Consider the following 57,671-nt stretch of genomic DNA (forward strand, 5'->3'; position numbering starts at 1 on the left):
TAATAACATTCCGGATACGGAAGCTGCATTTTCAAGAGCAACTCTTGTTACTTTCGTAGGGTCGATGATCCCTGCTTCAAGCATGTTGACGTATTCGTCGGTTTTTGCGTTGTACCCGAAGTCACCTTGTCCTTCTGCTACTTTCGCAACGATTACAGAACCTTCACCGCCTGCGTTGGCAACGATTTGTCTCAATGGCTCTTCGATCGCTCTTTTTACGATTTTGATACCAGTGCTTTCGTCAGAGTTGATTCCTGTAAGGTTTTCTAAAGCAGCAATAGCTCTTACCAAAGCAACACCACCACCAGCTACGATACCTTCTTCTACCGCAGCTCTTGTTGCGTGAAGGGCATCATCTACTCTGTCTTTTTTCTCTTTCATTTCTACTTCGGAAGCAGCTCCTACGTAAAGTACGGCCACACCACCGGCTAATTTAGCCAGTCTTTCCTGAAGCTTTTCTCTGTCGTAGTCGGAAGTTGTGGTTTCCATCTGCGCTTTGATCTGGTTTACTCTTCCTTTGATCTTGCTTTCTTCGCCGCCACCGTTTACGATGGTGGTGTTGTCTTTATCGATAGACACTTTCTCAGCAGTTCCCAGCATATCCAGAGAAATGTTTTCCATGGTGAACCCTTGCTCTTCAGAGATTACGGTTCCGCCTGTCAGGATCGCGATATCTTCAAGCATTGCTTTTCTTCTATCCCCAAATCCTGGTGCTTTTACCGCAGCAATTTTAAGAGAACCTCTCAATTTGTTTACTACCAAAGTAGCCAACGCTTCACCTTCTACTTCTTCAGAGATAATTAATAGCGATTTACCTCCCTGAGCAATCGGCTCAAGAACCGGAAGCAATTCTTTCATTGAAGAGATTTTCTTCTCTACCAAAAGGATGTATGGGTTTTCTACCTCAGCCACCATTTTCTCAGGGTTGGTTACGAAGTACGGAGACTGGTATCCTCTGTCGAACTGCATCCCTTCTACAACGTCTACCGTGGTATCGATTCCTTTCGCTTCTTCTACCGTGATTACCCCTTCTTTACCTACTTTTCCGAAAGCTTCAGCGATCAGAGCGCCGATGGTTTCGTCGTTGTTGGCAGAAACGGAAGCTACCTGCTTCACTTTATCGGTAGAATCGCCTACTTCCTGAGACTGTGTTTTTAGGTTTTCAACAACTGCTGCTACGGCTTTGTCGATCCCTCTTTTAAGATCCATCGGGTTAGCCCCTGCTGCTACGTTCTTAAGACCTTCTCTTACGATAGCCTGTGCCAAAACGGTAGCGGTAGTGGTACCGTCACCTGCGATGTCGTTGGTTTTGGAAGCTACTTCCTTCACCATCTGTGCTCCCATGTTTTCTACTCGGTCTTCCAGTTCGATTTCTTTTGCCACGGAAACCCCGTCCTTCGTTACGTGAGGCGCACCGAAAGATTTTTCAATCACTACGTTTCTCCCTTTAGGACCTAAGGTTACCTTTACTGCATTTGCCAATGCATCAACCCCTCTTTTTAAAGCGTCTCTAGACTCGATATCGAATTTTATTTCTTTTGCCATTGTTTTAAGCTTTTGGCGAATAGCTGTTGGCTTCTGGCCTCAGCGATTCGCGGTTTTGATTTTATAATTTGATTTTAATTTCCGTTCAGCCTGTTCCAAAGGGCGACAAGCTTCTTTTTTAATGTGGTTAATTCTTGTAAAAGATTCTGATAATCATTTTTGTTGATGTAGTTTAAATCTTTGGCAAGAATCAATTGGTTTTCGGCTTCATTGGACGATCCCAGCGCAATATTGATGAAATTAGCAAACTCTTTATCAGAATTTCTGCCGCTGCCTTCAGAAATATTATATCCGATGGAAGCGAACGATCTTCTGATCTGAGAAGTCAACCCGAAAATTTCTTCTTTGGGAAAATTCCTGGTTGAAGTATAAATTTTTAAAGTTAACTGATGGCTCAATTGCCAAACCTCAAACTTTTTAAAATCCCTCATTCGCTGTTTTCAACGCTGGAAAGCCATTAGCCAGAAGCTATCGGCTATTAGCCAATAACCCCTAAAAGATCTCCTTCTTTTACAATTAAATAATCTTTTCCATCCAGTTTCAGTTCAGAACCGGAGTATTTTCCGTAAAGTACTTTGTCGCCCACCTGTACGGTAGTCGGTTCGTCTTTTTTACCTGGACCTACTGCCACCACGGTACCTTCCTGAGGTTTTTCTTTAGCGGTGTCCGGAATGATAATCCCTGAAGCGGTTTTCGTTTCTGCAGCGATCGGCTCGATCAAAACTCTGTCTGCTAATGGTTTAAAGTTTACTGACATAATATATTTAATTTTTTAATTATTTCTGTCTTGTATTTCCCTAATAGTATGCCATCGGCCGTCTGTGACTGAAATGGCAGAATTTTTTCGGAGGAAGTGAAATTTTGGCAGAAAAAAACCTCCGGGATTCCGGAGGTTAGGGTATGTCATTTATCTGTTGCATTTCTTATTGTAATCCTCTACCAGTTTCAGATAGGGTTCCATGCCGTATTCTGCATCGATTTTCATTTGCAGGAAATCTTCTTCGGCTTTATCTTTCGTGTTTTTGCGGATCTGCTTCTTTTTTTCTTCCTTGTCATAATACATCTGTTTCTGATCCTTGGTCAAACGCTTTTCGAAAAGCTTCATGGTTTCATTGATATCCGACTGGAACTCGGGGCAGTCTTTTGTAGATTCCTCTAATGCCTTCTTAAATTTAGCTTCCAGTTTTCCCAGGTTAAAAATATTGATCCTGTTGATGTCGAATGGAAGATAAGCATACTCGCTGTTTGCGCTTTTAAGGTAAGGGATAAATAAAGTGGCCAGGTATTTTGTAGGGGAGCCGGACATTCCCGAATTTCCGTATACCGCCACTGTAATGCCATAAAGATTCAGCTTTCCTTCCTGTTCCAGAGGTAAAATAACGGTTTTATCTAAGTCTACCACTTCATTTTTGGAATTGATGGTCCTGAGTTTCATTTTGTCGTAAATCAACCGTTCAGAGCCGTCCGTATTCAATACTATAATTCGTTTCACATCATCAATATTGATGGGCTGAACAGCAGAACCGGCCTCTTCCTTAAATTTGAATTGTTTGGTTTCATATTTCAATAGTTTCTCAATACCGCCAAAGGATTGCAGATCGGAATTATAAAATCTCTGGGACTGGAAATCCTGGAGAAATCCTTTTTTAGCTGTTCCGTTTTCCAGAATGATTTCGGCGCTCACCAATTTCTTTTTGCCAAAATAGATGTCGGATTGGGAAAAGGCAAAGACAGAAAAGATGAAACAGAATAAAACACTAAGTTTTTTCATGGGTTTTAAATTTTTATAATCTGCGTAAAGCTAAAAAAAGTACCCGGATGAGGAGTACTTTTTAATAATAATTCGTAATAAATTTAGTTTTTCTTTCCGGCTGCCTGCATCGGGTTTACTCTTCCGTTGGAAGCGCCTCTGGTGGCCCCGGCTTCTTTCTGCTTAAAGAGATCGAATTTGGAAACCTGGGTGTTTCCGCCGTCGCTGTTCCAGAAATTGTTCGAAGTATCGATGTCGGCTGTTTCCCGCATCGGATCCAGCTGGATGGATTTTAATTTCTTATCGAAATAATACGTCTTGGAAACTTTCTGCTCATTCAGCCTCCAGATCTGGGCGGAAGATTTATCTTTCAGTTTCGTTCCGTCTTCAAAGGTAAATTCAAGAATAATCGGCATGACCAGTCCACCTTTATTGGTGAAATCGATCTGGTAAGCGGTCATGTTTTTAAACTTGTCTTTTTCCTTTTGCGTTAAAGGTTCCGTTCCTTCGGATTTAAAAACGTATTCTTTCGTATTGTCCACTTTTTCCTGGCCTCTGTCGTATCGGTAGTAGAAATCCTGGGCTTCTTTATCCTTATCGACGTAGAAGGTGATGTTTTTGTCTTCTCTATTCCTGATTTTTGAAATGTCCTCGAAATCATTCTGGGCAGGTTTGTCTACTTTATATTTGGTTTCCTTGGCTTCCCTTGGTGCCGTGTCAAGATCCGGTGTGGCAATGGTGACTTTATCGATGGCGATATCCACAGGATCTGTTCCGTAGAACCATCCTCTCCAGAACCAATCGAGGTCTTCACCGCTTGCGTCTTCCATCGTCCTGAAGAAATCCGCCGGCTCAGGATGCCTGAAAGCCCATCTTTTAGCATAGGTTTTAAAGGCTTTGTCGAAAAGCTCTCTTCCCATGATGGTTTCACGGAGGATGTTCAGCCCCGTTGCCGGTTTGGAATAGGCATTCGGACCGAACTGGATGATGTTTTCCGAGTTGGACATGATCGGTTCCAGCTGGTCTTTCGGTAACTTCATATAATCGGTGATGGTCCAGGCCGGGCCTCTTTTGGAAGGGAATTTATTGTCCCACCGTTCTTCGGTAAGGTATTCCACAAACGTGTTCAGCCCTTCGTCCATCCAGCTCCATTGTCTTTCGTCGGAGTTAATAATCATCGGGAAGAAATTGTGCCCTACCTCGTGGATCACCACGCCGAGCATCCCGTTCTTGATCCCTTCGGAATAGGTTCCGTCTTTCTCCGTCCTTCCATAGTTGAAGCAGATCATTGGATATTCCATTCCATTGGCCGCTTCCACCGACTGGGCTACCGGGTAAGGATATGGAATCGTGAATTCAGAATAGGTCTTGATGGTATGCGCTACCGCTTTGGTTGAATATTTACGGTATAAATTATAGGCTTCTTTCGGATAAAAGCTCATCGCCATCACCTTGTTGTTGTTTTCAGGAATGGTAACACCCATTCCGTCCCAAACGAATTTCCTGGAAGACGTCCAGGCAAAATCCCTTACGTCATTGGCTTCAAAGCTCCAGGTTTTTCTCTGCTTGGAATGGTTTTTCTCCGCTTTTTTCGCTTCATCCAGGGTTACGATTTCCACCGGTTCCCCTGATGTTTTAGATTTGTTATAGCGTGCTAATTGTTCAGACGTTAAAACCTGGTCGTAGTTTTTACATTCTCCCGTTCCGCCGACTACATGATCTGCCGGAACGTTCATGTTTACTTTAAAGTTCCCGAAAACCAGGGCAAATTCGCCACGTCCGGTGAACTGGTGATTCTGCCATCCGTGGAAATCGCTGTAGACGCACATTCTCGGGTACCATTGGGTCATGGTGTAGAGGTCGTTCCCGTCTTCGGCAAAGTTTTCATAACCGCCGCGGCCGCCCATTTTGATCCGGTTCGGGATGTTGTAGTTCCAGTCGACTTTGAAGACCAGCTTTTCTCCTTTTTTCAAAACCTTTGGAAGGTCGATCCGCATCATGGTTTTGTTCACCGTGTATTTCAGCGGTGTCCCGGAAGCGTCGGTTACTTTTTCAAGGTTTACTCCATAGCCGTTGTCGGCAGCAGGAACTTCCGTCGGGCGGAGCTGCTGGTCATTGGAAGCCTTAGGAAGGGTAGAGGAGGAAGGAAAATCCGCCTTTTTCACTGTCGACTGTTGGTTTTCATCCAGTTGGAGCCAGATGTAATCCAGGTCGTCCGGCGAATTGTTGTAATAGGTAATGGTTTCCGAGCCCTTCAGGTTCCTTTTGTCTTCGTCAAGGTAAGCATTGATGGTATAATCTGCCCTGTTCTGCCAGTAGCCGTGGCCCGGTGCCCCGGAGGCTGTTCTGTAGATATTGGGTGTAGGAAGAATGGTTCCCAGCTGTTCGAACCGGTTTCCGTGGTTGCTGCCCGGATTGTTCTGGATATTCTGTGCGGTGAAACCTGTATATGCAAATACAGAAAGGGAAAGTATGGCAACTTTTAGTTTCATAACCGAAATTTGTTTAAGGATTTTCAAATATAATGATAAGTAGCTGAAAAACCGGAAATGTTTCAGCGTTAGAACGGAATTCTTTCCAATGTCATTTTCAGGGATAGGGCAAAGACTCCCGAAGAGACAAACAGTACCCAGTCTTTTTGGTTTACCTTGAATATTTTAAGCAAAATAAATAACACGATCAATATTCCGAAAACAATGGCAATCTGCCCGAGTTCCAGTCCGATATTGAAGCCTAATAACGGAACGGCCAAGCTCTGGCTTTTGGAAATCATTACCCTGGCTGTGTTGGCAAATCCCATACCATGGATGAGGCCGAAAACCAGGGCTAAATAATAATTGGCTTTCATCAGCGTCTGCTTCTTGTTCTTCATCAGGATATTATCCAGTGAAGTTAAAACGATGGTCAGCGGAATCAGGAATTCCACCCATGCTGAATTGATCCTTACGATATCAAAGGTGCTTAAAGCCAAGGTAATCGAATGGCCGATGGTAAAAGCCGTGATCAGAATCAAGATCTTTTTTAAGTCGTTAAAGGAATAAACGGCGATCAAAGCCAGTACAAAAAGCTGATGGTCAAGCGCGTCGAGTGAAATAATGTGTTCCCAGCCCAGATTGAGGTAAAATAAAAAATCCTGCATATTCTAAATCATTTATCGAACTGCGATGATACAAAATTTATTTTAACTTTGTGTAAAATTAAACGGTATGATGGTCAATATAGAATTGGAAAATACGGCAGATTTCGTATTTATAAAGAAACTTCTGGAAAATATAAAAGGCATTAAGTCGGTTTCTGTAGCGCAAGATGATGAATTGTATGAAGACGGTACCCCAAAATGGTTTATCGAAAAGCTGTCTGAATATGCTGATCGTCTTGAAGAAAAAGATATGATTTCTGAAGAAGAGTTTTTTGCAAACGCCAGAAAAAAAGTATGCGAATAAAGTAAATGTCAATTTAAAAGTACTGTGTTTTTATTACTGTAATATCTGAACTAACATCGTATAATTTGTTTAATTTTTTTAAGATTGAAGTGATGAATTTAACCATAGAAATAGATAAAGAACACTATTCATTTATTAAAGAACTTCTGGAAAGACTGGAAGGCGTAAGAATTGTGAAAAGCGATTACGAAACCATAGAAGGTCTGCCTGCACATGTTTTTGACAAAATTGAAGCCTACGGGGAATCTCTTAAAGATGAAGATATGATCTCTAAAAAAGAGTTCTTTACGTTTATCGATGAAGAAATATGCAGGTTGAATTCTCAGAAATAGCCAGACAAACATTATTAGAAAATATTGAGTTTCTCAATAAAGTGTGGACCAGACGAGAAATTACAGTTTTTTTGAATGATGTTAAAAAAATTACCGATGATCTGGAAAACGGAAAATATCTGCAATTTGAAAATTCATCCTGTAAAACCAAAAGTGTTTTAATAGGTAAAAAACACGTGCGGATGTTCTTCAGGAAAGAAAATGAGGATCTGATCAAAGTCCTTCTCTTCTTTGATATGCGGCAGGATCCGCAAAAACTCCTAGATTTGTTGTCATGAAAAAACTCCTTTTCTTTTTTTCGGTCTTGTTGGTATTTTTCTCTTTTACCGGAGCGAAGCATCCTTATCATGTAGGCTCGGTGGAAATCAATTACAATCAGAAGTCCAAAACCTTTGAAGTTACCGGACGTTTTTTTCTGGATGACCTGGAAAATGGCTTGAATACCAAATACGGAAAATCCCTGCATTTCAACGATCCGAAATTCAAAGCCCAGCTCAACGAATCCCTGAAAAACTACGCCGCCGAATATTTCAAGCTGAAAGCCAACAACAAATTCCTGAACGTAAATTATGTAGGTTACGAGGAAGACCATGAGTCCGTCAACATCTATCTTGAATCGGAAAAGATCGAAGCGCCCAAAAAAGTAGAAGCCGCTGTGAGTTTCCTGTATAATTTATTTGACGATCAGATTAATATCGTTCATATCATCGTGAACGGTGAACGGAAAAGTGAAAAGCTGACCTACCCAAACCGCTATCTTTTTCAGCAGTTTTAATCAGTTTCCATTTGTAGCAAGGCATGGATGCCTTTGGCATGCTCCATGAGATTGGGAAAAAAATCGTCATAACATTCCTGAAGGAAATTCTTATTTTTCAGAAAAACTTCATGAACGGGAATATCCGCATTTAAATATTTAGCTTTATTAAGAACATTCCGCATACTGTAGCCGATGTTTTTCTCGTAACGGTAGTTGTACAGCCAGTCGCCTTCCTCCATCTTTTCCAGCATTCTCCTGAAATTTTCGGGCAGGTACTCCTGGTGTTGATTCAGGACCCGATATACTTTTAAAGAATGGTTTTTCCAGCCCTGCAAGGAATGTAATTTCATATCATTGGCTACAAAATAATCCATCGAAACATCCACAAAAGCCCCTGCATACAACCTTACCAGAGGCGCAAACACCTTTTTTGCTTCATGAATGGCCGGATGGGCATCCGTAAACGTATCAATCGCCCGGTGCATCGTGATTCCGTCCCGGATGTCTTTCGGGAAAGAAAACCGGTCCCTGTTCCGGATGAAATCCTCCAGAAACTGACCGACAATCTGCCCGTCGGTAAAGGTAAGGAAAGAATGCGCAAGGTAATTCATTAGGTAAAAATAAGAAAAATAACGATGTTAGAGCTCCAAGCTCTAACATCGTTATCTTAGCAGCGCTAGGATCTCTTCTACTGCCAGCATCAGATCATCAATCCCATTGCAGATTTTAAACAACGACGAATACCGGTATCCTTCAACATTTTGCGTAATCGCGTGTTTAAGCGGATTGTTATGGATATACCGGATTGTATTGACTAACTGGTCTTCAGACGTAATTAACTTTCTCCTGAATGGTAATTCAAACAATTTTCCCGTTCTTCCGAAATGTTTGTTGATGGCTTGGGTGTAGCTGTTGAAGGTATTTGAAAACTGCTGGCTGATGATTTTGGAAACCTCGGTTTTGCTTTTTTCCGGAAAGGCCTGCCGTATTTCTTGTTCCGGTTTTATCCGAATCAGAAAATGGAAGTGGTTCCGTAGAAGACAATAGGCATACACTGATGCGATGGGTGCAATTTTACGGCGCATCAGGGAAAGGAAATAATGGTAATTCTGATCGGTGAAGAACAACCTTTGTCCGTTGATTCCTCTGTTGAAAACATGGTAGAAGCATTCTGCCTCTAAAGGGTAAACATTTTTTTTCATAAGTGTGTTTTTTTTAACGGTTGGCAAAGGTTTTTAGAGCTTAAAGCCCTAACAACCTAGAAGAGGCGTTCGTGGAAATCTTCGATCTTGCTTACTTCTTCGATCTTGATCCCGAATTTTTTCTTCGGAAGCTTATTCAGATTGGAAATAAAAATTTTCTCGTAGCCTAACTTTTCTGCTTCGGTAATTCGTTGTTCGGCTTGGGCAATCGGGCGGATTTCTCCGCTGAGGCCGATTTCTCCCGCAAAACAGTAATGTTCGGAGATGGCAACATCATCATTAGAGGAAAGGATGGAAGCCACGACGGCCAAATCCAGTGCGGGATCATCGGTTTTGATTCCTCCGGTGATGTTCAGGAAGACATCTTTGGCACCCAGTTGGAAGCCTGCTCTTTTTTCTAGGACAGCGAGAAGCATATTGAGCCTTTTGGCATCAAAACCGGTAGAACTTCTTTGCGGGGTTCCGTATACGGCAGTACTTACCAAGGCCTGGATTTCCAGAAGCATCGGTCGGTTTCCCTCTAGGGTTACGGCAACTGAATTTCCGGAAAGTTCCTCAAATTTTTTGGTGATGAGAATTTCGGAAGGGTTTTTAATTTCCTTTAATCCCTGGGAAACCATTTCATAAATTCCGATTTCGGAAGTAGACCCGAAACGGTTTTTATTGGCCCTCAATAATCTGAAAAGGTGATTCCGGTCGCCGTCGAAATTCAATACGACATCCACCATGTGTTCCAGAACTTTCGGTCCGGCGATCTGGCCGTCTTTGGTGATGTGTCCGACTAAAAACACGGGAACATTGTTTTCCTTGGCATATTTAATAATTTCGTTGGAGCATTCCCTGATCTGGGAAACGGTTCCCGGCGAGCTTTCGATAAGCTGTGATTGTAAGGTTTGAATAGAGTCAATAATCATGAAATCCGGCTCCAGTTTTTGGGCTTCATGAAGGATTTTTTCAAGATTGGTTTCTGTAAAAAGGAAGCAGTTTGGATTTTGGATATCCGTTAATCTGTCGGCTCTCATTTTGATCTGGGACGCACTTTCTTCCCCTGAGACGTAGAAGATTTTCTTTTTCATTTTCAGGGCCAGCTGAAGCAACAGGGTAGATTTTCCGATTCCGGGTTCTCCGCCGATCAGGGTAACAGAACCTAAAACGATTCCGCCACCTAGCACCCGGTTCAGTTCTTCGGAAGGCGTCTTGATCCTCGGTTCCTCACTGGTTTCAACCTCAATGATATTGATAACGTTCTGTTTCGATTTTGAAAAGGGCGGGGTTTTGTGGGAAGAAGGTTTTTCCACGATTTCTTCCACCAAAGTATTCCACTGCCCGCAGCTTTTACATTGTCCCATCCATTGGGAATACTGGGCGCCGCAATTCTGACAGAAATATGCTGTTTTTAATTTTGCCATCCTGCGAAGTTCTGAAATATTTTTTAAGTGTCAATGCTATAAATTTTTAAATTTGTCTAAAAATTAACCATGAAAATTTCAAAAACTACAATTTTTTTCTTCGGTATATTTGTCGGACATTTTATTATTTCTCCTATAAAAGATGGGCGTGCAAAAATATTATTCGATAAATTGACGGATTCGAAAACAGGATTTAAAGATGATAATAAAAAAAGGTAGTCGGTGTGCCAGATATTTATCACAATAAATCTAACGGCGATGATGAATCATCAGAATATTCCAGATCTAATACAAATAACAGATCTAACCAGATAAATCGTAATAATGATTCTTACTGGCAGAGCAGAGGATATAGTGAAAGGCCTTATGACAGGCAGAATGACAATGGTGGAAATAGCGGATATTCTCAGGCTGAATTGGATAATCATGCTAATCAAATGAATCCTAACAATGAGGCGTATCATTCAAGCCGGGGAAAATAACCGAAATAATCTCGTTATATCAGAAACTAACATACATCAATTTTACGTTATAGGAACTGGTTTATATTTGTATTAAAATTTAATCTGAAATATTATGAAAAAAGTATTCTTAACCTTTGTATTGGCACTGTTCAGTGTGGCAATTTTTGCACAGACGGCATGGAAAGTGGATCCGATGCATTCCTCCGTAAATTTTAACATCAAACACATGGGGATCAGTTTCGTGCAGGGGAGATTTGACAAGTTTGACGGAAAAGTCGTAGCAGCGGCCGATAACCTGAACAATGCTGAATTTTCTTTTTTTGTTGAGGTAGGCACCATCAATACCGGTGTTGAAATGAGGGATAAGCATCTGAAAAGTGCGGATTTTTTCGATGCTGAAAAATTTCCGAGAATGACTTTTGAATCCGGTTCCATTACGAAAGATAAAAACAATACCTATCTGCTGAAAGGAAAACTCACGATTAAAGATGTAACGAAGGAAATTAGCGTTCCGGTAACTTTCGGAGGGGTTACCAAAAACCAACAGGGAAGGGAAGTGATGGGATTCCAGACATCATTTAAAGTAAACCGTTTGGATTATAATATTAAATACGACCCAACGGGAGCCGGTGTGGCAAAAGACGTTGATGTTAACTTATATTTTGAATTGATTAAGCAATAGTTTTATAATATTGTGTGTGTAAAAAGGTTTCTAATATCAGAAGCCTTTTTTTGATTATTTTTGCTGAAAGTTTACTGCGTGAAAAAACATATTCTCAGGTTTCTTATTCTGAGTAGCGTTGCATTTTTGTTGAGTTCCTGTATTTCTGATGAAGAAAGCCGGAGCCAAACAAATTCGGGATTCGCGGGGGAATGGACCGGAAGTTTCACCGGAGATTTTTCAGGAGCCATTAATTTTACGGTTTCTAAAAAAGGCATGATTGAAGGAGCGCTGATGTTTTCCCCTAATAATAATTCCGAAACTTTCGGCGGCTATGTCAACCAGAATGGTAAATTTGATTTTAATACAAAAAACAACTTTCTCTTTTCAGGAATTTTGCTGAAAGAAAAGAACTCTTCGGGACAGTGGCATGGAAACGCTTCAGGGTCGCCCTCTTCAGGTTCTTTCAGTATTAAAAAGAAATAATTTTCTCTGGTGAATTCATTTGATTTGAAGGTGATCCAAATTCAGACTGAGATTAATCCGTAACAAAATTGCTTTGTATTTCTTTTTCCCATAACTTTGCACAAACCTAATCTAATGAGTAAAAAGAATACTAAGTACATCTTTGTGACAGGAGGTGTGACTTCATCTTTGGGAAAGGGAATCGTTTCTGCTTCTCTGGGCCTTCTACTAAAATCACGTGGCTTCAACGTAACCATCCAAAAGCTTGATCCTTACATCAACATCGATCCGGGAACCTTGAATCCGTATGAACATGGAGAGTGCTATGTAACCGAAGATGGTGCGGAGACGGATCTGGATTTAGGTCATTACGAGCGCTACCTGGATGCGCCGACTTCCCAAAACAATAACGTTACCACAGGGAAAATCTACCAGACGGTAATTGAAAAGGAGAGAAAAGGAGATTTTTTGGGGAAAACGGTTCAGGTAATTCCTCATATCACGAACGAAATCAAAAGAAGGATTAAAATTTTATCCAAACAGAACTACGATATCATCATTACGGAGATCGGGGGAACTGTGGGCGATATTGAATCTCTGCCTTATATCGAAACCGTTCGTCAGCTGAAATGGGAACTGGGTGAGAAGAATTCAATGGTTATTCACCTTACTTTGTTGCCCTACCTGGCTTCAAGTGGAGAATTAAAGACAAAACCTTCCCAGCATTCCGTTCGTCAGCTGATGGAAAGCGGAATCATGGCTGATGTTTTGGTTTGCCGTACCGAACATAAAATCCCTAAAGACCAGAGGGCAAAACTGGCGCAGTTCTGTAATGTTCCGTTAGACAATGTTATCGAATGTAAAGATCTGGAGACCATCTACGAAGTTCCGATGTATCTTCAGAAGCAGAACTTTGATGATGTGGTCCTTAAAGAACTTGATCTGAAAAGTGACAAGGATGCAGACCTTAAAGAATGGAAAACGTTCCTGAAGAAATTCCAGAATCCTAAAAAATCGGTGGAGATCGCTTTGGTGGGAAAATATATTTCTCTACAGGATTCCTATATCTCAATTGCCGAAGCTTTTAAACATGCCGGTGCGGATCAGGAAACTGAAGTGAAGATCAGATGGGTATACAGCGGAGATCTTACGAAAGAAAATATAACGGAAACTTTAGCCGGTGTAAACGGCATCTTGGTGGCACCAGGATTCGGGGACAGAGGGATTGAAGGAAAAGTGCTGACGGCTCAGTATGCCCGGGAAAATAAGGTTCCTATGCTGGGGATCTGTCTGGGAATGCAGATCATGACGGTAGAATTTGCAAGGAATGTTTTGGGCTATTCCAAGGCCAATTCCATGGAATTCGATACTTCAACAGAGCATCCTGTAATTTCATTGATGGAAGAACAGAAAAATGTAGTGGATAAAGGCGGAACAATGCGTTTGGGAGCATGGAAATGTTCTCTGAAAAACGGTTCCAGATTAAATGATATCTATGGAGCTAAAAATATTACGGAAAGACACCGTCACCGGTACGAGTTCAACAGCGAATATATCGGAGAATTTGAGAAAAACGGCTTCCTGGCTACCGGAACAAACCCTGAAACGGGATTGGTAGAAGCTCTGGAGATGCCGGATCATCCGTTCTATGTAGGAGTGCAGTACCACCCGGAATATAAGAGTACGGTTTATACACCACATCCTTTGTTTATTGCTTTTATAAAAGCATGTGCCCAGAAATAAAGTAAACAAAAAGTAAAAACGTCATATAAAACTCAGGCTGAGAATAATCAGCCTGAGTTTATTTTTTGAGCCATGCAATGGTTTCTTCAAATACCTGTTGCCAATGGTTTTCATTTTCATTATTTGCTTGAGTATGCCTTTCGAAATTATGACTCATAAGAGGATAGACTTGAAAACTGAAATTTTCTTTACCCGCCAATCTGAATCTGATTATATCATTGCTGAATGCAACACCGATATCGTTGCTGCCATAGGCTATCAGAACCGGTATTTTTATCTTTTCCAATTCAGTAAAACTTCCGGGGATTGTAAAGGTTTTGTACGATCGCAATGACAGAGCATCTAATGTATCGCCAAATCGGGTTCTGCGTATAAGCTGATGATAGGAGAGATACTCCTGTTCTATTTTCTTGTCTAAAGTACTGTCTTGTCCTGAGATTTCTTCATATCGCATCCTATTGATACTTTCCTCATATCTGCCAAAAAGATTCACTGATAAAACGGCAATTTTCCTAATCTTTTTATGGCGTATATGTAACGCGACGCGTCCTCCCTGTGAATGTCCGATCACGTAAATATTTCTGATTCTTTTGTCTTTTGCATAAATTTTTGTTAGCAGATTTACTTCATCGGATAAATATTTCAATGTATTATACTTGAAATATGACGTTAAAATTTTCGGATCATCAACCTTAAAGTTATCGTCTAAATCTTTAAAATGTTGATAAACGGAAATTTTCGGTTTTGAAATAACGACAAAAATATTTTCCCGGGATAATTGTTTAATATCGAATGGTAATAAAAGAAACTTACCGTTATCATCTTCTGAAATTAAAGGGGATGGATCAGAACCCTGCAAAAAGAAGATCAGATCTTTTTTTCTGCTGGACTCAGGATCTTTCGTTATTTCCAAATAGTTAACCGAATCATGTTTTACCGGAATTCTTTTATGGAAGAGAGTTAAGGAATCAATGGAATATTTTTTAACCAATTGCTGTCCATGGATAGGGATAAGAAATGAAATATATAAAAGAATAAAAAATTTATAAATATCTGTTTTCATTGTATTTCTGTATAAGTCTCTGATTTCATCATGTCAATCCTGCTAAATTAATCTTTTTAATAAAAGGATTTGTTGAATTTTATGCTTTTCATGGTTTATCTGAAGAAGTAAATTTAAATCTCATGCGTCTCATCATACACCTCTACTAATTATTTTCATCCTGAGTTTATTATATTGTGATAGAGTGGAGTATAGAGTTTTGATAAAAAAACAGTATTTTTGTCGACTTAAATCAGGTACATGAAATGATGTACAGAAAAAGATAAAATTTAATTAAAGATAAAATGCAACAGAACAACGGACTCGATAAAAGTCAGATTATCAGTTTTGCGGTTTTATGTTTGGTTCTATTCGGATTCATGTTTTATTTCCAGAACAAACAGTCGAAAGAGGATCAGATCAAAGCTGAGCAACAGAAAACCGAGCAGGTGAAGAATGCCGTAAAACCCACTCAGGCAAACAATATCAATCCTAATGTAACGCCGAATTCCATTCAGACTGCCACTTTGGCGAACAATGTACTGAAACTTGAGTTCAATAGCCTGGGAGGACAGGTCTCTAAAGTGGAACTGGTAAAATATAAAGCCTACGATCACAAAACAGATCAGGCAGATATTCCGCTGTATCTGATCACGAAAAATAATTCGAATTACGGATTTCAGTTTAAAGACAAGACCGGAAAAACCATCAATACAAAAGATTTGGTTTTTGCTCCGGTTATAAATGGAAATGTGGCTACTTTAACCGCCAATTATAACGGCGCAACCATTCAGTTTGTCTATACCCTGAATAACAATCCGAAAGCGGAACTGAAAGACCAGTATGCTTTAGATTTTAAAGTAAGAACACAGGGGCTTTCAAAAATTACCGCTGATAATAAAGCGGATTTCATCTGGGACTATAGTGTCAGAAATCTTGAAAAGGGTAGGGCACAGGAACAGTCCCACTCCGAGTTCTCCTATGCATTTAATAATTATAAAGATTATGACTATGACGGAAGAACGACGATGGATGAAGAAAAGGAAACTCTTAACTGGATTGGCGTTAAGCAACAATTCTTTGCATCGGTGATCGAATCCAAAACCGGATTTACCCAAAGCAAAGGAAACCAGGAAGCCATAGAAGAAGGTGAGTACCTGAAAAAATTAAACTATGAAGGTTTTGTTCAGATGACCGGCAGCGAACTGAATCAGGATTTTACCTGGTACTTTATGCCGTTGGATTTACCTTTGTTAAAATCTTACGATAAAAACTTTGACGAGATTCTTCCGCTGGGCTGGGCATTTATCGGCTGGATGAACAGAGGATTCTTTATTCCTATTTATAACTTCATTGCCTCTTGGGGATTAACAGCGGGCTGGGCCATTTTCGTACTAACGATTTTAGTTAAATTGATTTTGTCGCCAATTATGTACAAACAGCATAAACTGAGTGCGATGATGAGGGTTATCCGTCCGGAAATTGATGAGGTGAATGCCAAATTCAAAGATGCCGACCCTATGAAGAAGCAGCAGGCAACAATGGAAGTGTACCGAAAAGCAGGCGTGAACCAAATGGCGGGATGTCTGCCGGCGTTGGTACAGATTCCGATCTTCTATGCCTTATTCCGTTTCTTCCCGAACTTTATTGATTTAAGAGGAAAAGGGTTCTGGTTTGCCAAGGATTTAACGGCTTATGATGATCTTATCAAATTACCTTTCAAAATTCCGTTCCTTGGCGATCATTTAAGTGTTTTCGCTTTGGCGTGTACAGTAGTGATTTTGATCTATACAATTATGACCTCCGGAAACATGCAGCAGCCGCAACAGGAGGGGATGCCAAATATGAAAGTATTGATGTATATTTTCCCGGTGACGTTCTTATTCTTCTTAAATACTTCAGCTTCCGGTCTTTCATGGTACTATTTCGTGTCGAATGCGATCAACATTCTGATCATTCTTGTGATTAAATATGTGATTCTCGACGAAAAGAAAATCCATGCACAGATTCAGGCAAACAAAGAAAAGCCGAAGACTGAGGGCAAGTTCCAGAAAAAAATGCGGGAAATGATGGAAAAAGCTCAGCAACAGCAAACCTATCAGGAGCAACAGAAAAATAAAAAGAAATAAATTATTTTTTTTCATTAATAACAAAAAATCCGTCTCACAATTGAGGCGGAATTTTTTATATATGTAATAAGGTATATAAAATCTATACAGGCTTAATCATACTTCAGCCTGAATGACTGTCTATGGTATTTCGTGGGACCAAATTTAATTAATGCTTCCTGATGTTTTTTGGTAGCATAGCCGAAATTGGTATCCCATCCATACTCAGGATGTTCTTCATGAAGTTCGATCATCAGCTGGTCCCGATAATTTTTTGCGAGAATAGAAGCGGCGGCGATCGAGAGTACTTTTGAATCACCCTTGATGATGCATTCATGGGGGATGAAATTATACGGATGAAACCTGTTGCCGTCAACAAGAATCAGCTCTGGCCGGGTAATCAATTGGTCGAGTGCCCGGTGCATTGCATGAATGCTGGCATTCAGAATGTTATGTTCGTCAATAAAAGCCGGAGGAAGTTCTGCAATGGCATATTCTTTAACATTGTCTTTGATATAGCCATCGAGATCCATCCTTGTCTTAAAATTAAGTTTTTTTGAATCATTAACTAAATTTTGGTTAAAGTTTTCATCTAAAATCACAGCAGCGGCTACCACAGGACCGCATAAACAGCCTCTTCCTACCTCATCACAACCCGCTTCAACATAAAAAACAGACCATTTTTTTATTAAATTCATAATTATTATAAAATATGAAACATTTAACTATGCAATATTAAATATTTTTAACAAAATATTTGGTTACTTTAAGAAAGTTTTACATATTTGCAAATAATAAAAAATAATCAATTTAAATATGAAGAAATTAACAGCAAGTGTTTTACTGGTAGTTTTATCATCTTCCTTCGGGATCGTGAGTGCACAAAACCGAGACACTCTCAGAACACAAGATATAACTGAAGTAGTTATGACTGGTGCAATGAACAGAAAAATGAAACTTGACGCTTCTACTACATCAGCTGTTGTGGTCAGTAAAGAAAAACTAACACAAGCGGGAGCACCAAATGCTCTTGCAGCTTTACAAAGTAAAGTTCCAGGCCTTACTATCAATAAGACAAATAATGGCGTAGACGGAACATATGATATTAAAATTAGAGGTACAAGAACATTAACAGGAAATACTTCTCCATTAATTGTAATTGACGGTGTTGTTTCTACAATGGCGATTTTTCAATCAATTCCTTCGGATCTGATCGAATCTGTTACTACATTATTAGGTCTGCAAGGTGCTGCTCTATATGGTTCTCAAGGGGTAAATGGAGCTATCGTTGTAACTACTAAAAAAGGAAGTGGTTCAAGAAAGCCACGAGTTAGCTTTAATAGCAATGTAGAATTTGATAATGTTCTATTTGTTCCTAAAAGACAGAATCAATACGGTCAAGGTTGGGCTGGTAACAGAATTCATGTTGAAAATGGTGCTTGGGGACCATCTTATTCAGATCCCGCTTATGCTGGACAAAATGTAGCTATCGGTGTCCCTTTTTATGATGTAAATGGAGATGGTAAGATTACCGTAGATCCAAATGGAGATGTACCAGCAGCAGACGCGGCATCAAGTATTTATGCACCTTACGCTGCAAGAGGTAAAGATAATGTTAAAGAGTTTTTCCAGACAGGTTTAAATCTTAATAATACATTAACGGTTACTGGAGGAAGTGAAGGTGCTTATGCAGGCTTGACTATCAATAGACAAGATAGGGAATTTATTATAGCAGACGATAAATTGAAAAAGACTTCCATTAATCTGAATGGAGGATTTAAATTGGGGAAACTTACATTGGATGGTAGTATGACCTATATCAATCGATCTGTTTCAACAACATCTGCTGATTTATATCCCAATTTATTACAGTCTTCTGCGGAAATTCCAATTACTTCTTTTGCAAATAGTCCTCATGCTTATGGATGGAATATGTATTATCAAAATCCTTATTGGACAATTAAAAATATAAGGTCAAATTCCAAGCAGGATATATTTACGGGAACTATTTCATTAGGATATAAAATTAATGATCATATCTCTTTTACAAATAATGGAAGTGTACAGGTTACTTCCACTGATGCTATGGGATATAATAATGGTTATATTGCTTCTGCTGCTACAGCAGTTCCATTTATTACTTCTAATGGTACTTCTGCTGCTGTAAGTGGAATTACTTCCTCTTATTCCCAATCCAACTCTATAAATCGTTATTTTTATAATGATATAATGGCTAATTTCAATTATGATCTTACTAAAGACATAAATATGAGATTAACTGTTGGCCATAACGTACAGCAGACTGAAGGTAAAATTACTTCTGTAAGTGGTACAGGAATTAAAATTCCTGGAATTTATCAATATTGGAACTTAACGAATCTTACAATTCCTTCAAATCTAAATAATACACGTTCTATCAATAATAGATATGCATTTTTTGCAAATCTAGATTTATCTTATAAGGATTATTTAAATTTAAATGCAACAGGAAGATATGAAAGTACGTCAAAATTACAGCATTCAGACCAGACAATAGATAGTCATCCTCATTATTTCTATAATTCGGTTGGGGTTTCATTTATGCCATTGAAAGCTTTTAATGTTGAAAGTGAAGTGCTGAGTAGATTAGTTGTGAAAGGCTCATATACTCGTGTAGGAAATGATCCTGTAAATACATATGGCATTGAAGATACAGCTGTGTTAGGACCTGGTTATCCATCATATTCACAGGGTGCTATTAGCTTTGTACATAATCAAACACCAACTGAAACTAATATTCGACCGGAAATTGTAAGCGCAAATGAAGTTACAGTAGGTTTAGGATTCTTGAAGAACAGAATTACTTTAGATGCAAGTGCATATATTCAGGAAACCAAAGATTTGATAACTAATCAAACTACATCAACTACTACAGGTCTTAGATACACACCAATCAATGTTGGAGATATTAAAAACAAAGGTGTAGAGGTTACTTTAGGAGCGACTCCAATTAGAACACAAGATTTCTCTTGGGATCTGAATTTAGGTTGGGTTATGCAAAGAACAAAAGTTTTGAAACTTGCTAACGGACAAGATGAAGTTAATCTTTCTACAGGTGGATATGCTGGTATTTATGCTGTTGTAGGGGAAGATTTCCCTATTTTAAAGGCTACAGCTTATGAGCGAGATGATCAAGGAAGAATTATTATTGATCAAAACACGGGGAATCCACTGTATACCAATACTTATAAGAGTTTTGGTAGGGTAACTCCTAATTATACTTTGAATTTTAGTACTAACTTTAAGTATAAAAACTGGGGTCTTTACGCTGTAATGGATTATAGAAATGGTGGAAAATTATATTCTGGTACAATGCAGGGAATGGCATTTTCTGGTCAATTAGAGCAATCAGCTAGTTTTGATAGAACACAGGGAGGATATATTATTCCTAATTCCGTTTATCAAAACTCTGCGGGTCAGTACGTAGCGAACACATCTATTAAATCTGGAGGTACATCGTATGCCGATTTACCTAATTACTATGGTGGAGTTTACAGTGTAATAGGTGAAAATTTTATCATCAGTGGTACTGCTTTTAGAGTGAGAGAACTTGGAATTTCTTATGCATTAGGTTCTGATACGGCTAAATCAATTGGTTTAACAGGATTAAGCTTTAGTGTGTATGCTAGGAATCCATTTTATAAATTTGCGAAAGATAATAAAGGATATGCAGATCCGGAAGCTTCTTTTACAACTGGAAATATTCAAGGTATAACCAATTCAAACCAATATCCTTCTACAAGAACAGTAGGAGTTACGACTACAATTAATTTTTAATTAAAAAGAATATAATGAAAAAGATATTAATACCCATTTTCGGGGCAACGTTATTGTTTTTTAACTCATGTAGTAATGATTACATTGATGTTAATAATGATCCTAACAGTGCATATAATAATCAACTTACACCAAAGAACAGGCTTGCAGCTGCAGAAACAACTGTTTTTGCCACTCAAGCTGTAACAATGAATAGATTTGGAAATCTAATGATGAATGCTTGGGCTGGTAATATTTACCGTTATGCATCTCCTTTTAGTGAAGAATATCAAATGGTCGCAAATTCAACATTCTATAATGAAATTTGGGATAATTTGTATTTAGGAATTTCTAATTATCAGGATATTATTGATAGTCCAGTAGCAGCTCAATATCCTCACCATGTAGCTATTGCTAAAATTATGAAGGCATATTATATGCAAATGATTGTTGATCTTTATAACAATGTTCCTTATAGTGAAGCATTTAAAGGGCAGAAAAATCTACATCCAAAATATGATTTGGGTAAGGACGTTTACAAAGGATTGATGACTGAGTTAAATCAAGCATTAGTCCTACTGAATCAAACACCTACAAACTCATCATTTGCTGTTGCCACAACTGAAGATCCTATCTTTTCTGGAGCAATGACTAATTGGAGACAAATGGCTAATACAGTCAAATTAAAAATGCTGGTAAGACTATCTAACTGTACAGATGCAGAAGTCTTGACTTGGAGAAATGCGGAACTGACAGCAATGGCTCCTTTGGTAAGTAATTCAGCTAACTTTATTTCAGCCGACGTTAGAATCCAGCCTGGATATTTAGCTAGTGCTGGTCTGCAAAATCCATATTATGGTGCATATAGCTACATTAATTTGGCTGGAAATGATTATGGTGCAAATTTCCAACTTATATTTGGTTCTGAGCATATTATTAATACTTTGAATGGAACATTAACTGGAGTACCAGATGCTAGAATTCTAAGATTATTTTATGCAAATGGGTTAGGATCGGGTAATCTTGCATTGGCAAATTATGTAGGACAGCCTCAGGGAGGATCTCAGGTTAGCGGAGTTGATGAAAGTGTTTTTGCCACATTAGGAATATTCGGAACTGCATATGGTTCAGGTCCTACTAACCCTTCTGCAGCAGCGGGTTATATAATGACTGTTTCTGAAGTTAAATTCTTACAAGCTGAAGCTGCAACAGTATATCCCACAACAATGACATTCAACGCTCAAACGGCATTTAATGATGGTATTACGCAATCATTTTTAACGTTTGGGAATACAGCTGCGCAAGCAGCATCTTATTTAAATAATATTGCTTCAAAACCTGGTATCGGATGGCCGGCATCTACAAATAAGATTCAAGCTATTCAATATCAAAAATGGATTGCTCTTACAAATATTAATCCTACAGAGACGTATATTAGTTATACAAAAACAGCATATCCTGTTTTACCAATGCCAATTGGAGCTTATAAGACATCAAGGCCTAAAAGATTAATGTACCCGCAGTCTGAATTTATTTCAAATACAGCAAATGTACCGAATCCAAGCATTGATGATATGTATTCAATCAATCAATACTCACCATTCTGGTTGAGATAAAAAACAATAATTTATTGTTATATCAAAACCGCCCTCGGGCGGTTTTTTTATTTCCGTATATTTGCAGTTCGAGAAGTAGAAGTCTCATTATTTTAAACGACAGATAATGAATATTAAACAAATAATAGAAGAAAAACTTTCGGAGGTGATTTTAAATGTCTTTCAATTGAAGGACATTCAGCTGGAAGTTCAGGAAAATAAAACGGAATTTGAAGGGGATTTTACGATTGTGACGTTCCCGCTGGTGAAACAGCTGAAGAAAAATCCTGAGAGCATTGGGGTAGAGTTGGGTGATGCATTGACACAGCAAACCGAACTGTTGGAAAGTTTTAATGTGGTCAAAGGTTTCCTGAATGTTAAAATCAGAAACCAGTTCTTTGTCAATAATTTTGAAAGTGTGGTGAAGGATTTCGATACGGTGGAAAAGAAAAATGCTACCGTGATGATCGAATATTCTTCTCCGAACACCAACAAACCACTACATTTAGGTCATGTCAGAAATAATCTATTGGGTTTTTCCGTAGCAGAAATTTTAAAAGAGGCAGGCTATGAAGTCATTAAAACCCAGATCATCAATGACCGGGGAATTCACATCTGTAAGTCGATGCTGGCCTGGGAAAAGTTCGGAAAAGGGGAAACGCCGGATACAACGGAAACAAAAGGAGACAAATTCGTAGGGAATTATTATGTAAAGTTTGATCAGGAATATAAAAAAGAAATTTTAGAACTGGTAAGCCAGGGCATGACTGAGGAACAGGCGAAGAAAGAAGCTCCACTGATAAAAGAAGCCCAGAAAATGCTGCTTGACTGGGAAAATGGCCACGAACACATAAGAAATCTCTGGAGCGAAATGAACTCGTGGGTTTATAAAGGATTCAATGAAACTTACACACGACTGGGCGTTGATTTCGATCAGGTACAGTACGAAAGCAATACCTATATTTTAGGAAAAGACCTTATTCAGGAAGGTTTGGATAAAGGGGTGCTGTACCGGAAAGAAGACGGCTCGGTTTGGTGTGATCTTACGGACGAAGGGCTGGATCAGAAATTATTACTGCGTTCGGACGGAACATCAGTGTACATGACTCAGGACCTAGGGACGGCTGTCGAGCGTTTTAAGCAGAATGATATCCAGAAACTGATTTATACCGTAGGAAATGAGCAGGATTATCATTTCCAGGTGCTGTTTAAAATACTTGGAAAATTAGGATATTCCTGGGCAGATCAGCTTTACCATTTGTCTTATGGAATGGTTGAATTACCAAACGGTAAAATGAAATCCCGTGAAGGAACAGTCGTGGATGCTGATGAGCTGATGCAGGAAATGTATGAAGCTGCAAAAACAAAGACCATCGAATTAGGAAAGCTGGAAGGGCTAATGGAAGAGGAGAAAGAAGTTTCTTACGAAATCATCGGTCAGGCAGCATTAAAGTATTTCATGCTGAAAGTAGATCCGAAAAAGAAAATGCTTTTCAATCCGGAAGAGAGTATCGATTTTAACGGGAATACAGGGCCATTTATTCTTTACACGTATGCCAGAATTCAGTCTTTACTAGGAAAAGCAGATTATCAGCCTAGAGATATTGCGGATATTCAGCTGAATGCTCAGGAAAAGGAGCTGGTGATGCTGCTGGCCAATTACAAACCTACGGTTGCCAAAGCTGCAGAACTGTTAAGCCCGGCTCTTATCGCGAATTACCTATATGATCTGGTAAAAGCTTATAACTCTTTCTATCAGAGTAATCCTGTTCTGAAAGTGGAAGACGAAAATGTAAAGCAGATTCGGTTGAATTTATCAGACCTCACCGCGAAAACCATTAAAAAATCTTTAAGTTTATTAGGAATAAAAACCGTAAACAGAATGTAAAAACCAAAACCTTCAGGATTTCTGAAGGTTTTGGTTTGCTTTAATGTGAATCTGACAATATTGAATCAATGTTTAATCATTTAAGTACCTCGGTCATATATAAAAATTCAATTTTCTACTTCCCGGCCATTAACAATTTTTACTGTGAATTCATGGTAGAAGACTTCTCACTTTCATTTTTTTCTTTCACACTATCCTCATACATTTTCGCCTCATTCCATGTGGCGTGCGGGGAGGGTATAGCCTTAAATCCTGTGCGTTGAGCATATACTTTGGTATATTCGGCACCGAAAAAGATCAGCATGCAGGAATAATTAATCCACATCATAATCAGGATGACAGTTCCTGCCGCACCGAAGGCCGAAGTCGGCTGTGCTTTACTGAAATAAAGGCTTAAAAAAAATTTTCCCAGGGTAAATAGGACTGCAGTCAGAAATGCACCGTTCCACACCGGCTTCCAACGGATACGGATATCCGGAAAAAATTTAAACATCAAAGCAAACAGCAGCATGGTAATCAGAAAGCCAACACTGAAGTTGATGAGCTGTACCAAGATATAGGTTTCCAGGCCAAAATAAGCCGTAATCCAATTATTAAAAATACTGATGACCGAAGAAAGCAGCATGGTAATCATTAATAAAAATCCGATAATCAGGATCAGTCCCAATGAATTAGCCCGGTCGATCAGGAACTTAACAAAAGCTTTTTTAGGAGCCGCCTTAACTTCCCAAAGATTATTAAGAGAATGCTGAAGCTGAAAAAAAAGAGTCGTCGAACCGAAAACCAGTGAACCGATTCCAATAATTTTCATGATGATATTTTCTTTATCAATCAATGCTCCGGCAATCATATCCTGTATGCTTTTGGCGACATCCTGTCCCATAATTCCGCTGATCTGGTTACTGATTTCTCCACGAATGGCTTCTTCTCCGAAAAAATGCCCGGCAATCCAGATGATAATAATCAGCAGCCCCGGAATTGAAAAAATAGCATAATAAGCAAGGCTTGCAGAATCATTTGATGCTGAAGAATTATTCCATTGGGTAAATGTTTCCTTTAATGTTTCCCAGTAAAATTTAATGCGCTTCATCATATCATAGTCATTTATATTAGAAAGGATACCCGATGGCGATATTGAGGATAAGGTTGTCTTTACGCCAGCTTGAATCTCCGAAATTAATTTTATCAAAAGTCCACCGGTCGCCTTTTTCATAGTAGGGTACCCGTAAAGGCATCGCCAGGTCCAGTCTTAAAATTAAGATTGAAAAATCAAGTCTCAGACCAACTCCGGCTCCTACTGCGATTTCATTTAAAAAGTCTTTAGAAAACTTGGCGCCCGGCCTTGTTGGGTCGTCATTGATCAGCCACACGTTTCCTGCATCAGCAAAGATGGCTGCATTTAAAAATTTATAAAGATTAGCACGGTATTCAGCATTCAGTTCAAGTTTTACATCACCGGACTGATCAAAATAGTAACCTTCTTTAATCGTTCTCGGGTCAAAGCTTCCCGGCCCTAAAGTTCTTGCACGGAAAGCCCTCACACTATTGCTTCCCCCGGAGAAAAACTGCCTGGAGAAAGGAATATATTCCGAATTTCCGTAAGGATACGCAATGCCGGCAATAGCCCTTGTCGCCAGCGATGTTTTTTCACTGAATTTATGGTAAAACCGGAAGTCATTCTCAATTTTGGCAAACTGACTGAAAGGTACACCAAAGATGTTTTTCTCCTTATCTTTTTTTGCATTGGCACCGGTTAAAAGACCGGTTAAATTACCCGCGAGGTCTAAAGTTCCTTTATAATAGAAAGTATTTGCCTTCGGAAGCATGGTGTTGGTATACGTGTAAGAATAAATCGGACCGAAAATCAATTGTGGTTGGACAACTCTTCGTAAAGCATCATTAGCTAATGAAATAGACTGATATAAAGGAGTAACGTTGGCCGGTGAAACATATGTAATATCCAAAACTTTCAGATCATGTTCCTTTCTTGCATTCTCTTTCCATACGTAACCAAATGAGCCTGTAAAAGTATTTAATGAATAATATTCCGTCCGGTTCTGGAATTCATAGCCTAAGGAAATATTGGTTCTCGGTACAAAAGCACTGGAAGAATTAAATCGGAACGGTGCTACGATCCTCGGAATGGAAAGCTGTGCATTGGCACCGGTCCTGAAAATATTCTTTGCATTCTCCGGTCCTCCTATCTGGAAATCGAAAGCACCGTATACCGAAGCTTTAAACTGCTCTGCACCGCGGAAAAAGTTCCGGTGGGTCCAGTTAAGGTTTACTTCACTTCCCGCATAGTTGGCAGAATTTGTCCTTCCCAATGTTTCCAGACGGAGCGATTGAAGCTGTCTCGGGGTCAGTAGATAATATGCATTAAACTTGTGCTGTAACGAATCCGAAACGATAAATTCATTTTTCACAAATTTAAAAACACCTAAACTGATCAGCCGGTTTAAGGTCAGGTTATGATTCGTCCGGTTATAAAGGTCTCCGGTTTTAAAATATAAAGCGCGGTCGAAAATTTTCGGTTTGAATTTATGTTCGGGGTCAATAACATAAATATCGTTGTGCCGGTATTTTTCCAGCGAATCCGCATTCATCGGTACATTGTACTTTCCGTTTTTTACATCCTGAATATTGTAATTTGGGAAAACAATCACTTTATCGATGCTGAACTGTTCCGTTGAAATATCAGGCGTATTGTCTTTCAGTTTTACGTTCAGCTCGACTTTATGGTTTTTGCTTACCGTACTGTCGGCCTGTACAATGATATTGTCCGGATGGAAATAGTAGAATCCTCTTTCCTTTAAACGGTTATCGATCCTTTCCCGTTCAGATTTAATCACATCAAGATCAAAAGGATTCCCCCTTTTCAATAATGTTCTCTCTGAAGTATTCCGGATTTCCTGATTCACCAGAGAAGAATCTTGCTGAAACTTCACGTCACTGATCAGATACCTGGCTCCCGGTCTTACAGTGTAAATAACTTTTGCCTTCCTGTTTTTAGAAATGGTATCGTAGGTTGCCTGTGCATTGAAATAGCCTTTGTTTTCAGCATAGTTGACAATGATATCTTTGTTGAATTCGCGGTCTACATCACCCAGTAAAACAGGTTTTTCACCCACTTTATATTTCAGCCAGTAGTTAAAGCCTTTTTCTTTCTTCGGCTCTTTGGCAATATTATAAAAGTATAGTTTAGGTCTTAATCCTAAGAACGATGAGTTGGGTTTTGGCGTAAGATTGGCTTCTAACGCACTTTGAAGATCCTTCTTTTCCTTTTTCGGAAGGGTATCGTTTTCAATTTTTACTTCTGCGCCGGTGTACAGCATCTGTCCTTCCTTCAGGAATCTCGTATTGCTGCAGGAAAGTGCAGCTGAAGCCATTCCGAAAGTCAGTAAATATCTGAAATAGGTCTGATAATTTTTGTCCATTATTTAAATTCTACAACCTGGTTTTGCTTATTTTTTTTCTGTTCCTTCTGCCTGTTGTTTTTTGATTTCTGGAAGATTTCCCGGAATTTGTCATAATCGAGCGTGATGATAAATCCTAATCCGGTCTCTACGATCTGCCCTTGTAATGCTACCTGGTATTCGTTCTTACGGTAAGCCCGGAGCATATATCGTCCGTCGCGGGACAGGCTGTAATCCACCGTGACGTCACCGGCAATATTCGTGGTGCTTTCATTCTGGCGGGCTTCTCCTTCGAGGGCAAAATTACTTCCTACCGAAACCTTCAGCCGGTCATTCAGCAGTTTTTTACTAAGCCCGACATTCAGGTCGGTTCTCGTATTTTTATTTCCGGTGGAATAATCCTCGGAAGATTCAAGGTCAAAATTAAGATCCACACCTTTGATCAGATCGGAGGCCAGATTATTAAGCTGCTGCGAAAGGATCTTGCTCACACTCTGACGGGCCAGCATTTCGCCGGAAGTTCCGGCTCCGGACTGGAATGGATTTTCACCGACAAACCGGTTCAGAAGAAGAAGGGCGAAAACCTGTTTGTTCATTTCGGATTCCTGGGTTCTCAGCTGGGATAATTTCTGATCAACAATATCCGTTACATTGGAAGAAACCGCATTGTTTTTCTTATCGGTGGTTATATCGAAAGTAATCACAGGCTTCAGCAGTTCCCCTTTCATGATCAGCAGGGTGTTGAAAGGAATTTTTTGCTTAAACTGATTTAGAGTAGAAGCCGCTTCACCGCTGATCTGCTGTTCCACCAGGTCGATTGGTGCGGTTTCGGTTTTATAGACTGCGGTAATATCCAGGTTGGCGGTAGTCGGTTCACCGGTCCAGGTAATGGTACTTCCTTTTTGGATGTCGAATTTTCGTTTCAGTACACTTACCGTCATTTCATAGCTTCCGGATTCCACTTCATAAACGCCGACGAGTGTTGTTTTTCCTGACGGATCCACGCCGCCCGTCAATTCGGCTTCTCCCTGGAGTTTCACAAAATCACCGTTGGCTTTATCAATCAGCAATGACAATTTGGCTTTCTTGCTGAGTTCGATGTTTACATTGACGTCCATCCCTTTCATACGGGTTTGCGAACTGATGGAATCGGCTTTGATGGTCTTATTCAGAGCTACCTGATCCTGGTCGATGAATTCCACGATACCTTCCCTTTCCTGCAGGGTAGGTGAGGATTGCGGAAGAACGAAGGTGAAATCCGTATCGTCAGTCACCGCCAGTCTTCCGTCTACTTTCGGCAGGTCAAGGTTTCCTCTGATCCTTAAACCGGCGTCGATCGATAGTACCCCATACATAAGGGCTTCATTGGACTTTTCGGAATTGACTACCTTAAAGTCTTTTGCATTTACATCAAGATTGAAAGCAAAGTCCCTGTAGGTCTGTGTCAGGACCTGGCCGTCAATCTTCAGCGAGTTTCCGTCTTTATCATTGATTTTAAAATCGTTGAATTCGATTCCGCGGCTGGTAAAATCAATTTCATCATTCAGCTTCCTGAAATCGCTTCCCGTTTTCGCAATTTCCAAGCCCGCATCATTGAATTTTACTTTACCTAAAATATTCGGTTTGGCGGCTGTCCCTGTAATTTTTAAATTCCCGGAAATATAGCCTTCGGTATTGGTGATCGCATTCATCGAGAATCCCTGTACCGATTTCATCTGAAGCTGGTTGATGGCCATATTCAGATCGAAAGTACTGGAAGAAGTATTGTAATCGCCGAGAATTTTCACATCATTGTTATTCCCGGAAAGAGCTATATTGGCATTCAGGAGATTCGGCGAAGTATTATTTACTTTCACGGCAAGATTTCCGACCGGGCTTCCATAGACGATGAGATCCGAAATATTCAGGTCGGAGGTGAATGTCATTTTCTTGGTCAAATCTCTCAGTTGTGCGGTTCCGTTAATCGTTCCTCTGGCTAATACCGTGTCTTTTTTTATGAGCTCCGTAATGGTTTCAATCTTGAAATCTTTTAATGAAACGTTCAGCGGTGCATTGGCAGTCTGGCTTTCAGACTGTAATAAGATTTCGCTTCCTGCATTCGATAGCCTGAAATTATCTGCCAGGATTCCGTTTTTGCCGATCTGGATCCTATTGTTTTCGGAGACGGTCCAGTCGGTATAATTCAATTTTAATCCGTTAGGATTAAGTGAAATTTCGGTAATGTCATTCAGCGACTTGGCATTTCCTGCGATCAGGAACTGGGTGACATCCTTTTCATCTTTTGTCGTGATGTTATAATTGATGATATTATTGGCTACATCTCCGGCAATTCCTATTTTATTTAAAGCAAAGCTTGAGCTTTTCAGTCCACCTACATAAAGATTATACTGAAGCGCCTGGTTTTCATTGGTCACTTTAATCGTCGCATTTTCAATGGAATTTTCACCGTAGAGCACCTGCGGGATCTGCCCGTCGATTTCTATTTTCTGCGAATCGGCATCATAGTTTCCGTTAAGGTTGATGGTTTCAAAACTTTTCAGCTCCGGTACAAATTTCCGGATCAGGTCGTCATTTTTAATTTTTGCATTAAAAGTAAAGAATTGCCCACCCTGTATCTTCTGCATTTTTCCGGGTTTTTGGAACTGGTAATACTGGTTCACGGTATTGGATAAAGCTCCGAAAATCTGGGTCAGCTTATATTTACCCCTTAGTTCCACATCGGCAATCTGAGAATTGAAAATGATGTTTGTAGAATCGTTGGTCGATGATGCCTTTAAGTTCATCTCTTGGATCGGGTAAATTTCTTTGGTATCCGAGATGGCGAAATCTTTTAAATTCAGATAACCGTTCAGATTATCCGGATCTAAGTTTTTAAAGTCCCCGTCGATTTTCCCGGCAAGGATCATCGGATCTTTGTAGAATCCTAATTTGTTTAAATCTAATTTATTAATATTTCCGTTTATTTTTACGGTAGGATTTTTCTCATTGTAAACCCCGGAAGCCGTTAGAAATAAATTGGCGTTCGGATCTTTGGAATTTAAAATAACGTCGTATACACCGCGTCTGATTTTCCCGGTCAGGTTCATATTCTGGTAACGGTATCCTTTGTACACGGCAGAGGCAACATTTCCTCTCAGATCGGCGTTGGCATTTTTGAAATCGAAACTTTCTCCCTTGGCGTAAATCTGGGCAGAAATAGGCCCGATATCTTTATTCTGGATAATTTTTCCGATCTGCAAGCCCTGAAGATTGGCTTTTACAGTATAAAGTTCCCTGTTTTTCCTGCGCATATCCAGATTGGCATCCACGGAAGCATTTCCTAAAGTAGAGTAGAGGTTCAAATTGGCGTTTACCACTTTGGTGGTTCCTTTTGCCGTTCCTTTAATGCTCATCTGGGAAGGCAGGGAAATATTGGAAGGAATGGTATTTTTGGGAACAAGGTTAAAGATCGTCCTGGCGGAGGAAGACAATTCGGCAATCCTTAAATCGTAATACAGATTGTTGGGATTCATTGCGTTTTTCACCCTTCCTGAAGCAGCAACCCTTAACTGATCCAGTCCGGAGACTTTAAGTTTATTAATGAGCAGATCATTCACACTTCCTTTTACATTGGCATCCACATTCACGATGGCATTGGGATATTTATTGAAAGGCGCTGTATTTCTCAAAGTCGGAACAAGGTTCAGAATGTCGGAGAATCCGATTTTGGAATCTTCTATGTTGGCAGAAACCTGTACGGCACCTAAGTTGGAACTTAGTTGTTCGATAGAATTGTAATTTAACACCACCTCATCCTGCAAAACCGTTTTTGGAGTCTGTAAGTATAAATCTTTTAAATAAGCTTCTTTCTGGTTATATACAAAATCCGTGTTGAATTTTTGGATATTCAGACCTCTGGCTTCTTGTATCTCTGCTGAATTAACGCTTCCGGCGAAGGTATTGTCCTGCATTTTGAAATCCTTTACTTCTAGATTCAGCTTGTAAAAATTCAGATGATTGAAATCCATTCCCTGTCTTGTCGGGGCAATCGCGGTATTGTTGTAAGCTACTTTTACATCATTTAAGACCAGTTTTCCCAGCAGTAGGGCCAAAGCTTTCTGCTGATCTCTGGTTTTTGGCGATTCAGGTTCTTTGGCATTTTTAGCAGGAAGATAAAGATTGGCATTGATGTCTGCTCCGGAAAGGAAAACATTGCCTACATCATAAGCATTATTCTGAAGATCGAGTTTATTGACTTTCGTGCTGAGTTCCTTAAACACAACCTTTGCAAAAGTCCTGGTATTGTCGTCGCCGTAATCGATGTTGAAATTCGTCAGTTTAATTCCCTTTAAACCGAGTTGCATCGGCTTTTTGCTATTCAGGGAATCAACTTTCTTTTCCACTTTTTCAGAAACTTCCTTTATGAGATCCTGTTTCAGTTTAAGTTTTAATCCGTCCAGTTTGATGTCGTTGACGGCATATTTGTTATTCTGAAGATCGAAAGTCTGTACCCGGGTATCAAAGGATTTTAAATACACCTGAATGTCGTTCCGCGACTGCTGGTCGTTGAAGGTAATCCCGATGTCTTTTAATTTAATTTTATCCAGAGAAATGATAAAAGGTTTCGATGGGCTTTCTTCTTTGTCTGTCGTGGCAAAAGCATCAAGAATATAATCGAAGTTGAATGTACCGTCGGGTTTTCTCACCACATTGGCTCTTGCACCTTGCAGATCTACCGAAGTAATATCGGCTGTGGAATTAATGAGCTTCATCATATTGAGGCCGACATCCAGCTTTCTTACCGCTAAAAGGGTATCGATATTCTGGCCTTTCAGATAAAGATTTTCCATGATAAGGCTGTTCGGAAATCCGATGTAGACCCTTTCAAGACTGACCTTGGTTTTGATTTTCTTTTCAAGATACACCACCAGCTTGTCTTTAACAAAATTCTGAACGGCCGGAAGTCTTAAACTGAGGATGAGTAATGTGAAAAATACCACTATGGATATAATGGTAATTGCAAAACGCTTTAAGAGTTTTCGGGTGTTGATTTTCAGTTTCAAAGTGTGATTGGGTTTAAACAAATATAATGATACTTTCTGTACTGTTTATATGTTATGGTACCCAATGGGAATACAAAAATCCTGCCTTGACTGCCTGCTAATGGAATTTAGTTTAGTTAATTGTCAAGTGAATCAGTTGATGGAGGCAGTCAAAGCACGGATTTGAATTTTAAAAGCCCTCTTTGTAATCATTTTTTCTATTGAAAAGGTCTGGTAAAAATGAATTTAATTACGTTTGGTTCTAAAGAGGGCATGACATGGTTTATATGCTGAGATAAAATGTTTTATTCGTTTCCGTTTTCCCATTTCACTTCCGTTCCCTGCGGAGCGGCTCCACCCTGGGCAACGGTAACGGGTGGTGTTTCCTGGTTGATATGGTAAATGTAAGCGGCAATCTTTTCCGCATCCCTTCCGGTAATGGTTCCTTCTTTAATCATCGGGCGCATGGCCGGGTTGTTGGGCGAACCGTTTTCCAGCATCCAGATCACGTTTTTAAAAAGGCTCTTCTGTTTGATGTTGATCCAGTGGGTATCGGTTAAGTTCGGTCCTATTCCGCCTTTCGCATTTTCACCATGGCAGGTAACGCAGTTGGTTTTGAACAATTCCTGACCTTCCGCAATATTGTCTGCACTGTATTTTGCGTTTTCCAATGTGATCTGAGGGGCTGTTTTTTCAAATTCCGCGATGGAAGCCAGCATTATTTTGGTGTCGCTGTTGAGTTCGGCATCAGGATGTGCATAATCGGTAAAGGCAAAAGCGGTAAGATATACTGCACAGAAGATACACCCGAAATAAAATAGCCCGATCCACCATTTGGGAAGCGAATTGTCGAGTTCCGTAATTCCATCGAATCCATGATCGATCAGGATGTCTTTCTCTTCGGTGGCCGACTGCTTTTTGAATGCGGAATTCCAGAGCTTCTGAAAATAAGGTGTATTTTTTTCTTTGATATAAGCTGCCCTTTCTTCATCCGACAGTTTTTTTACATTTTCGTTTTCAACGAGATCTCCGATGGAGTTCATGATCAGCAGAAGAATAACGGCGATCAGCAGCAGTCCCCAGAAAAACGGTGAGGAAAAGTATCCCGAATCGTGTGCGAACATTTTAAATGCCATGACCGTTAAACCTACGGTGACAAGGATATAGACGGAAATTGGGGTTCTTGTTTTCATGTGATGTTCTTTTACATTATTTTATACTTGCGGTCTGGATCTGGGTCGTTTTGATGTCGGTGCCCAATCTTTGCAGGTAAGCGATCATGGCTACGATTTCTCTTTTTTCCAGTGGAACAAATGCGGCGCCTTTTGCTGCTTTGTCTTTTTCAATCTGATCTTTAACGTCTTTCGCTTCGGAGTAAATTTTCTTCACAATACCGCCGGCCTGGTTGTCTGCCCATTGGTTTGCAGAATCGATCTCAGCTTTTGTGTAAGGAACATCGAAGTAATTTTTCATCAGCTTCATTTTGTTGACCGTCTGGCTTCTGTCCAGCGTATTGCTGATCAGCCATGGGAAGCGCGGCATGATGGAACCTGCGGAGGTAATTCTCGGGTTATACATATGTTTGAAGTGCCATGAATCCGGGTTTCTTCCGCCTTCTCTCTGCAGATCCGGGCCTGTTCTTTTGGAACCCCAGAGGAAAGGCCGGTCATAAACGAATTCCCCTGCTTTGGAATATTGTCCGTTCTTTCCTTCAAACCGTACGATTTCATCACGGAACGGCCGGATCATCTGCGAGTGGCAGGCGTTACAGCCTTCACGGATGTAGAGGTCTCTTCCTTCCAGCTCAAGCGGTGAGTATGGTTTTACGGCAGTAATCGTGGGAACGTTTTGTTTTAAAGTCAGGGTCGGAATAATTTCTACCAGACCTCCGATGGCTACGGTAATGAAAGCCAGGATAGCCATAATTCTCGGTGTTCTTTCAATCCATAAGTGAAGCCCTTCTCCTTCTTTTCTTCCCGAACCGATGTTGGCCAGTGCCGGAGCTTCTGCCGGTACGTCTTTCTGGAATGAGCCTGCTTTAATGGTTTTAAAGACATTCACCACCATTAAAATGGCACCTGAGAGATAGAAAAGTCCACCTAAAAACCGCATTTTATAATACGGGATGATCGCAGTTACGGTATCCAGCCAGTTTTTCCAAACCAAGGTTCCGTCCGGATTGAACTGCTTCCACATTAGCCCTTGGGTAAATCCTGAAATATACATCGGTACGGCATAGAATATAATTCCCAGGGTTCCCAGCCAGAAATGCCAGTTGGCTAATTTTTTAGACCAGAGTTCGGTTCTCCACATTACAGGAATCAGATAATAGACAATCCCGAAGGCCATAAAACCGTTCCATCCCAAGGCACCGATATGTACGTGGCCGATCACCCAGTCGGTGTAATGTCCGATTTTATTTAATGATTTTGTCGCTAAAAGCGGGCCTTCGAAAGTGGCCATCCCGTAACAGGTAACAGCTACGACGAAGAATTTAAGGATCGGGTTTTCCCTTACTTTATCCCAGGCTCCCCTTAAGGTCAGAAGCCCGTTCAGCATGCCACCCCAGGACGGTGCGATCAGCATGATGGAGAATCCGGTTCCCACCGCCTGAGCCCATGCGGGAAGTGCAGTGTACTGCAGGTGGTGCGGTCCTGCCCAAAGATATACGAAGATCAGCGACCAGAAGTGGATGATGGATAGTTTATAGGAAAATACCGGCCTGTCTGCTGCTTTCGGTAAGAAATAATACATCAGACCTAAAACCGGAGTCGTGAGTACAAACGCAACCGCATTATGTCCGTACCACCACTGTACCAAGGCATCTTTCGCTCCTGCGTAAATGGAATAGGATTTCCAGGTGGTAAACGACAGCGGAACTTCAAGGTTATTGAAAATATGAAGCATCGCCACGGCCAGCCAGGTCCCCATATAGAACCAGATGGCGACGTACAAATGCCTTACCCTTCTTTTCGCAATGGTTCCGAACATATTGATCCCGAAGATCACCCATGAGATGGTAATTAAAATATCGATCGGCCATTCATGCTCTGCATATTCTTTGGAAGTGTTGATTCCCATCAGGAAAGTAATAACGACCGAAACAATCATGATCTGCCAGGTCCAGAAATGAATCCAGGATAAGGTATCGCTGTACATTCTGGTTTTCAGCAGCCGCTGCATGCTGTAATAAGCACCGCAGAAAAATGAGTTGCAGACAAAAGCAAAAATCACGGCACTGGTATGAAGCATTCTGATTCGTCCGAAGCCTAAAGCTCCCTGGGTGTTGATCAGTCCCTGGATATTTCCTGAAGCTAAGCTTTTAATTGTTGTGTCGTCTGTTCCGAAAAGAAATTCCGGAAGTTCGGGATAAAAAAGCATCAGGGCGGCGGTAAGTCCGAGTAAAAAGCCTACCAGGCCGAATGCGATAGTAGCATAGAGGAATGCTCTGACAATATTATTGTCATACTTAAATTGTTGCGTCTCCATAATTCCTATGTTGTTGTAATGAGGTGATATTTATTCTCTGAAACAGAAATTTTACGGTAATTTGTTACCCCCAAATCATCAGAAAATGTAAATATCATGCAGTGTCGTAATGTTTTGACAAAGGTATTCACTAACTTTGTGGAAGTCTAATAGATATCCTTCTAAAATATACCGAAAACTACTAAAACGAAAGAGATGAAAATTTGCGGGCAGAACATCAGGAAAATCCGGCGAAGCAGGGATCTTACGCAGGAATACATGGCTTTCGAGATGGGTATTTCCCAGAAAGCCTATTCGGATATCGAAAATTCCAAAGTAAAAATCAACCTGGAAATCCTGACTAAAATCTCCGATATTTTAGAAATCAAACCTTCCGATATCTGTAGCATTTCCCATAAATGCGGCAACGATTTTGAAGACAAATACCACGATCTGGTGGAATATATGAAGAAGAATGGGATTGAGGTTCCGAAAGAGCTGTTGTAAGGCCTTACTGTTACTGTCTTATTCTTTAAAGTAATTCCATTAATATGCGCATTGCACTTTATTTTAAATCTGATAAGAGTAAATACGTGCCATTTTAATTAAATACCTTGATATCATTATCATAAAATTAATGAGTGCAAAAAGCCTTATAATCGTTAATGACAAATTGATCATTAATATATTAGCTTGATTTTAATCCTCTGCAGAAAGGCAAATAATAAAATTTCCCTTACGCACTGAAATATAATAATTTACTCTATCACAATGCGTGAATATTCTAACCTTATTTTTATCAGTTTTTCATCCATCCATCATTTACCTTTCTTGTTCCTTCTTTAACATTTTTCAAAAATAAATTTTAATACGTCGAGTTTTGACGTTGCGCCCGAATACCTTTGCTTCAGAGATGACAGAGAGATTAGAAAATGAAGGGTATAAAATTTTTTAAAAATAAATTTTAATACGTCGAGTTTTGACGTTGCGCCCGAATACCTTTGCTTCAGAGATGACAGAGAGATTAGAAAATGAAGGGTATAAAATTTTTTAAAAATAAATTTTAATACGTCGAGTTTTGACGTTGCGCCCGAATACCTTTGCTTCAGAGATGACAGAGAGATTAGAAAATGAAGGGTATAAAATTTTTTAAAAATAAATTTTAATACGTCGAGTTTTGACGTTGCGCCCGAATACCTTTGCTTCAGAGATGACAGAGAGATTAGAAAATGAAGGGTATAAAATTTTTTAAAAATAAATTTTAATACGTCGAGTTTTGACGTTGCGCCCGAATACCTTTGCTTCAGAGATGACAGAGAGATTAGAAAATGAAGGGTATAAAATTTTTTAAAAATAAATTTTAATACGTCGAGTTTTGACGTTGCGCCCGAATACCTTTGCTTCAGAGATGACAGAGAGATTAGAAAATGAAGGGTATAAAATTTTTTAAAAATAAATTTTAATACGTCGAGTTTTGACGTTGTGCGCGGATACCTTTGTTTCGGAGATGACGAAGAGGTAGCAAAATGAAAAGTATGAAATTTTTTAAAAATAAATTTTAATGCGACGAGTTTTGACGTTGTGCCCGGATACCTTTGTTTCAGAGATGACGAAGAGGTAGCAAAATGAAGAGTATGAAATTTTTTAAAAATAAATTTTAATGCGACGAGTTTTGACGTTGTGCCCGGATACCTTTGTTTCAGAGATGACGAAGAGGTAGCAAAATGAAGAGTATGAAATTATTTAAAAATAAGTTTTAATGCGACGGGTTTTGACGTTGTGCCCAAATACCTTTGCTTCAGAGATGATACAGTATTTAACAAACAATAGCTAGTTCTTTGTCAGATCAAAAATTTTAATCATCAATTGGCCAATTGATCTTATTTAATAAAAAACTAATAACCTATGAAATAAATGATACCGACCCTAAATTCCGGCAACGGAATTTTTACAAAAGCGAGCTTTCCCGGAAAGCTATTCAATAATTATTCAACACCAAATTTTACAATTATGACAATACCGTTTCAAGTTTTGCATTGCTTCATCAGGAAAAAGCAATCTTCCTTCTCAAAAAGTTTTAAAAAATTGATTTTCAAACCCTCAAATACTATTAAATCTCGTTTTAAAGTGGTTTATTCACTTTTTAATGAGTAATTTAATATATTTGATTAGAGAATATTAAGTAATATAAATTCTAGGTACTGTTAATTTTAAATAGGTTTTGAAAAACTTTGGCAAAGTTGAGATTGAATACGTTGCAGTTTTTAATTTTTATAGAAATTGACTGCATATATCTTAGTTTAAGAATTCCAAATTCTAATATCTAATTTTTAATTATCTGACGATAAATATTTTAGTGATTTATTGGATAATAATATATTAATATAGAAATTTTATTTTTAAAGATTAGATTGTCTATCTTAAATTTTAATTAATTAAAATAAATTTAAATGATAAAATATACACCACATTCACATTTTTTTACTGATCTATCTAGTTTGGCAGATGCCAATATAAGTGATCAGGCTGCTATATCAGCAAATGCATTCGGACCGGTAAAAGGTTCTGAAACGACTAAATACAGGGTTACATCAAAAGTAAAAGCCCCGACAGCAAATAGTATTGGTAAACTTTATGCTATTTGTAATGGTAAAATTTTAATACAACCTCAAAATGATCCTGATAAACTTAATATTATAATTAAACCATCAGAAAATAATTACAGTCCATTAAAAATTAAATATTTTATTTATAGGGGTGTAAATAGAGCTGACTATTTCACAAATAATATATTAAATCAGCCAGATACTAATAAACCAGAGATATTAAATAAAATGTGGTTACATTTCATGGCGTTAAATGGTTTGTCATCAATAACAGGCATTACATTTCCTTCGGATTCTGTGTTTCAATTTACAGCACCTGCAACAACTCTTATAGACAATTCAATTCAATCGTCGTTAATAACCTGCAAAGAAGGAGATTATCTTGGTAATTTCACAGGTGAAGTAGGGTTAGATATCGTTCTTGATTATGGCGACTATACTATTGAAAATCAAGTTGAACTTTTTTCATTTAATTTGGCATACGCGAGAGCTAATGAGTTCGTTTTTGATACAAGTACTCAATCGGATAATGGAAAAAAGAAAATATTTAAGGAAAATATACACCAGTTTTTAGATGCCGCAGCATTTTGGGGATCGCATATCAATTGTGGTGAAATTAAATATAAGGATGGCACATTAGTAAATGATATTTCTAAGATTTCTCTTGTATTGAAGAAATATCAAACTGCAAATAAACTATATATATATTTACAAGATAATGGCAGAAGTTATAATTATTATGACTCTTCAAGAAAAATCTATGGTTTTAATATTACTACGGGTGGGGTGAATAATGAAACAAATGGATGGCCAATATTAATAAAAGAATCTACTTCGGATATAGATTTACTAGTGGAATATCATATTGATTATAATGCAGGAACAGGTAGTAAGAATATTAATGACAAGGAAAAACAGATTTCTTTAGAACTAATTTCCGGAAAAGGATCCTACTTATTAAAGAGAACAGGAGATAAGGATATTTTATTCGATAAAGGCCGATATGCATTTTATGAGTTAAATGTTAAAGATACTTCAGTAATTACTGTTGAGAGTGGAACTCTTCCTTCTGGTATGCAATTATTTACAACGGGTCCTTATAAAGGACAAATAGTAGGAACGCCTTCAGTAGTAGAAGTAAAAACAGTAACATATATCATAACCGAAACCGATGGTAAAGTAAGAAAAGAAAAACTTAAATTTTATATAAATGCATTAGATGTCTCATTAAAAATTAATGTTAATTGTGCAGATTTTACATTAATTAATTGTAATATGATTCAAAAATTTCCGCTGCAAAACTATTATGATAATTTATGGACTGCAAATATTAAAAGTTCAATACAATTTGATCCTTCTAACAAAATGTACTGGACTACATTTGATAAAAACAGAAATGTAAATTTAAATGATATTATAGGCGAGAATGCTATATTGCAAAATAAGGTTGTTTTTGATAAAGGTTATAATAAAGTTTCAGGAACATCTAAAAAGAGAAGATTATTTATTGCAACAATAAAAAGAAATACAGGATCAAATCAGGAATTAGAAAATCTTAATGTGGATAAAGTTACTTCGGCTTATGTTAAAGATGTCAAAGATAAAGATGTTTATTTTTCTAATCTTTTTAATGAAACTGATTTTTCTATTTATAGAGGTGAGCTTTCTACCGGAGGTAATACTATCAAAACCTTAGGTATTTTTAATGAAAGTTCACTTTCAAAGAAGTATTCTTATATGTTATTAGGTATAACAGAAGATGAATATAATAAGTTTATCATCCCTACAGATGCTAATAATGTTTTTTTTAATTTAGAAGAAATATCAGTTACAGATAATGAAAACATCAGAAAGTTTAAATTAGGAATTAGGTATGAGCAAGTAGATACAAACGGAGCAGTAAGTTTCGGAACTTTTTATCCCACGCCTAGTGTTGAAATTTATAGTTTAGATGATCTATTCTTCTTTTCTAAGGATTTTTCTGATTATCAGGAATTTTATAATGAATTTGCCCCTTTACAGGTAGAATTTAGAACAATACCCCAAAATATTGATCCTAATCCTTTAGGATTAGTACCTTATGAAGGTGAGTTTGGTTTTGATTGGCTTAGAAATGGAGATAACTATTACAAAAGTAAATTTACTACCAGTATTGTTCCAGATGTTGATTTTTATAGTGGAATTAAAGGAGGGTATGAAAGACCACAAACAATTAGTGATAATTCAGAATATGAAACAGCAGCAGAAGCCTTGAAGTTTTTAATAAGACAATATCCTAGTATTCCGACTAAGGCATCTGCTAATAATAAAGGTATTTATAGTGTACCTTATCTTTCTTTGTTTTCTGAAGAATTTAAAGTTAAAAATCCTTATTCATTAGATGCTGATAGCGATACTCCTCCTTCTTTACCTACAGAAGCGACGTTAAGAGTATTAATTACTAATCCTGCTCCTGCAAAATCAGGAACACTAAAATTTGTATGTGATAAAAAGGATGTAATCAATTTTGATAAGCAAACTATTGTAAGCTTACAGGATAATACAAAAAAACAAATTAATTTAGTGATTAATATCAAATGTTTAAAGGATTTAGCAGAGCCTATAAATATTAAAGTTTTATATTTTCCAACTGGAAAAGATATAAATAATAATAAAAACGGATTACTTGCTGGGTTAATTATATTGAATAGAAATAATGATTCGGTCAGAAAACAAATAAATATTGCTCTTTTTAATTGCGAAACAGATATTGATCCAGTTGTCCTACCAAGTACACCATTACCGCAATTAAGTAAATTTAACAAAGATGATAAAGAAATGTTATTCAAAGTTTTTCATCAAATGCTGATAATTCCTAAAATTAAAATAAATATACTTGATCTTAAAACTAATAATAAATTTATTATCAATCAACCTGGAACTTTTGTTTTCAAAGTAGGAACTTCTTTAGCCATAGATTACAATCAATATTTGGATATATTTAAATATTTAAATAATATAATTCCCAATGGTGATAATAAATCACTAAAATTATATTCTTTTGGACTTAGAGGTAGAAAACCAGGTAGTCCTGATGCTTTAGCGGGTATTGCCGGTGGCATTGGAGGTAAGCAAGCCATGGTATTTTCCGGACATCTGATAGCAACAGCAAGCCACGAAGGGTTGCATGCTTTATCTCTGTATCATGCGCATCAAGATAAAGACTCAGGGGTGCTTTTACCTATTACAGATCCTGATCAAAAATTTGTATTTCCTAATAGTCATGACGGCTTTCCCGAAACGGAGACAACTGAGAATATCATGAGTTATACAAATAGAAGACACAGTATATGGAATTGGCAAAATAAAATAATACATAAATTTTTAGAAAATGAAAAATAGTACAATCGTTCTTTTTTTGTCTTTGACATTTTTTTCCTGTAATGGACAACAAACAATAAAATTAAACAACATGAAAACATTCAATATTAAAAAATTTGAAAAAGATTTAAACCTTAGAGAAAATAAGAATGCTAGGGGAATAAATAAGGACTACCGCTGGAAAGATACCACATACGAAGATCATGATGGTAATATTATTAAGCTTAGTCAACAAGGAGATGGAAACTACAAAGAAGAGATAAGGAAAAAAAATAGTGTATATAAAATGGTATCCATTTTTTATGAGGATACTCATACCTTAAGATACGAAGGAACCTATTTTCAAGATATTCCAGTAGGTATTGAAAAGAATTATTCTAAAGAAGGTGTGCTTATCAATGAAAAAGATAATGACAAAATATCTAGAGACATGGAGATTTTGACAGTAGAAGATATGGTTAGAATCATGGAAAAGAAATTCAATATTGATATTACCAAAGAAGATGAACTTGAATTATTCGCTTACTTTGAAAAAGAGAATAAATATATCTGCCAAATTGTTTGCAAACCACATCCTGAAAGAGGAGATAACGTCTACTATAATTATCTTTTTGATGCTAAAACGGGTGACTTTTTAAGCAAACAGATTTTTACAATAGAGGGGTAAAAACCTATTATAAATATAATAATTATGCCAACACAAAATACACTAATATACTATCCTGCCATTACAGATATTGTTCGGACAGATGATCTACCAGAATTTTTATCCTTTTTTAAAACCGGATTAGAAACTATTTTCAATAAAATTTACTACAAGGATTATTATTTTTCTAAAAATAATTCTGGCAGTGAAGCATTTTATAGTCTGAGCATTGTAAGTAAGACAAAACTTTCATTAGATCTTCCAGGCACCGGTATATCCTTAGTACTTAATCCTGATTTTCAGGATGGAAATATATCGTCATTTCCAATAACCTTATATTGGAAGTGGGAAATGCTGAGATTTGTAAAATATTTTAAAACGAATCAGTTTTCTTTTTCTATTCAAGATTTATTTGATTTAGGACTGCTCATTTTTGATATTTCAGATGTTCATGCACTTAAAATATCTACAGATTTATTTATAATCCCAAATGCATATGAATCTAATTTTCAACAATTAATTGAAGATATCAATTTGCTTTACGGTAGTAATATATCCATTGAAGATGATGCCAGCGACAGATATCAACAATTAATAACAGAAATTAATAATATAAGCCAATCTGTAATCCCTACAGTTTTTGGATTATATATTTTATCATCAAACAATATTGCTCAATCAAAACAAAAACTGAATCTATTCTTTTCAGCATTTATTTCTGAAGATTTCGAAGATTTTGTAAAGGATCTGATCTTGCCAAAAATCCGGGCGACTTTGAAATTAACGGCGGCTATTGAGTTTCCTACAAATATTTTGAAGCCTGTAGATGTAAATGGAGTTGAGATTCCGAATACAAAAACAAAATTCCTATTTGCAGAAGCTGATTTTTATGCAGATACAGACGCTGGTTTCGGATATCAGATGGAACTTGCCGGATCTTTAAATCCTACTTATGCAAGCATTGGAAATACAGGGCTGATTCTTCAGGTTGAAAGTTTAAAAGTGGATCTCAGCAAAACCTCAAATATTGCTGAAGCCGATTTAGACGGAAGGCCAAATGACTTTGTCGGAGTTTATGCAAGAGCGATTTCAGTGGCTTTTCCTCCGAAATGGTTTCATGATGACAGTACTCCTGCCGGAAATACAAGTACGACTTTAAGGTTAGGAGGTTATGATTTATTAGTCGGGACAGGGGGAGTTTCGGGAACAATTATGCTGGAATCTATTCCTATTGTCAATCCGGGAGTGGGATTTGAATATTATAATGATAAATTCAATTTTGAATATCCTGTTTATTTATACAAAAAGGATGTTGCCACTCAACAGATGGTGGAAACAGAGATTAATGATTATACACAGCTTAAAACAACCCTTCAAACAATAAACGGGTCTTCAAACTTTCCTTACCCTTTTAAGTTTCCGCTTTCTTTAATTCCTGTCGGGGTAACAAATCCGATTGTTTTTCAGAACGCTGCAGCTTATCAGGATTATTTATCAGGATTGAATAATAATATTCTTTGGAAGAGAATTGGTTCACAAAGCGGTTTTAAAGTAGGATTTAAATCTTTTGATGTCACTTTGAAGCAAAATGCCGTAGTTTCTTCCAATATTGAAGGACAATTATTTATTCCGAAATTTAAGGATTCATCCGGAGATCCTGCGAATATAAATGTCAAAGGACATATAGAAGCCAATGGAGATTTCCGCTTAACTGCCGCCGCCGTTCCACCATTTGATCCTACGCTTACTTTGCCAGATATTTTCAGGCTGCATTTAAAGTCTGTGGAGCTAGGGAAAGAGGATGGTAAATTCTTTATTGGTGCATCCGCCGATGTGGAGTTCTTAGGATTTTTCGGTGATCTCTTAAAAGGCCAGACCTTAAGCATTTCCACGTTAAGGATTTACAGCGACGGAAGTATTGATTTTAGAGTGAACGGAGGAAACCTGATATTGCCGAAACCGATTAAAATTCCGTTGGGGCCAACTGAAATTTCGGTTACTGCGATCCACTTCGGTTCTCATGAAAGAGAAAAAGGAGGGGTGATCCGGAAATACAATTATTTCGGTTTCGACGGAGGCGTAAGTATCGGCGTTGCGGGGATCGATGCCCGGGGAGACGGGATCAAATATTATTATACGGTCGATGACGGACCGGGAAAACCGTCCCATGCGTACCTTCACATCCAGACGATCCATGTGGATATGGTGATCCCAGCCAACTCAAGTGACCCGAATGTAGCGATCAAAGGATGGCTGTCGATCCCGGAGCCGGGAGAATTCCAGGAATATCAGGGAGGCGTGAGCCTGAAAGTGAAAAATCCGAGAATTTCAGGAGGGGTAGACATGCGCCTTGCGCCTAAATACCCGGCTTTCCTAATCGATGCCAACATCGAGTTGCCGAACCCGATTGCATTAGGCCCGGTGTCCATCTATGGCTTCCGTGGTTTGTTGGGGTACCGTTATGTAGCCGAGAAAAAAGCGATTGGGATGACTTCGCAGAATACCTGGTACGAATATTATACGGCTCCTGATAGAGGGGTGGGTGTAAAAAAATTCAGCCGCCCGGATCAAACTGAACAGTATAATTTCCCATTCTCGTTAGGTGTAGGTGCTTTGTTAGGGGATACGATGGCTAACGGAAATATTATTTCTGCCAACGCGATGTTGCTTTTATCTTTACCTTCAATGGTGATGGTAGATGCCAGAATGAAGCTTTTGGCGAAAAGAGTGACTTACCAGGATGATCCGCCATTCTTTGCCTTCTTTATTTTTGGAGACAATTCATTGGAATTCGGATTTGGAGCGGATTATAAATTCCCGGAAAGCTCGGGTGACATTATTAAGCTCTATGCAGAAATCCAGGCTGGTTTCTTTTTTAATAATCCTTCTGCCTGGTATATCAACTTCGGAACCAAGCAGAAGCCGATCCAGGCTAAATTATTGAAAGATTTATTTACGTTGAAGGCTTTCCTGATGATTTCCGGAAAAGGAATAGAAGCCGGGGCAAGGGGAGAGTTCCGTTTTGATAGAAAATTCGGTCCGGTAAGTATTTTCGTACTGGCTTATCTGGAGCTGGGAGGAAAAATCAGTTTCCAGAAACCACAGATGGGCGCTTATTTTGAGGCAGGATTGGCTATTGATATCAATGTTAAGATCTTCCGTATCTATGCTGCAGTAACCATTCTTCTGGCGGTAGAATCACCGAAGCCATTCCTGATCTATGGAGCATTCACGGTAGAGTTTAAACTGAAAATCCTTTTCTTTAAGATCAGCTTTAAAGCTAAACTCGAACTGAAATGGGAGTTTAATAAAGAAGTGGAAAGAAAGCCTGTAAATCCTTTTACGGAAATCCCTGCACAGACAGAAAACCTTGTAAAGGGAGTAAGTATGCTTACAAACGAAACCTTTGATCTGGAACAATTACCTGATCCTAATGTTATTCCGGCTTACAATATGATTAAAAATGTTGTGCCTCTTGATACTTATATTGATATTAAAACCACGAAAGGATTGCTTCCAGCCGCAGCAACCAGTGCCATCATCGGTGGATTTACCAGCGGCGCAGGAAATGCTGTGGATCTTATTCCGCCTGACAAAAATATGAAAGGTCTCGAATTGAGACAGGTAAAGCATCAATATACTTTGGAGAGTATCGAAATCAAAGCAAACGACGGTACTTCGGGCTGGGTGAATTATGATCCTTTTAAGGCTATGGAACCGGGTAACGCACTTTTAAACGGACTGAAAGTAGGACAGTGGCAGAAAAAGGATAATCAATATAACGCAATCCGATTACTGGGGATGACGCCTTTCTCCTATACGGAACAGGGGAATCCGGGATGGTTTATTCCTGAGCAGTACGGAGTCTTACCATCTACACTATTCTGCCATGAGCAGGAGATCGAGCATTCAGTTTCTGACTTTTTAGAAAAACCTCTCAATACACAGTATTACGCTTCTTCTTCCACTTTCTTCCAGAGCGAAGGAGCGTCCTATCAGATTTCCGGAACGACACAGTACGCTGTAGGGCCAAACGGAACTCCTGTTATGCAGGGAGATTATGCCGAGGTTTCGGATGAGGTTAATATTTATGGTTTTGCCCAGTCACTGCTGTTTAAAAATCAATCTTCGCTTACGATTATGCTGCCGAATCCTGCTTCAGAAATTAAATTGAAGTTAAGCACATATAGTACAGGTGTAACTGTATATTACTACAGCCCATTAAATGATTATACAAACAGTCAGTCATTTGTACAATACTCAGTAGTAGAAAAACACTACACAAAACAGGAGCTTGAACAACAGATTTCTCCTGTTATTACCTCACCAAATGGTGTTAGTAAGATCGTTATTACGCCGGATGTTGCAGACAGTGCACAGATCAGCCAAATAGTGCAGCAAATGGCAGTATTGATGGATCAGGGATATCAGAATGCTCTAGCGCAGGGCGGATCGGTAAGCCATGTTTCACCAAGTGATCCGGTATTATATGCAGAGCTTGAAGCATATTTACAAAGACTTCAAGCAGAGGGATGCGAGGGCAATAAGGTTGAAAAATATGAAGAGGCCTGTTCGTTATATCCTCAAATGGTTCAGTATTATAATAATTATTTCTTTACGCCTTTTAATATGGGACGAACATCAGTAAGTCCTACTGAAAGATATGCATTGTTTATAAAGCAAAACATGGGTTACGGTATTTACCAGACCATTTTGGATCAATTAAGAGCAAGCAGTATTACTTCACCGGTTTATATTCAGAATGTAAACAGGTACGAAAAAAAGCTTGAAGAAGTTATTGCTTATAATAATGCAAATGCTACTGATTATCAAGGTTTAATATACCGATTTGAAGCATTGAAAACTCAGTTGAAGCAGATTAATAATTATTTGTACCAGGTCAATTTATGTACCGATGACAAATTATGTAATCTAAGTCTCTATCTTTCCCAGCAGGAGTTTATTACGTCAAACCGCTTAAGGTCAACCTCGCCGCTGCTGAATGCTTATAATGAGTTTATCAATAATAATCCGTATTACAGATATCTTAACGATATTCTAAAAAGGCAGATCGATGTTATCCTGGCGATTATCGGAAGGTCCAACAGTTATCTTGAGAATCAGGGAGCGTTTGACCAGGCTTGTGAGGATATTATTTCCATTTTAAAAGATTTAGGAAACTGTAGCAGTCAGAAGAAATGCTTTACCCTATTCCATGAGATCAGATGGCTTTCGGTAGAGGATTATCAGTATAATGTAAGTATTCCTTCTCAGGCAGCTGTTACAGCAGATGCGCAGGCCGCTGTAAATGCGCTTACAAGATCGATCCAGCCGATCTGGAGACCGGATACTTCATATTACCTGAAGTTCGGTCTTAAAGATACGGTGGATAACGGGCAGGCACCTTCGCAAACTTTTACGTATGCTTATGTATTCCGTACTGCAGGGCCTTTAGGATTTTTCCATCTGGATAAGGATGCTACCTATGGCGAAATTGAGATCAAGAACTCAACGAATGTCATTGAAGATACGATCGGAAGAATCCGCGATGCCAACGGAAATCTTCTTCCTGAAATACAGGGACAGGAGCTAACTCCGCATCCGGACTTATATCCGCACACTTCATTGAGAGCCTATATTGATTATAACCGTTCTTATCCAAATGCCGATGGGAATATTGTAAATGCAAAACCATTGTTTTACAATGATGTAACAACGAAAATCTGGTTGTATTTCACATCAAGTTATGTCTCTAAACTACTAAGCGGGTGGGATCAATATCAGGGAATGGATAAGCTGGGAGGTGAGATGAAAATCATTATCAAAGATCCTGTAGAAGGAGTCGATATTGTGAATCCTCCTATGCTCATTGCTGATGAAAGCACGATTATAAATTCTCCTGTTGATATTCCTCAGACGATGGAACAATGGGCACAGGATCCTAATCCTGCTATTCCGCCTGTTATGCAGCAATATTTCAATATGCTAAATAACGGACAGAATTGTACGGGAATTGTAACACTGACGAAGCCTAAGTCTCTGATCCGTAAAATTACTTTAAAGAGATTAAAACCTCAGAAACTTTATACAGCGCAGGTGCTGAACTTCTATTGGGGTAAAAATACAGTGAATCTGTCCAATATTACTCAGGATGTTAAGAAAAACTATGCTAAAGAAGTTCATAAATTTGTATTCCAGACTTCAAGGTATGCCGATTTTAAAGAGCAGGTAACCAGTTACATTATTCCATACAAGGATGAGAATGGAAATGACAAAGAAAAGCAGGCGGTTTATCATATTGAAAAATCCTTAACAGTAGATAAAATTAATGCTGCATGGGATATTATTAATACCGATCCTAAACTTGTATGTACGAATTCTTTAAGCCAGTCTATTGCAATGCAATACCAGCATCCGTTCGACAGGATTCTTCAGGGCCTGTTTGGAATTACGCCACAGGAAGATGCCCCGACTACGGAATTCAATAAAATTATTAATACTTCAACAGGGGATATCGTAGCCATCCTTATAAGAAATCCTGAGCCGTTTAATCATCCAAAGATCCCAATCGGGGATGTCATCAGAAAACTTAATGGTAACACGCTTATCCAGGAGGGAATGATTGAAGTTGGCGGAAATGCAGGACGAGACTTTATCGTTAACAAAGACTATTCTGTAATCTATTCCAAAGATTATTCGCAGGCTATTGTAATGAACAAAAACAAAAAAATTATAGATGCCACTTTAAACTTCCAGTTCATTTATAAAACCTGGGATGGAGAAGCCGATAACTATATAGTAAATAAAGCTACAGCTAATAATATCAAAATAAATTAATAAAATGTCACTCAATAATAAAAGCAATAATACAAATACATTTTCGGGATTTATTCCTGTTACCAACCCTCTTCTACAATCCAACTGCCTGTATCTACAGGCGGCTGGGTCAAGAGGAGAAGAAAGTACACCCGGTATTCACTTACGGTGGACGCTGAAAGGACTTTTAGCTGAGCATCTGCCTAAAGGTGATAATTATGCAGGACAACCGAAAGGATTTAATAAGGAAAATGATTTTGTAAATATTTACAGAACAAAATATGATCCTCAGGTGAGAAGTCTTTACCTTCTTAATGGTCCCTCAACGATTGTTGATTCGGAAGGACTATGGCTGTATGGTAATAAAGAAGGAAGTGTATTCCATGTGTATTTCAGAAATAAAAATAAATATGATGAGGTAAGGAATCAGATCGATCCTTTTTCAGATCCGGCAGCTTTTTTTGATAATTATGGTAAAAATCTTATTGAGGTTGAATCTACTCAAATGCTGTTTTTTGCTGCTATGCTTACACCTAGTGCAGCAGGATCTGCAAAAACCGAGGTTCTTTCTGTTGAAAGCAATATTGCGGGATTACCGAAGAATGTAACATTCAGAAGGAATATCTATAATTTTTCAGAAAAAATCTTTGCCGAAAATGGCAGAAGCGTTCGCTTTATTCCAAACAATACGATTATTACTCAAATTGATTTTGAATTCTATGACGATGTTTTGTATAAAAGAGACTGGGATAATATTGGAAAATTCGGATTATCAGTGGATAATGATGAAGTATTGAAAAACAGATTGATGCCGGACAGAATCCATGCCGTTTGGACGAGATACAATGATGGAGAGTTTGCAAATGCTAAAAATTATGAGAGAAAATGGTTTGATATGCCGGATGTAGCCAATACCATTCAGGATTCTGTAAAATCATATCTTGCTCTCAGCAGTAATACAAATAATCCTTTGGCAATTGACTATTATTACTCCAGTGATAATGATACCGATGAAAATCCTCTGGAATTCTCTCATTTTAACAACCTTCAGATGGCTGCACTTGATTATCATATTGCAAGAATGCTGGGATTAGGATGTCTGGATGTTAAGGATGAGGTTTATGAAGGAGACCGTTATATTTATGTAGCTCATTATGAAACAGTAGTTGATCTGAAAACAGGAAAGCCTTCAAGTCCGGTAGATCATATTTATATTTCTTTGCCTACATGTTTAGATGATCAGCGCTTATCGTTGCCCGTAAATCTTAAAGAGCCGATTCCGGGAATGGTTTCTGCGGATCCTACAGCAGGACTTACAATAAGCAGTCTAACGGATGCTGATGGGTATACGCATGATGGAACCGGCAGGTATCTTAGCTTAATGGTTGAGGAGATAACTCCGGACGAACCGGAAAATAGTACCTTTTATTACACCAGCCAGGAATTTGATATGTCCCAGTTCACTTATCCTGTTTCTGTTGGCATTGAGTACAAAGCTAAAGATGATACGGAATGGAGATTGCCTGAATTACCGAACGATTCTAATTTTCAAAATGTCCTTTCAGACAAAAGTGAAGGACATAATGAAACCGTTGCTATTGCAATTCCAGATTATGGAAATCCGGCATTTGTTCACAAAGAAACGAAAAAGGGAATCCATGTATATGGCTCATATGGAGTAAACTGGTTCTCCAGATCTACATCATCAGATGTTACATGGTTTATTGAATCAGAAATTAAACCGGCCAACACTTTACTTCCACCATCCAGTGTAAATGCCTTTTTAATCCAGAAAGAACTTCCTTTATTGCTTACTTCACAGAATGAGCAGGACAGGTATGCAGCCAATACACAGACAGATAAAACGTTGATAAGGCTTACCATGGAATATGATGCTTCACAGGATATGATTTCTTATCAGAAAGCCATCAATGGAGTAGACCTTTCCACTTTTAATCCACTGCCGGATAATGAAGAACTGTTTGCCGATAAAATGGAAATCTTTTTCCGTCCTGAAATTCCAAATCAGGTTTTCGGAATGATTGATACGGTTACCGATCTTCCTGGAAATCCACTGGTTTCAGTAATCAAAACGAAAGCATTGCAGTTAACCAGTGCCGGAGCTTCCCAAAATTTGACTCCCTCTATTCCTGCAGCATCATTTTCCAGTTATATTGGCGGTGTTTTTACTGTGGGATCCAATGATTTTATCATTCATAATATTATATCAGGCAGCAATCCTGATTTTCCGATCTTTCATATATTGAAATCCCAGATTGGCAACGCCTTTGGACAGAATACAGCTATTCCTTTTGATCCGGGCAATTTCATCGTGCCTCAGGCAAATGAATCTTTTATGGTTGTGGAAAATATGCAGAACCCTTCAACCTGGGGAACGGTAAATCCGCATCCGTTCAAGATCCAAATTGGAGACAGCTGGCCGATTCATACTGAAGAAGTTACGGTTACTTCCGGACAGACTCCTGATATTACGTATAATACATACTTCAGAAAATTTAGGGGAATTAAAAAGACGGCCAAAATTAAAAGATTCGTTCAGGCGAATGTTCCTTTTGCAGGGCTGTATGAAATTAATTTTCCAGGTTTTACTTTAGCTAATCACCCTCAATATTCCAATACTCCGGGAGCAGATAGTGTACAGTGGTACAGAGGTAGTGTGCGTATTCCTGTTGAAGGGCATTCCAATGAAGAAAAAAGAACCCTTAAAGTAATCCGAATTGATAATATCGGAACTGGGGATTTAAAAATTTATGCGCTGGATGAATCGTTTGAAACAGATCCATTACAATCTGATGCTCCCAATCTGGTGAGAACAGAGGAAGTTAACTTTTATCCGGGCTACAGAGTTTACCTTTATTACAATGCACCTTGCCGATTGACAGATGGCTATGTTATTCCGCAGGATCCTGATGTATTGGAAAAGTATAGTATTTTCGGTGCAAGAAGCATTGCAACCTCTTATTCAGGATATAATTCAAGGATTTCTATTCCTACCATGATGTTCGGAAGAAGAATTGAAGCTCCTAAAACTCCTGAGAAACCATTAGGTGCAAACTATGCAACAAGACCGGATTACTTTGGACGTTCTTCATATGCATTTACTACTAAGTTTGCGCATAGGCCTTTCAGTGTAATGTATCTTCGGAGCAATGACGATATTCTTTTAAGTTCTTTATATGAATATACAGAAGGGTATAATAATGTTCCTACGCCGAATTCTATAGAACACATCCGTGCAAATAACAATGATGAATATTTCAATGCAAGATTATTGGAATTGGCAAATGCTACTATTGATGCGAATACAAAGCTATTCAGAAAATACAACGGATATGGCTTTCCGATTCCCAATAACAAAGCGTTTTTCAAAAGTATCAACCAATTTATTACAGAGCATAATCAACATTATCCCAGCCCGACTCCTATTCCACAGATCAGTGTAGGCCAGATTCAGACCATGGATCACGTGATCATTGAGCAGGATCCTGCGGGGCAGTTCGGTAAACTAACTTTCTATGATTTTGTGAAAGAGACGATTCAGAATTCATTCGTTCCTTTAACAGAGATTCCGATCCTTTATCAGCACATTCGTGAAGGGAATTATCAGCCGATTCCCAAAGCTCAGGTAATAAGGGATAAAAACGGGACGTTCCTAAATCCTACATCTCCTGATTTTGATATGGCTCCAATGATGAAAATCGTTGAGAACAATAAGACATTGTTTGTGGATTTCACATTAGACGGTGCCTCTACGAGCGTTTATTTTTATGCGGTGAGAGAAACGAATGCGCAGCTTGTTCAGGGAGATATTAGTACAGCAGTTGGTCCCGTAAGAATGGTAAATTCCTTCCCGCTGAGAACTCCTGAAATCAAAAGCGTTATTCCTGTCTTGGAAAATGAGCAATTAGACAGCGCACCAAAAATGCAGGTAACCATCAATTCGTACAACAAGATCTACAACATCAAAAAAGCGAAATTATACCGCGCGCTTTCTATGCAGGATGCGGTTTCCGTAAGAACGATGGAACTGGTTAAAGAGCTTGATCTGGAGGCTGAAGGCGTACTGGATGATGCGACCTGGACTCTGGAAGACACCTTCACCAGTTTACAGGAAATTCCGTTCGGCGATCCGCTTTATTACCGGGTAACTGTAGAAGCGGAAGTAGAATATGCCGAAGCGAACTATACTGGAAATCCGCAGCTGGATGTGGTCTTAACGGAATATGCCCCTTCCGAAGCTTCGAAAATCATGATTACAACGATTACGGAAAATGTTCTTCCGGAATCTCCGGAACTGAAATATGAATCTGATCCTGTAACAGGCAATAGCATATCTGCAGTAGTACTTCGTTGGGAAGAAGTTTGTTATAAAGGCAAATATCATCTTTATAAACTTAACAACCAGGGTAACTGGAAGGAAATAGCAAGAATGAACATTCTTGACAGCAACACAAATAAAGTGCAGCTTTATCTTTTCGAGACGGATCCGGCTACCAATCAGGAGGCTTGGATACCAAAGCAAATCTTCGATCTTTCGGGGAATACGGTCTCTCTGCCGTTGAATAAAGTAGGGATGAACCCACTTACCATAAAAGATGCAGAAGGTAATCCTGTTTATCATCATTTTAAAATGCTGGCTGAAAATACATCAGGAATGTTCAGCAAAGAAGATAGGATCCTTACTATTTATGATGAAAGCACATGGCCTGGAACGGGTGGTATTTCCTCAGATGGAACGGATGGGATGATTATCGAACAGACGTTTATTATACGAACGAATTAATTAATATTAACATTTAAAGAGAAAATCATGTCAAAAAAAACGATATCAGAATTAAAAGAATATTTTAAAGCAACAAAGAGGCCTACGGAGAGTCAGTTTGCAGATTTGTTGGACAGTTATGCACATCTTGACAGTGAGATCATAAAATACCTAGCAACATCTGAGTATACAACTTATCTGGAGTTTCCGCCAAATTATCAGGTGGGAGATTATATTGAATTCCTTGCTTTCCAACCAGATATGTCTTCGTCAGGTGGATATTATGAAATATCAGTAGCATATACCAGGGCTTATATGGCCTCTGCTGCTACTCACGTTGCTGCCGTCTCTCATTCAAACCCTAATATTTGGAGAGAATGTGGGAGAATTAACAGAAATAACTATATAGCCAACGAGAATACGAACTGTTTCACAATTGACGTTAATGGTGCCTCAAACAGATTTCGTGTCAGGGCTACAAAAGTAGACGGTGGCGTTGATGGAACGATGTTTATGGTAATTAAGGTCCGATCTATTAATAAAAATTTATCATGGACTGGATTAAATAATAAAGGTAATGATACTTCCACTATTGCTCTTCAGCCAATGACCGATGAATGGGAATTGTTGGTCGGCAGTGCATTTTCTTCTGAATCTGCAAAAGTTGCGATAAAAGCAAAATCTAATGGAAATGTCGGTATTGGAACCCAAAATCCGGATCAGAAACTTACGGTTAAGGGAAAAATTCACGCTGAAGATATTATCATCAATGCAAATGTTCCGGCGGACTATGTCTTTGAGAAATATTATGATAATTATTCTTCAGCCCGAGAAGATTATTCGATGATGAATCTAAACGAATTAGAGTCGTTTATCAAAGAAAATAGGCATTTGCCTGAAATTCCTTCCGGCAATAAAATGGCTCAGGACGGAGTAAATGTAGGAGACTTTCAAATGAAACTGCTTCAGAAAATCGAAGAGCTCACCTTATACACCATTGCCCAGCACAAAGAATTAGAACAGTTGAAATCACAAATAGACAACACCAATGCCTAGAAAATTAATATCAGAACTAAAAGAATATTTCAAAGCGACAAAAAGACCTACGGAGGCTCAGTTCGCAGATCTTTTGGATAGCTATGCCCATTTAAGTGGTCCGGAACTTAAACGAATTACCAATAATATCAATACCGAAAATGGATATCTGAAGCTCAGGGGAATGGATAACTCCGTTGTGGCGCAGATTTCCCTTCAGGATATCAAAAACAACATGGGAATTCCGAACAGTCTGGTACAAACGGTGAACGGACAAACCGGAAATGTTGTACTGAACCTGGAAGGTTCCACCGATAGGGGAAGTACTAGGGAGGGTATTCTTAAATATTTTACCTCAGAACAAAGTTCTACCAAGATTTTCCATATAAAGCTTCCTTATAATATCACCAATAGTTATGCGATGTATCACCTTAAGGCTACAGGCTATAATTATGGACAGGCCGACATTATCGATGTGACCTGGGTAGGATATTGCTATCCGCCTGCGGGAAATATTATAAGTCACAAATCTTATGTAGCAGCCTCTACCGCTATTACAGCAGGGCAGTATGTAGGTTCAGACCAGCATGTGTATTTATGGCTTAAATTACCAAGTATTTACTTTTCAACATTCAAAGTAGATTCAATGTACGTAGGAAACGGAGGGATTTTAAAAGAAGGCGATCTGAAGCTTATTGTAAGCGACGCCACTCAGCTTTAATATTTATGAAATGATTTGATAAAGGTGCAGAATAATTTCTGCATCTTTTTTTGCTTTAAACAAAAATAAAAACAAAAAAAACCACCCTTAAAAGGATGGTTTTTCGTAGACTCACAGGGATTCGAACCCCAGATGACTGAACCAAAATCAGTAGTGTTACCGCTACACCATGAGTCTCTGTTTGTTTTAGTGGTGCAAATTTACAGCTTTTTTCATTACATGCAAGAACTTTTTAAACTTTTTTTTAAATTTACAGGAGTTTTAGACACAGTACTTATGCAGATCGATTTTAATAATCTCAATATGAATCCATTATCTTTCAACTCGGAATTTGAAGCCAAAATCCGTAATTTTCTGGAGGAATGGTTCTCGGATTCCAAGACGGTAAAAGTACAGACTTCCGGCTCTACGGGAACGCCAAAGATTTTTGAGATCGAAAAAAAGAAAATGGTGAACTCTGCAGAAATGACCTGCAATTTCTTAGGATTGAAAGAAGGGGATACTGCTTTAATCTGCCTTCCCGTTGAGTACATTTCCGGAAAAATGATGATGGTACGGTCGATGGTAAGAAAATTAAAACTGATTATTGCAGAACCGTCTGTGAAACCTCTTGAAAATCTGGATGGAACAATAGATTTCTGTGCCATGACCCCTTTGCAGGTGGAAAATTCGCTGGATAAATTATATTTAATTAAAAACCTGATCATCGGTGGTGCTGCGGTTTCAGAATCTTTAAAAAAGAAAATCTTCCGGGTACTCGGACATTCATCCAATCAGACACGGATTTATGAAACATACGGTATGTCGGAAACGCTTTCCCATATTGCTTTAAAGCAGATCGTACCTGATCCGGAAAACTATTTCACCGCATTTGAACATGTGGAAATAGCGCAGGACGAGAGAGGTTGTTTAAAAATATTTGCGCCTAAAATCAATTCAGAAATATTGCAGACCAATGATTTAGTGGATATTAAAGACGGAAATCAGTTCAGATTTCTGGGAAGGGTAGACAATATCATTAATTCCGGAGGAGCAAAAATCTTTCCGGAACAACTTGAAGCTTTGGTAAAGAAAGAAATTGCCAATGAAGTGGTTTTCTTAGGCATCGACGATGAACGTTTGGGTCAGAAATTGATATTGGTGATTGAAGGAAACCCTTCGGAAGAGCTGANGAAAGAAATTGCCAATGAAGTGGTTTTCTTAGGCATCGACGATGAACGTTTGGGTCAGAAATTGATATTGGTGATTGAAGGAAACCCTTCGGAAGAGCTGAATCAGAAATTATCCGCGGTCGGTTATGAGAAAAAGTTCCATCGGCCTAAAGAGGTTATCTTCGTGGAAAAAATCCCAAGAACTCCCAACGGAAAAGTAAACAGGATTGAGCTGGAGAAAAGCTTAGATCATAAAAATTAAAATTCAATGAAAGATTTTACAAGGGAACTCAGCTTCAAAACTTCCCGCAGCAGTGGAGCAGGAGGGCAGAATGTAAATAAAGTCGAAACTTCGGTGACGGTTCTCTGGAATGTTGCGGAATCCGGATTTTTTAATGATTACCAGAAAGATGTAATTCAAACCAAATTAAAAAACAGAATTAACGCAG

General features: G+C 38.6%; 36 protein-coding genes and 1 tRNA gene (1 of these 37 running past the window's edge). 20 read left to right on the top strand and 17 right to left on the bottom strand.

Annotation, left to right across the window (positions count from 1 at the left end; translation table 11 throughout):
* From groL to ACED20_RS17180, 6 genes are all read right to left on the bottom strand, one after another.
* Window positions 1-1,545: chaperonin GroEL (gene groL / locus ACED20_RS17155; RefSeq protein WP_378105956.1), on the bottom strand; the 1,545-nt coding region annotated here is incomplete at its 3' end.
* Between the two features lie 74 nt (window positions 1,546-1,619).
* Window positions 1,620-1,976, bottom strand: coding sequence for a four helix bundle protein (locus ACED20_RS17160; protein ID WP_294232209.1), 357 nt, complete (start codon window positions 1,974-1,976; stop codon window positions 1,620-1,622).
* A 47-nt stretch (window positions 1,977-2,023) separates the two neighbouring features.
* Entirely contained in the window at window positions 2,024-2,302 is a 279-nt protein-coding gene (groES, locus tag ACED20_RS17165) for a co-chaperone GroES (RefSeq protein ID WP_066755045.1), read from the bottom strand.
* 150 nt (window positions 2,303-2,452) lie between these two features.
* The gene (locus ACED20_RS17170; RefSeq protein WP_378105960.1) at window positions 2,453-3,316 is read right to left on the bottom strand and encodes a hypothetical protein; all 864 of its coding nucleotides are present in this window, start codon (window positions 3,314-3,316) and stop codon (window positions 2,453-2,455) included.
* 83 nt (window positions 3,317-3,399) lie between these two features.
* Window positions 3,400-5,787 (bottom strand): M1 family metallopeptidase, encoded by a 2,388-nt coding sequence (locus ACED20_RS17175; protein WP_345766526.1) that lies wholly within the window; start codon window positions 5,785-5,787, stop codon window positions 3,400-3,402.
* A 68-nt stretch (window positions 5,788-5,855) separates the two neighbouring features.
* A complete protein-coding gene (locus tag ACED20_RS17180; RefSeq protein ID WP_294240755.1) occupies window positions 5,856-6,434 on the bottom strand; it encodes a HupE/UreJ family protein in 579 nt (192 codons plus the stop codon).
* 67 nt (window positions 6,435-6,501) lie between these two features.
* Here ACED20_RS17180 and ACED20_RS17185 point away from each other — a divergent pair, with 67 nt between their 5' ends.
* The 3 genes from ACED20_RS17185 (at window position 6,502) to ACED20_RS17195 (ending at window position 7,845) form a co-directional block, all read left to right on the top strand.
* On the top strand, window positions 6,502-6,738 hold the full coding sequence (locus tag ACED20_RS17185) for a hypothetical protein (protein ID WP_378105963.1): 237 nt from the start codon (window positions 6,502-6,504) through the stop codon (window positions 6,736-6,738).
* 92 nt (window positions 6,739-6,830) lie between these two features.
* A complete protein-coding gene (locus ACED20_RS17190) occupies window positions 6,831-7,070 on the top strand; it encodes a hypothetical protein (protein ID WP_294240753.1) in 240 nt (79 codons plus the stop codon).
* Window positions 7,071-7,344: 274 nt separating this feature from the next.
* Window positions 7,345-7,845: a DUF6702 family protein gene (locus ACED20_RS17195; protein WP_294302352.1), complete on the top strand. Its 501-nt coding sequence runs from the start codon at window positions 7,345-7,347 to the stop codon at window positions 7,843-7,845.
* On the opposite strand, the gene ACED20_RS17200 is transcribed toward ACED20_RS17195, so the two are convergent.
* From ACED20_RS17200 to radA, 3 genes are read right to left on the bottom strand one after another with little or no spacing between them, the layout of a single operon-like run.
* Entirely contained in the window at window positions 7,842-8,438 is a 597-nt protein-coding gene (locus ACED20_RS17200) for an ACP phosphodiesterase (protein ID WP_294240529.1), read from the bottom strand. The two genes, ACED20_RS17195 and ACED20_RS17200, sit on opposite strands and share 4 nt — an antisense overlap.
* Before the next feature lie 51 nt (window positions 8,439-8,489).
* On the bottom strand, window positions 8,490-9,029 hold the full coding sequence (locus tag ACED20_RS17205; protein ID WP_294240527.1) for a transposase: 540 nt from the start codon (window positions 9,027-9,029) through the stop codon (window positions 8,490-8,492).
* A gap of 56 nt (window positions 9,030-9,085) precedes the next feature.
* Window positions 9,086-10,438, bottom strand: a complete 1,353-nt coding sequence (gene radA, locus ACED20_RS17210; protein ID WP_294232194.1) for a DNA repair protein RadA — start codon at window positions 10,436-10,438, stop codon at window positions 9,086-9,088.
* A 69-nt stretch (window positions 10,439-10,507) separates the two neighbouring features.
* On the opposite strand from radA, the gene ACED20_RS17215 reads away from it, so the two are divergent.
* The 4 genes from ACED20_RS17215 to ACED20_RS17230 all read left to right on the top strand — a co-directional run bounded on the left by ACED20_RS17215 (window position 10,508) and on the right by ACED20_RS17230 (window position 13,771).
* Complete coding sequence (locus tag ACED20_RS17215) at window positions 10,508-10,657, top strand: hypothetical protein (protein ID WP_294240525.1); 150 nt, start codon at window positions 10,508-10,510, stop codon at window positions 10,655-10,657.
* 357 nt (window positions 10,658-11,014) lie between these two features.
* Window positions 11,015-11,584, top strand: a complete 570-nt coding sequence (locus ACED20_RS17220; protein ID WP_294240522.1) for a YceI family protein — start codon at window positions 11,015-11,017, stop codon at window positions 11,582-11,584.
* Window positions 11,585-11,662: 78 nt separating this feature from the next.
* Window positions 11,663-12,049 carry a hypothetical protein gene (locus ACED20_RS17225; protein WP_294240520.1) on the top strand — a complete coding sequence of 129 codons (387 nt, stop codon included), beginning with the start codon at window positions 11,663-11,665 and terminating at the stop codon, window positions 12,047-12,049.
* A gap of 114 nt (window positions 12,050-12,163) precedes the next feature.
* Window positions 12,164-13,771, top strand: coding sequence for a CTP synthase (locus ACED20_RS17230; protein ID WP_294240517.1), 1,608 nt, complete (start codon window positions 12,164-12,166; stop codon window positions 13,769-13,771).
* Between the two features lie 58 nt (window positions 13,772-13,829).
* Here ACED20_RS17230 and ACED20_RS17235 read toward each other — a convergent pair whose 3' ends face one another.
* Complete coding sequence (locus ACED20_RS17235; RefSeq protein ID WP_294240514.1) at window positions 13,830-14,834, bottom strand: dienelactone hydrolase family protein; 1,005 nt, start codon at window positions 14,832-14,834, stop codon at window positions 13,830-13,832.
* Window positions 14,835-15,118: 284 nt separating this feature from the next.
* Between ACED20_RS17235 and yidC the strand changes: the two genes are divergently transcribed.
* Window positions 15,119-16,942 (top strand): membrane protein insertase YidC, encoded by a 1,824-nt coding sequence (gene yidC / locus ACED20_RS17240; RefSeq protein WP_294240512.1) that lies wholly within the window; start codon window positions 15,119-15,121, stop codon window positions 16,940-16,942.
* A gap of 92 nt (window positions 16,943-17,034) precedes the next feature.
* Here the strand turns inward: yidC and ACED20_RS17245 are convergent, their stop codons facing one another.
* Window positions 17,035-17,619: a ribonuclease HII gene (locus ACED20_RS17245; RefSeq protein WP_294240511.1), complete on the bottom strand. Its 585-nt coding sequence runs from the start codon at window positions 17,617-17,619 to the stop codon at window positions 17,035-17,037.
* Window positions 17,620-17,737: 118 nt separating this feature from the next.
* On the opposite strand from ACED20_RS17245, the gene ACED20_RS17250 reads away from it, so the two are divergent.
* From ACED20_RS17250 to argS, 3 genes are all read left to right on the top strand, one after another.
* On the top strand, window positions 17,738-20,737 hold the full coding sequence (locus ACED20_RS17250; protein ID WP_294201591.1) for a SusC/RagA family TonB-linked outer membrane protein: 3,000 nt from the start codon (window positions 17,738-17,740) through the stop codon (window positions 20,735-20,737).
* 14 nt (window positions 20,738-20,751) lie between these two features.
* Window positions 20,752-22,332, top strand: a complete 1,581-nt coding sequence (locus ACED20_RS17255; protein WP_294201593.1) for a SusD/RagB family nutrient-binding outer membrane lipoprotein — start codon at window positions 20,752-20,754, stop codon at window positions 22,330-22,332.
* Between the two features lie 106 nt (window positions 22,333-22,438).
* Window positions 22,439-24,199, top strand: a complete 1,761-nt coding sequence (gene argS / locus ACED20_RS17260) for an arginine--tRNA ligase (RefSeq protein ID WP_378105974.1) — start codon at window positions 22,439-22,441, stop codon at window positions 24,197-24,199.
* Window positions 24,200-24,338: 139 nt separating this feature from the next.
* Here the strand turns inward: argS and ACED20_RS17265 are convergent, their stop codons facing one another.
* The 5 genes from ACED20_RS17265 to ccoN form a co-directional block, all read right to left on the bottom strand.
* On the bottom strand, window positions 24,339-25,292 hold the full coding sequence (locus ACED20_RS17265) for a YihY/virulence factor BrkB family protein (protein WP_294202027.1): 954 nt from the start codon (window positions 25,290-25,292) through the stop codon (window positions 24,339-24,341).
* Window positions 25,293-25,308: 16 nt separating this feature from the next.
* Window positions 25,309-27,636 (bottom strand): BamA/TamA family outer membrane protein, encoded by a 2,328-nt coding sequence (locus ACED20_RS17270; RefSeq protein WP_294240506.1) that lies wholly within the window; start codon window positions 27,634-27,636, stop codon window positions 25,309-25,311.
* A complete protein-coding gene (locus ACED20_RS17275) occupies window positions 27,636-32,657 on the bottom strand; it encodes a translocation/assembly module TamB domain-containing protein (RefSeq protein ID WP_378105979.1) in 5,022 nt (1,673 codons plus the stop codon). The genes ACED20_RS17270 and ACED20_RS17275 overlap by 1 nt, the downstream gene beginning before the upstream one ends.
* A gap of 284 nt (window positions 32,658-32,941) precedes the next feature.
* Complete coding sequence (locus tag ACED20_RS17280; RefSeq protein WP_378105981.1) at window positions 32,942-33,829, bottom strand: cytochrome c; 888 nt, start codon at window positions 33,827-33,829, stop codon at window positions 32,942-32,944.
* 16 nt (window positions 33,830-33,845) lie between these two features.
* Complete coding sequence (ccoN, locus tag ACED20_RS17285; protein ID WP_294240495.1) at window positions 33,846-36,125, bottom strand: cytochrome-c oxidase, cbb3-type subunit I; 2,280 nt, start codon at window positions 36,123-36,125, stop codon at window positions 33,846-33,848.
* Window positions 36,126-36,320: 195 nt separating this feature from the next.
* On the opposite strand from ccoN, the gene ACED20_RS17290 reads away from it, so the two are divergent.
* The 7 genes from ACED20_RS17290 to ACED20_RS17320 all read left to right on the top strand — a co-directional run bounded on the left by ACED20_RS17290 (window position 36,321) and on the right by ACED20_RS17320 (window position 56,071).
* On the top strand, window positions 36,321-36,611 hold the full coding sequence (locus ACED20_RS17290; RefSeq protein ID WP_294198050.1) for a helix-turn-helix domain-containing protein: 291 nt from the start codon (window positions 36,321-36,323) through the stop codon (window positions 36,609-36,611).
* 1,943 nt (window positions 36,612-38,554) lie between these two features.
* The gene (locus ACED20_RS17295; protein ID WP_294240492.1) at window positions 38,555-42,091 is read left to right on the top strand and encodes an Ig domain-containing protein; all 3,537 of its coding nucleotides are present in this window, start codon (window positions 38,555-38,557) and stop codon (window positions 42,089-42,091) included.
* Window positions 42,081-42,737: a hypothetical protein gene (locus tag ACED20_RS17300; RefSeq protein WP_294240490.1), complete on the top strand. Its 657-nt coding sequence runs from the start codon at window positions 42,081-42,083 to the stop codon at window positions 42,735-42,737. Before ACED20_RS17295 ends, ACED20_RS17300 begins: the two co-directional genes overlap by 11 nt.
* Before the next feature lie 753 nt (window positions 42,738-43,490).
* Window positions 43,491-49,553, top strand: a complete 6,063-nt coding sequence (locus ACED20_RS17305; protein WP_378105986.1) for a hypothetical protein — start codon at window positions 43,491-43,493, stop codon at window positions 49,551-49,553.
* Window positions 49,554-49,557: 4 nt separating this feature from the next.
* The gene (locus ACED20_RS17310; protein WP_378105988.1) at window positions 49,558-54,336 is read left to right on the top strand and encodes a hypothetical protein; all 4,779 of its coding nucleotides are present in this window, start codon (window positions 49,558-49,560) and stop codon (window positions 54,334-54,336) included.
* A 27-nt stretch (window positions 54,337-54,363) separates the two neighbouring features.
* Window positions 54,364-55,371 (top strand): hypothetical protein, encoded by a 1,008-nt coding sequence (locus tag ACED20_RS17315; protein WP_378105991.1) that lies wholly within the window; start codon window positions 54,364-54,366, stop codon window positions 55,369-55,371.
* Complete coding sequence (locus ACED20_RS17320) at window positions 55,364-56,071, top strand: hypothetical protein (protein ID WP_378105992.1); 708 nt, start codon at window positions 55,364-55,366, stop codon at window positions 56,069-56,071. The genes ACED20_RS17315 and ACED20_RS17320 overlap by 8 nt, the downstream gene beginning before the upstream one ends.
* A 106-nt stretch (window positions 56,072-56,177) precedes the next feature.
* On the opposite strand, the gene ACED20_RS17325 is transcribed toward ACED20_RS17320, so the two are convergent.
* Window positions 56,178-56,248 (bottom strand) — tRNA-Gln (locus ACED20_RS17325).
* Window positions 56,249-56,347: 99 nt separating this feature from the next.
* On the opposite strand from ACED20_RS17325, the gene ACED20_RS17330 reads away from it, so the two are divergent.
* Window positions 56,348-57,484: an AMP-binding protein gene (locus tag ACED20_RS17330; protein WP_378105994.1), complete on the top strand. Its 1,137-nt coding sequence runs from the start codon at window positions 56,348-56,350 to the stop codon at window positions 57,482-57,484.
* A gap of 6 nt (window positions 57,485-57,490) precedes the next feature.
* Window positions 57,491-57,671: the beginning of an alternative ribosome rescue aminoacyl-tRNA hydrolase ArfB gene (arfB, locus tag ACED20_RS17335; RefSeq protein ID WP_294240471.1), read on the top strand. The gene runs 212 nt beyond the window's last position; only the first 181 of its 393 coding nucleotides appear in the window; it begins with the start codon at window positions 57,491-57,493; the stop codon falls past the right edge of the window.

The sequence above is a fragment of the Chryseobacterium sp. sg2396 genome (assembly GCF_042610505.1).
Taxonomy (GTDB): Bacteria; Bacteroidota; Bacteroidia; order Flavobacteriales; family Weeksellaceae; genus Chryseobacterium.

What these genes read in the sequence shown, in the direction of transcription:
- ACED20_RS17160 (WP_294232209.1), bottom strand. Translation starts at nt 1,976, where the DNA reads ATGAGGGATTTTAAAAAGTTTGAGGTTTGGCAATTGAGCCATCAGTTA.
- groES (WP_066755045.1), bottom strand. Translation starts at nt 2,302, where the DNA reads ATGTCAGTAAACTTTAAACCATTAGCAGACAGAGTTTTGATCGAGCCG.
- ACED20_RS17170 (WP_378105960.1), bottom strand. Translation starts at nt 3,316, where the DNA reads ATGAAAAAACTTAGTGTTTTATTCTGTTTCATCTTTTCTGTCTTTGCC.
- ACED20_RS17175 (WP_345766526.1), bottom strand. Translation starts at nt 5,787, where the DNA reads ATGAAACTAAAAGTTGCCATACTTTCCCTTTCTGTATTTGCATATACA.
- ACED20_RS17180 (WP_294240755.1), bottom strand. Translation starts at nt 6,434, where the DNA reads ATGCAGGATTTTTTATTTTACCTCAATCTGGGCTGGGAACACATTATT.
- ACED20_RS17185 (WP_378105963.1), top strand. Translation starts at nt 6,502, where the DNA reads ATGATGGTCAATATAGAATTGGAAAATACGGCAGATTTCGTATTTATA.
- ACED20_RS17190 (WP_294240753.1), top strand. Translation starts at nt 6,831, where the DNA reads ATGAATTTAACCATAGAAATAGATAAAGAACACTATTCATTTATTAAA.
- ACED20_RS17195 (WP_294302352.1), top strand. Translation starts at nt 7,345, where the DNA reads ATGAAAAAACTCCTTTTCTTTTTTTCGGTCTTGTTGGTATTTTTCTCT.
- ACED20_RS17200 (WP_294240529.1), bottom strand. Translation starts at nt 8,438, where the DNA reads ATGAATTACCTTGCGCATTCTTTCCTTACCTTTACCGACGGGCAGATT.
- ACED20_RS17205 (WP_294240527.1), bottom strand. Translation starts at nt 9,029, where the DNA reads ATGAAAAAAAATGTTTACCCTTTAGAGGCAGAATGCTTCTACCATGTT.
- radA (WP_294232194.1), bottom strand. Translation starts at nt 10,438, where the DNA reads ATGGCAAAATTAAAAACAGCATATTTCTGTCAGAATTGCGGCGCCCAG.
- ACED20_RS17215 (WP_294240525.1), top strand. Translation starts at nt 10,508, where the DNA reads ATGAAAATTTCAAAAACTACAATTTTTTTCTTCGGTATATTTGTCGGA.
- ACED20_RS17220 (WP_294240522.1), top strand. Translation starts at nt 11,015, where the DNA reads ATGAAAAAAGTATTCTTAACCTTTGTATTGGCACTGTTCAGTGTGGCA.
- ACED20_RS17230 (WP_294240517.1), top strand. Translation starts at nt 12,164, where the DNA reads ATGAGTAAAAAGAATACTAAGTACATCTTTGTGACAGGAGGTGTGACT.
- ACED20_RS17235 (WP_294240514.1), bottom strand. Translation starts at nt 14,834, where the DNA reads ATGAAAACAGATATTTATAAATTTTTTATTCTTTTATATATTTCATTT.
- yidC (WP_294240512.1), top strand. Translation starts at nt 15,119, where the DNA reads ATGCAACAGAACAACGGACTCGATAAAAGTCAGATTATCAGTTTTGCG.
- ACED20_RS17245 (WP_294240511.1), bottom strand. Translation starts at nt 17,619, where the DNA reads ATGAATTTAATAAAAAAATGGTCTGTTTTTTATGTTGAAGCGGGTTGT.
- ACED20_RS17250 (WP_294201591.1), top strand. Translation starts at nt 17,738, where the DNA reads ATGAAGAAATTAACAGCAAGTGTTTTACTGGTAGTTTTATCATCTTCC.
- ACED20_RS17255 (WP_294201593.1), top strand. Translation starts at nt 20,752, where the DNA reads ATGAAAAAGATATTAATACCCATTTTCGGGGCAACGTTATTGTTTTTT.
- argS (WP_378105974.1), top strand. Translation starts at nt 22,439, where the DNA reads ATGAATATTAAACAAATAATAGAAGAAAAACTTTCGGAGGTGATTTTA.
- ACED20_RS17265 (WP_294202027.1), bottom strand. Translation starts at nt 25,292, where the DNA reads ATGATGAAGCGCATTAAATTTTACTGGGAAACATTAAAGGAAACATTT.
- ACED20_RS17270 (WP_294240506.1), bottom strand. Translation starts at nt 27,636, where the DNA reads ATGGACAAAAATTATCAGACCTATTTCAGATATTTACTGACTTTCGGA.
- ACED20_RS17280 (WP_378105981.1), bottom strand. Translation starts at nt 33,829, where the DNA reads ATGAAAACAAGAACCCCAATTTCCGTCTATATCCTTGTCACCGTAGGT.
- ccoN (WP_294240495.1), bottom strand. Translation starts at nt 36,125, where the DNA reads ATGGAGACGCAACAATTTAAGTATGACAATAATATTGTCAGAGCATTC.
- ACED20_RS17290 (WP_294198050.1), top strand. Translation starts at nt 36,321, where the DNA reads ATGAAAATTTGCGGGCAGAACATCAGGAAAATCCGGCGAAGCAGGGAT.
- ACED20_RS17295 (WP_294240492.1), top strand. Translation starts at nt 38,555, where the DNA reads ATGATAAAATATACACCACATTCACATTTTTTTACTGATCTATCTAGT.
- ACED20_RS17300 (WP_294240490.1), top strand. Translation starts at nt 42,081, where the DNA reads ATGAAAAATAGTACAATCGTTCTTTTTTTGTCTTTGACATTTTTTTCC.
- ACED20_RS17310 (WP_378105988.1), top strand. Translation starts at nt 49,558, where the DNA reads ATGTCACTCAATAATAAAAGCAATAATACAAATACATTTTCGGGATTT.
- ACED20_RS17315 (WP_378105991.1), top strand. Translation starts at nt 54,364, where the DNA reads ATGTCAAAAAAAACGATATCAGAATTAAAAGAATATTTTAAAGCAACA.
- ACED20_RS17320 (WP_378105992.1), top strand. Translation starts at nt 55,364, where the DNA reads ATGCCTAGAAAATTAATATCAGAACTAAAAGAATATTTCAAAGCGACA.